Origin of the sequence: Natronoarchaeum sp. GCM10025703 (assembly GCF_042661985.1) — an archaeon.
Classification (GTDB): Archaea; Halobacteriota; Halobacteria; order Halobacteriales; family Natronoarchaeaceae; genus Natranaeroarchaeum.
On sequence record NZ_JBHSZF010000001.1, the window covers coordinates 400,542 to 456,959 of the forward strand.

A 56,418-nucleotide genomic window follows, 5' to 3' on the forward strand; every position below is an offset into this window, starting at 1 on the left:
AACGAAGCCCTGGAGAACCGTCTGTTACGCTCAGCGTGATTCGGAGTCTGATTGCTACACGACTGGCGCTGACATGCCATCAATCAAGAAGGTACGAGAAAAACAGACCACAGTATTGCGCTCTATAAAGATAAGTAAGTAAACACTTATTACCTTTCCACTCTAATCCTTAATTAAGGGAAATCCCAGAGCTACAGCTCCAAACAACTGGTTTCGGAAAACCCGGTGTCAGAGCACCGGATTCTGTGGGTATCCCGTGGAGACGAGAATCCCAATGTCAGATAGCGACAGCTACGAAATAAACGCATCGGCACCAAACCATCCTGACGCGAAACACGTCGACGCTCACCTCGTGATTGACCGCCGCGAGTGGGTGCCTGGAAAGCACCCTGACCCCCACCGCCGGCACGAAGGCCAGACGGAATATCTGGAGCGATACTTCAAGTGTCTCCGCTGTGGAACCGAGGTTCTGAACGAGCGCGACCTTCCCGTTGAGTGCGACGGTGATCGGCGATGAACATTCTCGACGCCCAGGTCGACTGGCGTGAAGATGTCGGGAATGACCCTCGACTGGAGGTTCTCGTCGACGAAACTCCAGACCGGTCCGAGCTTCGGTTCGAACACGAAGACGGGCTTTGGACAGCCATCGACAACGGGTACGTCGAATACTTCGCCTGGAGCGGTGACGGCAATGATGGCGGCTTCTCCGGTCGGTCGTTTGAGGTGACGACTGTCGACGGCGAACAGATCACGCTCAAAGGGCCGTGGAGTTCTCGCGCCGGATGCGTGAACAAGCGACGGTTCGGGCCGGTCGTCGACGTGCGACTTGCGACTGACCCCAGCGTACTCGAAAAAGGCTACACGTTCCGAACGGGCACCCTGACGTTGGCGGCGGCAAAGCAAGCTATCGATCTCACCGACGACAGGGCACACCTGGAGCGTGTCGTCAAATTCGACTCAGACGAGCCCTACTGGATTCCGGTGCGAGAGAACGTGGGTGACGCCTAATGTCCTCGGAATCAGTCCAGCCAGACATCGGCCCACGGACTCTCAGGGCCGCCACGGAACACATGACTGTCATCGAGGAGGCACAATCGCTGTTCTCTGTCACAACTCAGAGTGGCTCTGAGTATACTGTCGATCTCCGGGAACCCGCGTGTACGTGCCCGGACTTCGAGTACCGTGAGTCCGTGTCCGAGTGCAAGCACATCCGACGCGTGCGGATAGAAGTCGGTCAGGTCGACGTCGAGACGCTTGAGACAGAACTCATCGAGACGGCGGACAATCTCGAATCGAATGCCGCCGATCTCGAAGCCCAGGCACAAGAGCTCACGAACACCGCTTGCGAGCTTCGGGATGCACTAAATCGGTTAGAGGAGGTTTCGGGGCGATGAGCCAAGAGGATGTTCGACCCGAAACCCAGGGGTTGAGCCGACAAGATGCCCCTCAACGGGCCTCAACAGTCTACCAGGGTCTCCGGGATTCAACAGCACCGGTTGGCCAGGAGTGTACAGTCAGAGTCGACGGTGAACCTCTGGATACGCGCTACGACCTACTCAGCGCGAGTCCGTCGGGGTTCGAGTGGGGATACGGAGGAAGTGGCCCCGCACAACTTTCCATTGCCTTACTCGCTCACGCCTACGACGAGGAGTTCGCTGTTGATCACTATCAGTCGTTCAAGCGAGAAATCGTGTCGGAACTCCCTGAGAACGGCTGGACACTCAATTTCACAGACCTCGATGCATGGCGACGGGAGGCGGTCAACAGTGCTTAGACTGTTTGCTCGACTTATGATTTGGTGGATCAAGAAGTGGTACCCTGTGTTTCGGTTCGCTGGACGGGCAACTGGTAACGAGACATACATCGAGACGGCTATTGAGGTCACCGAGGAGAACATCGGACGCATCGTGGCGGCTATCGAGGAGGACAAGTCATGAACGCCGCAAAAGACATCCTTCAACAATTGGGTGTTGACTCGGTTGCCGAAATGGGAGTCAACGAGAACTACACTGTCGAGGTCGATGGCTACGAGAACCTGACTATCGAGAAGATCGGGGAGGATAGGGTTAGTGTCGGTCAATATTACATATCTCGGGGCGATTTGATGTCTGACCCCGAAGTAGTGTTCGTCGTCGACAGCGGCGACTGGCGGCCGGTTCGGTTCACGCAACACCCGCTGGCCCACGACCACGATGAATCCGGTCTGGACCTGGATGAGTTCCTTTCTACTTGGAACAAGAATCTTCAGAAATCAGGGTTTCATTGATGCCGCGACACAGCGGATGAGTAGCGAATAGCTCATTCCTGTATCACTGTCGAACCTATCAAGCAACCCTGTAGGTGCGTCAACACAGCGGTGACAATACGTACACCAGAATACAGGGATAGAGCGGCACTCATCAACGCCGTTAACATTGCCTCCTCGAACCTATGAATAGTGACGACCTGTAACGATCTTCATCATAACCAGCCGGTACCGGGGTCGTTGGAGGTCCGTATTTATCGAATAGATACCGATCCAGCACCTCCGCGCGAGGTAGAACTCTACGCTACAGATACGGAACAAAACGATCTAAAAGTCGTCATCTGGGAGAAACATAGTATCTCAGGCGACTGGCACCCTGGCGGTGATTACAAAATCACTGGAGGACGTGTCCAGCGATATGATGACGTGTCTGGGCCTGAAGTACGCATCCACAGCAATGACAAATTCACCATCGAACGTCTTGATAGCATTTCGACCCCGACACGATTGCTCGTCGTCGGTGACACGCATATTGGGTACCGACACCGGGATCGATCAGAGAAGCCGACTTGGGCGCGTTCCGTCGATGCTCGCAAAGGCTTCAATCAAGCTCTCGATATTGCGCGAGAGCACTCAGTCGATGCCATTCTCCATGCGGGAGACGTCTTCGACCACAAAGCAACAGACTCCGACTGTGTAACCGTTACAGAAGACCTCGTCGACCCGTTGAAAGACAACATTCCGCTCTACTATATCCGAGGAAACCATGACACGGAGTACGGTATCGAAAGCCTCCAGATGTTCGCGGACGGGGCCGAAATGCGGCTTCGACTGGGCACCGACCCAATTACGCTGGATAATCCGACTACCAATCTATTCGGGATTGACTACACCGCTGGAAACTTGCCAGATGTCGATCTGGACTCTTTCGTATTAGCATCCACTGACCAGAATATCCTCGTTCTCCACGAAAAGCCGTACCCCCTCGTCGATGAACAAGGCTCGCTCATTTACGATGACGGGGCCAACGTATCTGATCTTCTTGCCTCGGTATCAGCCAATATCGATCTCATCGTGACCGGACATATGCACGTCGGCACACGGGGTCGCATCCCTGGACACGATATTCCCGTTATTGTCACAGGTCCAACCGCGAGGATTAGCCAGTACAAGAAGGACAATCGCCCATCAGTCTGGCTGGTGACGGTCTCTGAGCACGATCTCTCGATTGACCGGATCAAACTCGGCTCCTAAACCGACCGGGAGACTATACTCTAACTGACCCGGATGCCATCAAAAGTGGATGTTTGCGCCGAGTAAATCCGCCCGTCAAACCAGCCAATCCGCTCGCCGGGATTGACTTTTACCACCAAGATATATCAGCTATCCCCACAACCGGTGTAAGTATGCCTTTAGGTTTCCTCCAATCTCGTAGCGGCCGTCCGTGGACGTACGACAGGACGGACGCCGAATTTGAGTTTTATCAAGGAGAAGGATCCAGCGCGTTAGAGATTGTCGTCGTCGATCACGGCGAACGCCCAAATAAGGATTTCCTCCAGCGAACCTACACCGACCGGCGAGGCGGTCGGGTCAACCCGATTCTCGTGGTCGCGCTCTACGATGACAAGGTCGGCCTGTGTGGGCCAAGCGGCGAAGACCCGCCCGTGTTTCGTGACGTCGACCGCGGCCAAGCCGAGCGCGTCTGTGACGCCGCTCTGAAAAAGCCAGATCGACACGTCGCTCAGTCGTTCCTTCTGAATACACTCCCACAGCTTGACGAGGAGCTTGCGGGCCTACGGAACCAGGGCCTCCTATCGACGCACGAACTCAGGGTTGGGGTACCGGACCGCGATGATTGGGAGGAAGCTACTGAACGCGCTCAACAGGCCCTCACGGACGACCCGCGAGAATTGGTGAAGGGACTGAATTACGAGATAGACCGGCTTACTGACCAGAGCTACGTCCTCAAGGACACCAGTGACGGCCACGAACGGGCCGTGGCTATGTTCCTCCAGGAGGACGAGTCGTTCGACCGCAAACAGGATCGCTTTGTCAACAAGTCGCCGGTAGCGTACGCGCTCAACGAAGCCGATAAGCGAAATCTGGACTACGTCATCGGGAGTAGCGGCGACACGCTTCGGCTGTACACGACGAACCCAGAAGCTGGCTTCGGCTCACGCGGTCGCACCGACACGTACGTCGAGGTGAACACGAACCTCCTGGCCGACGAGAAGGCGGCGTACCTCTGGCTGTTGTTCTCGGCAAATGCCCTCCGCGACGACGGTGCCCTTCATCAGATTATGGAGGACTCGAAGGAGTACGCCGCCGACCTCGGTGGGCGTCTCCGGAACCGCATCTACGACGACGTCATTCCCGACCTCGCGGAAGCTATCGCGGAGGCACGGGACATCGACGACCCGACGAAGGAAGAACTCGACCAGACCTACGAGATGGCGCTCTTTCTCCTCTACCGCCTCCTGTTCATCGCCTACGCCGAGGACGAGGAGTTCCTCCCGCGCCGGCGGAACGGTCGCTACGATAAGCACTCGCTGAAACAGAAGGCCCACGATCTTCACGAACTCGTCCAGGAGGGCGGTGAGTTTGACGACTCTTTCTACGACCACTGGGACGACGTGATGCGGCTCTCGCGTGCTATCCACCACGGTCACGAAGAAATGGGACTCCCCGCCTACGAGGGGCGGATTCTGTCCGAAGATGCGGACGTTTCCGAAGCGGGTGCGCGGCTTTCGGACATCCGGCTGAACAACGCCGAGTTCGGACCAGTACTGTTCCGGTTGCTCGTCGACGAGACCGAAGACGGGTATCAAGGCCCGGTCGACTTCCGAAACATCGGCGTCCGCGAGTTCGGAGTTATATATGAAGGGCTACTCGAATCAGAACTCTCCGTGGCTGAACAACCGCTGACTACAGACAAAGATGGGCACTATGAACCCGTCGAGAGTGGTGGCCAGCAAACACTCGGGGATGATGACGAGGACATTGTGGTTGAGGAGGGGAAGTCTACCTCCACGGCCAGTCCGGTGAGCGAAAGGCCACTGGTACTTACTACACCAAGACGCGATTCGTAGAGCACCTATTGGAACATTCGCTTGAGCCCGCGCTTGACGATCATATCAATCGTATCGATAGACTTCGGGAGGAGGAAGGCGAGAATGCCGCCGCCGAGGCTTTCTTCGACATCCGTGTTTCGGACATCGCCATGGGGTCTGGTCACTTTCTTGTCGGGGCGGTAGACCGGATTGAAACACGGCTCCGTGCATATCTCACTGAAAACCAACTCACGCCCGTTGAGGAGGAGCTGGATAATCTCAGAGATGCCGCTGAGGATGCATTTGAGAATGAAGAATACACACCAAATATTGAACAGGGACAACTCCTCCGTCGTCAGGTTGCTCGACGTTGTGTCTACGGAGTAGATATGAACCCACTCGCCACTGAATTGGCCCGCCTATCCATCTGGGTTCACACGTTTGTCCCAGGTCTTCCGCTCACGTTCCTTGATTATAATCTCGTAACGGGCGATTCACTTGCGGGTATTGGGACGCTTGGTGAGGTGACTGACATCCTCGATGTAGAACAGTCGTCCCTGGGTATGTTTGCTGGTGGACAGAGTGTGATGGGTGAAATTCGAGACGACATCTCACGTCTGGGAAACTTTGCTGATGCCAGTGCTGAACAAGTTCAGGAGGCACGAGAAACGCGAGCGGAGATTGAAGAAAAATTAGAGGAAGTTCGAGCACGTTTTGATGTGCTTTCCGCTTCGAGGATTGATGATGATATTGATACAGACCCTATTTCAGATACGGGTATCGATATAACGGAAGAAGAATGCTACGAGAAAGCACAAAACGTATTGGAGACGATTGATCCCCTCCATTTCCCAGCTTCGTTCCCCGAGGTGTTTGATGGCGACAAATCCGGGTTTGATGTAATCGTAGGGAATCCCCCTTGGGAGAAGACACAAATAGAGCGGCATGAGTTCTGGGGGAGGTACCATCCTGGTCTTCGTGGCGTCTCACAACGCGAACGCGAAGATATTATGGACGAGCTTGAGGAGGATCGCCCAGACCTGGCGGCCGAGTTTGAGCGACTGAAACGTGAGGAGGAACAGCGCGGAAAAATTCTCACAAATGGGCCGTATCCAGGTATTGGAAAGTCTCATCCTGATCTCTACAAAGCATTCTCTTGGCGATTTTGGAGCTTGATTTCGGATCAAGGCTCCGTCGGGGTTGTGCTCCCGCGTAGCGGATTTGTGGGACCGGGGATGGAACAGTTCAGAAAGGAGGTACTGGATGACGGAATAGTCAGAGACCTAACCTTTGTGAAAAACAAATCGGGATGGGTATTCGAGGGCGTAGAGCACCGATATACGATTGCCCTATTCTCGTTTGCCAAGGACAAAAGTGGGGAGAACAAACGTATCCCACTCCGTGGCCCATATCCTGACGCACAAAGTTTTGAAGAAGGTGTTAGTTCTGATCCACCGACATTCCCCGTGGAAAAAGCAAAAGGTTGGGCTGGTTCAGCAACAATTCCATTACTACCGGCCAGGCCTGTAGCGGTTGATGTGTTCAATCAATTGGAATCACACCCTCGGTTGGACTTGGATGAGGAGGGCGAGTGGCGTACAGTTCCCCTCCAAGAGTTCAACGCGACGACAGACAAAGAGATGGACGATGGAACGCAAGTTATGCACTTTGTCAAGGATCCTCCGGACAACTACTGGCCGGTTTACAAGGGGGAATCCTTTGAGATATGGAATCCTGAAACAGGGACTTACTATGCATGGGTCGATCCCGATGTGACCATCACATATGCTCAAGAAAAGAGAGAGAGCTCGTATCACTATGCCGGAAGTCGGTCTCCTTACTCAGACATGTCTGAGGATTGGGTATATAATGAGGACACCCTCCCTTGCTTTGGACCAAGAATAGCTTTCCGCGATGTAGCACGGAGTACAGACACGCGGACGATGATTGCCTCGCTCGTCCCACCTAAGCTGTTTCTGACGCACAAAGCGCCGACACTCATCTGGCCACGAGGTGATGAGCGGGACGAAGCTTACCTACTGGGAGTCCTCTCATCAATCCCACTTGATTGGTATGCGAGGCGGTTTGTTGAGTTGACAATGAGCTTCGGAATTTTCAACTCATTCCCTATTCCGCGCCCTAATGATACGGATCCTCTCCGTCAACGTGTTATCGAGCTTTCCGGCCGTTTGGCCGCTGTCGATGACCGTTATAGTGATTGGGCGGAAGCGGTTGGCGTCGAATACGGCCCACTTGACGAGGAAACGAAACAGGAGAAAATCTACGAACTGGATGCGGTTGTTGCTCACCTCTACGGCTTGACCCGCGAGCACGTTGAGGGGCCGTGTTGAATCGCTGTAAGGCGTTGGAATTCATTGTTTGACGAAGCGCTTTATGTTATAGACAACACACATCAAGGCAATCTCGCGGAACTCACGGAACCAAGACCGCGCTCGCACGGCGAAGCCGAGCGAGCGCTTCACAGCCGAGTTCACGGTTTCGGTCATAGAGCGCTGATTGTAGCGGTTTTCGTCGATTCTGGCGTTGTGTGCGTGGTCGTACGGCGCGAAGATACGATGCTTGATCAGTGGTCTGATGTCGAGATCACGTAGTGCTTCACGGAGTGACTGCTTGTCATAACCTTTATCGGCGGCAAGAGACCGCAGATCGCCCGCATTCCGGCGGGCGATCTGCTCGGCAAGGTCTGCGTCGCTTCCTTCCCGGTTCGTCGAGCAGTGTACGTCAAGGACGGCTTGAGACTCTGTATCGACGAGTTTCGTGACTTTGAGTTTCTGGACGCGGTAGCTGATTCGCTGGCAGTAGTGGCGGCTCGCAGCTGATCGTTCGTAGAATGTTGCGTCAATAGCTCCGTGTTTCGAGGGATCGTGCAGCTGCGCCGACTGGCGCAGCAGCACTCGGCAGACGCTCATACTGATTCGGTCGAACGCTTTACACAACGTGGATGGAGAGGGAGATCGGCCGCGCTGAGGCCGATCTCCCCGGTTATTTGTGGCATTTCCTTGAGCAGGTCAATCGTCATCCGGTAGGACGCATCGAGGTAAATCCGTAGACAATGTAGGGAAACAAGAGCATAGTCGGCGAATCCGCCGCCACCTTCCGGGGCGGCGGATTCGCTTCCATCGCCAGTAACGTTTTGAGCAATCGGCACAACTTCCCCAGTGAAGCGGGAGATTTGCGTCATAGACACTCGCATCCTCCCGCTTCAACTCCTTTGATTTACTGACTCGTTCCGCCGCTATCTAGTGATTCAACGCAGCCCGTTGAGGTGATCTTCGAGACCTTCCATAACGGATGGGACTACGAAGAACGGTTAGAGCACGTTCTCGACTACTACGCAAGCTGGGCGGACCGACTGGACCTCGACCACACCAACCGCGAGGCGGAACAAGCGGCTGGCACCAGAAACGATGACTGAACGGCCACAGGTCGTCGACAACCGGGACGGCAACACGCTTGCCACCGCTATCAACGCCTATCTCTCGGATCTGGATGAGCGGCTGGCAAACGACCCCGATCTCGACATTGTCACCGGCTACTTCAACCCGAGAGGGTACTTTTCGGTCGCTGAAGGACTGGAACACGTTGACCAAGTTCGCCTTCTAATCGGTGCCCAGCCCGACCAAGAGGGCAAGGAACGCTGGCGACAACCAGAGGAACCACGAGGGGAAGCGTACGAACGCAAGCGCATCGAGGAGGCACTCCAGACGCTGGATCAGAATCTCGAACGCGACCGGGACTTGCTTGGCTTCTCGCGTGATGTTGATCAAGGGCTTCAGGAACTCGTGGATTTCCTCCGGAGCGACCGTGTGGAGGTGCGCCGCCACGAGGATAGCTTTGTCCACGGGAAGGCATATTTGTTCTCGGACAGTCAGGGGGCGATTGCTGGATCATCGAATTTCACCGGCGCGGGACTGAACTCGAATCTGGAGCTAAACCTCGGTACCTACGATCCCCACGTAACCGGGCGCGTCAACGATTGGTTCTGAAGACCTCTGGGAAGAAAGCGAACCGTTCGACCTCGCCAGTCTCTACGAGGAACGATTCGAGCCCTACGATCCTCACCTCATCTACCTCCGGGTGCTCTACGAACGGTACGGGGATGAACTGGAGGAGGAGCGAGAGGACGACGGAGGTGCCATCAACCTGACCAACTTCCAGCAAGACAGTGTCAGGCGGGCTAACCGGTTCCTCGACAAACACAACGGCGTCATCATTGCTGACGAGGTCGGGCTCGGGAAGACGTACATCGGTGGTAAGCTCCTCGAACAGTACGTCCAGGAGAACCGACAGCGTGCTCTCGTCGTTGCACCAGCGTACCTCCGTGATGGAATGTGGGAACAGAAGCCGGCTGAGTGGGGCGTACAATTCGAGACGGTATCCTACGCTGAACTCCGGAACGACAGCCAACTCGGCGGCGACGCCAACAACCTCAGTCTTCCTGTCGACGAGTACCAGTTGGTTGTCATCGACGAGGCCCATGCGTTCCGCAATCCCGGAACCCAGCAATCCCACGCACTCCGGACGCTCCTCCGGGGTGATCCCCCTAAGGACGTGGTTATGCTCACGGCCACGCCGGTCAACAACTCGCTCTGGGACCTGTACTACCTCCTGAATTACTTCATCAGGAACGATGCGGCCTTTGCCAACGAAGGTATCCGGTCGCTTCGAGACCAGTTCAAGGAGGCTCAGGCGGAGGACCCGTCGGACCTCAGTCCCGATATGCTGTTCGACGTCCTTGACCAGACGACCGTGCGTCGGACCCGACGGTTCATCAAGAACCACTATGAGAACGCGACGATGCCCGATGGTGACGGTGGAGAAGTTCGGATTAACTTCCCTGACCCGAAGCCTCAGCGTGTCGATTACACTTTCACAGAGACGTTCGGCGACGAATATTTCCACGATGTCGCGGAAGGGCTGGCGGCTGGCGACCGTGACGAAGCCGAGCTCACGCTGGCTCGATACCGTCCATCGTACTACCTTGAAGGTGAGGAAGACGCTTCGGAACTCTCACTGGTCGGGCTGTTGCGGACGGGCCTCCTCAAGCGGTTCGAGTCGTCGAGCTACGCTTTCAAGAACACCCTCGACGGGATGATCTCGCAATACCGGATTGCACTCCAACTCATAGAGGAGGGCTATTTCCCTGAGACAAATGCGATTGACGAGTGGGTTGAAACGGATAGTGACGAAGGGATGGAGGAAGTCTTCGACGAGGCAAGCGACGGGAATATCTCGCTGGCGGCGGCGGATGCTGATCCCGCCGAGCTTCGGGCTGACCTGGAACACGACATCGAGATGCTGGAGCGGTGGCGTGATGGAGCACAGGCGGTCAGCCGAGACGATGACGAGAAGCTTCACGCCCTCCGCGATACGCTTGAAGACATCGTTGAGACGGCAAGAGAGGACGCTGAGGCTCGACAAATCTCTGACGAGGACATCGAGTCGGCCTTCCGTCAGAACCGTAAGGTGCTGTTGTTCTCCTACTACGAGGACACCGTCGATTGGATTTACGAGTACTTGGAGTCCATCGTCAGCGAGGACGAAGACTTGTCGTGTTATGAGGGTCGCATCGCCGCTGTGTCCGGCGACGGCTCGAAGTACGGTGTCACACGCGAGGAAGCCGTCCACGGGTTCGCACCGAACTCAGGCGATGCCCCACCGGACGCCACTGACGAGTTTGATATTCTGATTGCGACGGATGTCCTGGGTCAGGGGGTCAACCTCCAAGAGGCGCGAAACGTCATCAACTACGACCTCCCGTGGAACCCGATGCGCGTGGTTCAGCGGAACGGGCGTATCGACCGCGTTAATTCCCCGCACTCGGAAATCTACCCATTCTCGTTCTTCCCCGAGGATCGACTGGATGATCTTCTTGAGCTCGAACACCGGGTTCGAGAGAAACTCACCCAGGCGGCACGCTCGATTGGGGTGAGTGGGGGTGTTATCCCAGATATGGAGACCCTCAACCAGAACTTCGCTGAGAAGGTCGAAGAAATAGATTCGATTCAGCGAGAGGAATCAGACTTCTACGAACAAGGCGGAGCTGAGGCGGCGGCCTATTCCGGCGAGGAATATCGCCAGGAACTCCGTGAGGGATTGGAGGACCGTGAGGACCAGATTACGTCGCTTCCGTGGGCCGCTGGGTCTGGGTTCCGTGGCGAAGACCCGGGCTATTTTTTCTGTGCTCGGGTCGGTGACGAGGTGTTCATGCGGTTCGTCCCACACGAGATGGATGGGGACGACGAACTGGTTCAGGACACTCTGACCTGTTTGAAGCGTATCGAATGCTCTCGTGATACTGAACGGGCTCTCCCAGATGGAATGCGAGAGCAAATCTACGGTGCGTGGGAGACGGCACAGGAGGACATCTATCGCCAATGGCAAGAACAGACAGACCCGTTGAATGTTCAGCCTGACATTCGCCGACTGTTCCGTGAGGTCGGCCAGCATCTTCGTGACCACTGGCCGGATGATATGACCCAGGACGAGCTTCAAGAGACTGTGGAGGCTGTAGAGGCTCCGTGGGGTCGCAAGTACGAACGTGAGCTTCGAGAAATCTACGAGGACGAGTCTCTCGGCCCTATCGAAAAGTCACGGGAGCTGGTCGACAAGGTAGAGGAATTGGGGCTACAGCCATTCGAGGCTCCTGATCCACTCCCACCGATTGAGGAAGACGAGGTGAAGTTGGTCTGTTGGATGATTGTGGCTCCTGAGGAAGATCAGGATGATCAGGAAGACCGACCTGGACTGGTGTCACAAGTTACGTTTGACACTTCATAGTCTGGACAGCAATTCCCCCGAATTTAATTGTCTACCAAGGAAACACGTTGTGATACATGATTGAATCGTCACCTCTCACGGTTAATTTGGTGCGTGCGGACGTCTCTGAGGAGGAGTATGAAAGCCTAATATCTGGTTTGAAAGATATGGAATATACCCGCGACCGTTCGTATGGGTTTTCGCTCGAATCTGTTGAGGAAAGTCTACTTTCAGGGCATTTAGTCATCACTACACCTACGAATATTCAAGAGTTTGATGAAGAAAGCAAGACAGTAGTCAAGAAACAAATTGATCGAACAGAGCTCATACCATTTCGGATAGATTTGGCGAATGATTTTCTGGAAGTGTTTTCCAATCAAGACGATGTTTCCAAGATCAAGACACGATTGGGTGAGGCCTCCAATTGGGATATTGGGCTAACAGAATACCCTCTTGATCTATCAGCTCTGTATGAAGGTCTCATTGTACAAGATAACGAACTAAGTATTAAATCTATGAAGATAAACAATTTCTCGCCCAGTAGTGACGTGACCGGTAGCTACCATCTGAAAATGTTTGAGGGAAACAAAGCCAAAGAGCTCCTCTCTGAATATGGAAATAACGTTTCTTACCTCGGTGCGGAATTTGATAATGGCACTGAGCGGATTACAGTGGGCTTCTTCCGGAGCGGTTCAATACGACTGTACACTAATTCTGAGAAGGATGATCAGTTACTAACGACGATTAAAACCGCAATCAATGAAACGGAGGTGATGCCAAGTGCCTGAAAGACAGAACCGAATGGGAGATATTGCGAATGATCGACTGATTGCTCTCTTGGAAGCATTGGGTTGGAACCAGCAAGGAGACTCGGATGTAGACATCCCTTGTGAGCTTTCGGCACATCATGAGCGTGATACTGATCACGGCGTTGATGGATATATGGCATACGACGACCCGTACCGGACGAGAGAGCGAGGTGTTGTCATTGAGTCAAAGGCAAAATCGTGGGATAATACGAATGATACCTCAGTTCAGGATGGTGCTACCCAAGCTCTCGAAACACTCGAATGTATTCCGGAATCAGACGAATTTGATGAATACCTGAATAACGGGGAAGACAGGAACGTCGATCTCGCTATCTTAGGTGTATGGGTCCATGATGGCGAGTATGACGATTCTATGTTCGATGGGTATGTGAATGATCTAACTATTAAGAACAAGCGAAGGAAGCCCTTCCAGGTTCTTGTCCTTGGGAACCGTGACTTACACCGATTAGCCAGTCTTCACAATCAGTTCTCTGGATTGAAAGAAACGGAGTTTGATGGTCAGTATGAATCTCTTGATTTCTACTACCCATCGTTACCGGATACTGTCTCAGAGAGAGGAGAACTGGTCGCTCTTGAATATATGATTTCTGATTATGTATTCGCAAAAGGCCAAAAAGTAGTGGGTGAGGGTCCAGACTCCGACTCAAAGGACGTGAACCTCGTGTTCTATTTTGACGACATCCAGCGTGAGTCTCTTGATTTCATGTTCAAGGCTCTACTCGAATATCAGATGACTGACGCCGATGAAATCTGGGTATATTTGGATACGCGAGATCAGACAGAAGATTTCCAGATTGGTAGTCTAATCGAGAGTTTCCGTCAAAATGTCCTTCCAGAAGACGCCCCGGAGTTCCGTTTTGAAAGACTAACACAGGTAAATTATGATACCTACGTTGACGGAATGAGAGGTGAGTCGCTATGACTATGGAAGAATATCCCTCAGACACAGATTTCCGAGTGTTTGTCGAAGAAAAGTTCGGTCGAGATCAGACACAGGATTTCCTCCGATCTAACAAGAATTTCCTCGTTCACGCTAATACCACTGAAGATATTGCAAATATCACTCGGAGAATCCTATTCGGATACGATGAGGCGGAGCATTTGAAAAAGGATTGCTCGAACAGGAGCAAGAAGAAAAAGCAACGGCATTCACCTTCAAAACAGAAGACGGGTTGGAGGACTTAGAACACGAATTAAGCCGTGCCAGCTCTAACGAGAATGTATTTAATGACAATAAGAACATAAAAATATCAGATGTTTCTCAAACGGACGGTGGATTTGAAGTCGACCTCGAATATGTCTACTGGCGACAGGCTCGGCGGAATCTTATGGATTCTCAAGACAAGAAGACCTCTATTTCTGTGGAAGAAACCGGCGAAGAAGATGTCGTGAAGGTGACTCAGGACTACAGAAAATACGATGAACTTGGAGCTGTTCAGGATTTCTTCGATGGTTGGAACCGGTATCGAATGGAAAACGGGGATGATCCTCTGGAAAAGGGAGAAATAGTCTTAGAGCGGCTTCTGAATTGAGGATCGTGTTGACTTCTTCGATGATATTCTCAGTGAAAACCCAGGTAACTGGCGTTTTGATCAAGCGATAAAACTGGGTTTGCGCCAAGGAGATGCACCTGACGAGATGTTCGAGGAAACCGATGATGATGTCGAGGAGCGACTTGACGAGGAACTCCGTGGGATTACAGACGCGGTACTAACGGGTGAAGGTCTCCGAGGAAATGACTTTGTACAGCAATGTATCAGTAACGGCTATTACTTCAAATCCGGGATACTGAGGTTTGTGAATACAGATGTCGCTGAACAAGTCGAGATTGCCATCGAGTTCAAACAAGAACCGAGGAGTTCATTTGACATTTCTATCGAACAAGAGTACGAAACAGTCGACGAAGGTGAAAGAGAGCCAACCACGTTTGAAGAAGCCCGGCGGAAAGAAATCAGAAATACGTTCCGTGATCTGATTATTGAGCTGTATGGGGAAAAAGTGGACTTGCCCGACCTCATCGAAGAACGGAATACTCCACAGGAGCTGACTGAGCTTCCAGGAATCGGCGATACGGTTGCCGAGAATCTTCGAGAGGCGGGCTATGATTCAGTTGAGGAGGTATTTAATGCTGAGATGAACCAACTCATGGAGGTTCCACGGATTGGTGAATCAAAAGCTGAAGAACTGACCCAATAGGTCGCATAACAATTTCGTGTACGTACATAGGGGCTTGTGTATATGTACATACAGAAAACCGGGTCACAGTAGATATTTAGCGGGTGAGTGGGTAGCGGAACTCCTGAATGTCTACGTCTGTAGAAATACCGCCTCGGCTGGTCAGAACGGTGTATCGGAAGGCCAGTGAGCGGAACCAGTCATTTGAGGAACGAGAGGACTGGGACAACAGTGTCAGAACGTGGGGTGTAGACCCGGAAGACCGGCATGCAATTGGACTCTTGGGTGAGATGGCGTTCGCTATTTACGCTGATCTGGAAATCGATACGGAACTTGTACCATGGTCAGATGGAGGCGTTGATTTCGAGGTTTCTATCGATGGCATTGAGCGGACGGTTGACGTGAAAACCAGTCGAAAAGAGCCGTATGCCTTACCGGTGAAGGAGTGGCGTGTTGATTCGGAGTATTATGTTCTCGCCCACTTGGAGGGTGCGTTGGAAGCTCCGTTAGAAGATGTCACGGTAAATCTCGTAGGGACGGCAACGAAAGAGATGGTACTTGATGCGGATCGGAAGAAGTCGAACTTTGACCACTACAATCACGAAGTACCGGTTTCATCGTTGAATCCGATCCCGGACAGCCAATCTATTGTTGGTGAGTAGTGGCGTGTTATCTTTCTCAACGCGTTGTACTATGGAACTCAAATTTTCGCACGACCCGGAAATCACTAAATAGATAGAATTGAGACAAAGACCCCCAACGCGATCCAGACGACTCCACTGTAGGTATATGCCCTATGGAGACCATCATCAAACAGTCGGGCCATTACCAGCTTTTTAACAGCTCCACTTCGAGTATTCGGGGTCCCGACCTTCCCATTGTTTTTGATCTCAATCTGGTATCCTGTACTCGTGGAGGACACTCTTTCTAATTCACCATCGATCTCTCCGTAAGCTAATTCATGACAGTATCGAAAACCCTCCAAGACAGCGCTATCGCGGGTAACTGACCCTCCATCAAACCATTCTCGCGCACTATCTATTTGTTGAGCTTCTGGCACAAGGCGCTGTAGATAATCACGAGGGAAACCTTTCGGCATATTCGGGGTCACTAAGAGCATAGCCCCGATACCGTTCATAATCGCCCCGGCTATTGTGAGAAGGGATGAGATGTCTGTGTTCGTGACCGAGCTAATGATGAAAGCGATAAAGCTGAACAATGCTATCAAGATAGGAATGAGAACAGTCCGTGTTGGGACTGATAAATTCACATCGCGGGATGGTGCTGTTCCTCCCATTATTGCTCAAATTTCAGCCATTCATTATAAGTACGTGTGTTAGAAGTAGGACGAACAGTTCCCGTTGACACAATTCGGATTTTCGCACCGCCCTAAGAAATGATCAAGAGAGCGGTCCGGTGCCATCAATCCCAGTGGCCAGGGGTGGTTCTGTAGATTGTCTTCCGGAACGTGCTCCTGTGGCTCCCGAGAATGTATCATCGCTTATTTATAGGCTCGTGTAGTGATTTCGGGATGAGAAGGACCGGAAACGGTCGAGAACCAGCAATAGTAGCCTTGAAGCGTCCGATTTGGTCCGGTATCGGCCAGGACCTTGGTAAGGACGAGAGCCCGGGTTCAAATCCCGGCCTAGGCTTTCTGTGATGACCGTAGCTACGTAGCGAAGGCTGTATCCGAAATCCGAATCACGCGAGTCCCCCCAACTCGCAATCCGGTTCAGATCCCGCCCCGACTTTTCGACGACGTCGCCGTCCACCCCTGAGTCCCCCCGAAGCAATCTGTCGATCCAGCGGTCTTGCGCGAGACGCGAAAGTCACACTCCCGGCCCGAGAGTGTGAGAGCGCAGAACCCAGTGAGCAGGTCTGACACTGTCTAGATCCCCCTCGAATCGTTCAGAGACCGGTTTCGGGGTGCCAAATGACGGTAATTGCATCGTTCTCAATATATCGTATTGGTATCCGTTCATATATAGTATATTTTCCTCCCCGATTGCGTCGAACATATTTCTGCTGGTGTACGATTCGTTACTGGACATTGAACAGGCGAGTACGGCCCCGTAACTTATAACACCATCAATACTGTTCCCCCGTTACAGTATGGTGAATCCAGACAAATATACTGACCTGCTGCTGGAGGGCGCGGAGTACGAACTCATCCGCGCGAAACACGGCCTCTTTGCGCACTGGTCGATCGCACAGAAGATCCGTGGCTGTGGCTATCTGCTGTTCGCCGCGTCGGCGACGCTGCCGCTGATGATGTCTCTCCCGGAGTCGGTGACGACTGTCTACTTCGGGTCGGGCCCACTGCTCTCTGAGGTTGCTTTCTCGGCACTCCTGTTGTTCAGCGTGGCCTGTCTCGTCGTCGCAGCGGGTGGACTTGGGGTGATCTCGGCGTACCGCTCCTCACTCGACGATATCTCCGAGAGTCAGGCGTGGTCGCTCGTGGGGTTCGAGGACATCTTCTCCGGCGTCGCATTCATTACTGGACTGCTCGGCGTCTCTGCGACGCTCGCCCTCGCGGCAATCGGCCACGGTGGCATCGAAACGATCGATAGCCTCGCGGCCTCCGGCGTCTACCCGTATCACGACCGGTTCTTTCTCAGCGTAAAAATGCTCACTGCCGGCGGGTTCGCCTTCTGCAGCGGCGCCAACATCTTCGTCGTCGGGAACTTCCTCGAACGACTGGAGTAAGTGCTCGAGGCGCTCGCCGAAGGCGAAAGCGGTATATCGGTTCGGTCGAGCGTACACGCATACGATGACCCGACCACCGCCCTGGAACGCCCGCAGGTTCCCGGGACTCACCAGTTTCGGTCGGTCCGTCTCACGACACTTATGACACGAACGTACTCACAGGAGCGGTATCTGGGCGCGAAACGGACAGTCGACGATCGCTCGCTCGACCGGCACGTCCTCGACGAACTCGAACCCGTACTCGCCGGGTCGACCGAAATCGTGGAGATCGGGGCCGGGATCGGAACGATGCTCCAGCGATTGCTTGACTGGAATCTTCTGCCGGACCGGGTGACCTACACGCTGGTCGACGTCGATGCCGACTCGATCGACGCCGCACGCGAGCGCATCCCCTCCTGGGCGTCGGCGGAGGAATACACTGTCACCGAGGACGATGCGATCACGCTGGCCCGCGGTGAGCAAGAGGTCACAGTCGAGACGGCCGTGACCGACGCCAGGACGTATCTCGCCACCGCGACGCCCGATCTGGTCATCGGCGCCGCCTTCCTCGATCTGCTGGAGTCGGCGGAGATAGACGAACTGTTCGAGCGGCTTCCCGATGGCTGTCACTGTTACTTCCCGATCACGTTCGACGGCGGGACGACGTTTCAGCCGCCGGTCTTTCCGGCGTTCGACGAGCACGTCGTCGAGCGCTACCACGAGGACATGCGCCGACGGGAGAACCCGGGCGACCCACACGCTGGCCGACATCTGCTCTCCCGGGTGACGACGGATCACCGACTGCTCGCGGCGGGCGCGTCGGACTGGGTCGTCGCCCCCGAGGACGGCGACTACACGGCCGATGAAGGCTACTTCTTACATCATATCGTCGACACGGTGGCGTCGGCGCTCGCAGACGATTCGGCCGTCGACGGCGACCGTCTGGAGCGCTGGACTGACCGCCGACACGAGCAGATCGCACGCGGCGACCTCGTCTACGTTGCCCACCAACTCGACGTGCTACTGACCGTCTGAGAGCGACTGGAGGAACGCCCGTATCTCGGCCATCGTCTCGTCCCACGTTGGATGCTGTTCCGCCGTGAGGAGAGCGCCTTCGCCGAGGCGTGCTGCCGCTCGCGGTCGTCGTCGAGGGCGGTGAGAATCGCGGCGATTCCCGCGTCGTGGCCCGGATCGACGACGAAGCCGTTGTGCTCGTGCTCGACGAACTCGCTCGCTCCGCCGACACTGCTGGCAATCGGGACCACGCCGTACTCCATCGCCTCCAGATACACCATCCCGAACGCCTCGTAGCGCGAGGGGACACAACAGACGTGACTCCGTTCGAGAACGCCTTCGAGTGCGTCCGTATCGACTTCGCCGGTGAACTCGACGCAATCCTCGACCCCTCGTTGCTCGGCCGCCCTCACGACGGAGTCGGCGTAGTCGGGGGTCGACTCGTGGCTTCCGACGACGGTTAGCTCCCAGTCTCTCTCCGGTCGTCCCCGTGCCACCGCCGCTACCAGCGTCTCCGGATCCTTCCGCGGCACGACGTTTCCGACGTAGACGATGCGAAGTGGCTCCGCTTTTGCCCGGTCGGTGACCTGCGTCGGCGAGAGCGCGCGCCCGTCCGTCCGGCCGCCCGGGCGAGCGACGAGACTCGGCTTACCGGCGAGTGACGGGGCAGCTCGCTGGCGTGAGTCCGGATGAACGCGCTCGTGCTGATCGCCGCATCGACCGAACCGAGAAACCGCCGCTCGAACGGTCGGTACAGCGATGCGAACTGCCCAGTGGGGTCGTCGGACTGAAGATGGTGGACGAGCGCGACGGTCGATCCCGGTTCCGAGAGATGGCGGTTCTGCCGCCACAGCGAGGGGTGACAGAGACCGTCCTGAACGAGGACGTCGACGGGGCGGTCCAGTTTCGAGCGGATCGACGGGGCAATACCGTCGAGGACCCCCGGTGATAGGAGCGCCAGGGGAGCGATATCACGTCGACGGTGTCGCCCTGTTCCCGGAGATACGAGACGAGTTGGCGGTCGTAGCGGAACCCACCGGAGGTCGCGTCCAGGTCGCCGTAGATGACGAGACCGACGTGCATCGGTGCGGACTGCGTGCTGGCTCCCGCCACTCAGAGCGTCCGTTCGTGGGTGACGGTCGCGACGTCGTCCTCCTGCAGTGCCACCGTGAGTCGCGTTGCTGTCTCTGGCTGCAGTCGTTCGAGTAGTCGGTCTCCGAAGATCCGTGCGAAACGCTCCGCGCTGGGGTTCTGTCCCTCGAACGCTGGCAGGTCGTTGAGCGTCTCGTCGCGGAACTCCGCGACCGTCGCCTCCAGGCTGTCGATGACTGCATCGATGTCGACGAGATAACCGTACTTGCCGAGTTCCGGTCCCTCGAAACTGACCTCGACGGTGAAATGATGGGAGTGTAGCGTGCCCTCGGGGCCTGGATCGGGGACTGTCAGCCAGTGCTGTGCGACGAACGAGTGCGAGACCGAAACGGCGTACATACCCTCACTTTGACCGCGAAGGCTTAAACCCGGCCCCGATGGTCAGTCCGATCCCGGAAGTCGCCCCGAGACGACCAGCCAGTCCCGCGTGAAGTTGAACAGGAACGGTGCCAGTACGAGCCATGCAAGCAGTCTGGAGATGGACCCTCCGGGCGTCGGTAGCAACGCCAGCCAGATGGTCAGCATTGCAGCACCGCCAAGCCCGCGTCGGAGATTGCTCTGATCGAGGTCGTATACCTCGCGTCCGCGCTGTTGTCGATAGTGAATCCCCCGACGAACGCGTAGCGAGCGATGCCGACCACCGCGAACACTACCGGTACCACGTCGTACCGAACCGCGAGTACCGACCCGACGAGGACCGTGAGCGCGTCGATTTCGACGTCGAGGCGCTCCCCACGTTTGGATTCACAGTCGAGTCGTCGGGCGATTGCCCCGTCGAGGGCATCCACCGCGGCGGCGACTGCGAACAGGAGGCCAGGTAGCCACACCGCCCTGCCGTCCGGCGATGGGGCAGCAGAAACCCCGCAAGCATGACCAGTGCGCCACCCCGCCCGACCGTCACCCACGTCGCGAGCGTGATCGGTTCCGGCCCGACTTCGCGCCGGGCAAGCCGAAACGCCCGCCGCGTCGTCGCCAGCACGACGACTGCCCTCCGACTACCCCGACGACATACGATCCGGTCGGGCCCGCCTCCCAGAGGAGATGGAGGCTACCAAGTCCGGCCAGCACGAGCACGGCGGTGACGACTCCGGTGACCGACCAGTGGTGCCGACGCCTGTCTACGCCCTCCCGGAGATCAGCCCTCACGTCGGATCTCTCCGGTCGATGTCGCCGAGGTCCGGATGCTCGCGGTGTACCTCGTCGACGGCGTCCCGTGCCTGCTCTCGCACTCGATCACGGACCTCCTGGCACCGCCGGTGCCGACGATGGATCAGTACGGGCACCGATTCGACGTCGACGACTGCGAACGGGTTCGCGTCGGTGTAGCCATCCGGTCTGACGCGTCGCCGAAGTCGGTGGGCACGACGCAGTATCGAGACGGGAATCCGCCGTGCCAGCGGCTTCGTGATGCGGTTTCGGAACCCTACCACCAGTTGCCCGCGGAGTCGCGTTCGACGGGTGATCGGCTCCTGACTCACGACTCACGCTGATAGAGAATCACGAGTGCGACGATCAGAACGACCTGTGCAACCTTATCGACGATGTCTGCTGACCCGAGGTCCGCCAGACTACCGGGCTGATTGACCTGATACCAGGCGATGATCTGAACCAGCGTATACGGGATCCCGACGATATAGAGCAGACTTCGCCGGTAATCGACCAGCACCAGCACGACCGCTCCGACGAACCCGCCCGTCGCGAGCAAGAAGAGGACGCCCATGTAATGGGGAAAGAACTCTACCCCGAGCACGAGGTGAACGAGTGCACTCACGATTGCCATCCCGATGGCGATCCAGTGTAGCGGGGTCAGCGAGTCGAGCGCGAAGGTGCGGTCCGTGGTACTCATAACAAAGTGTTTGGCTGATACGACAAATCCCTTTGCATAGGGGCACTGATTCGTCCGCGCTCGGCGGGCCATCGCGCCGATTCCAACGGCAGGTCGGATCGTCCCGACATCTTACTCGATCGACACGTCGTCGAGTAGCTTCCGGAGCCGTCGTTTTCCCTCGGCCGGATCGTAGCCTTCCTGTCTGATGTGGGCGAGCGGGGCGACGTCGGGATTGCGCTCCCAGTGACACCAGACGTCGGTCCGACCGTCAGACGTGGGAAACAGCCTGACGTGTAGTTGGTAGTCGCCAGTGGCGCCCTCCGGTTTGTACGAACAGCTGCCACCTCGTACCGAGTTCTCCCGGCGCGCTCGTAGGCGTGGAGATACGCCCGGAAGGTCTGTTCGAACCCGTACTCCTCGACCAGTAGTTCGCGTGCCGACTCGGGCGAACGGTCCCAGACGCCGACGTACTCGCTTTCGGGTGGCGGCAGCACCCGGAGCGGCCTCGGCACGAGCGAGTCGGGGAACTGGTTTGATAGCCGGGCCCCGTGGCGGCGGACCTGCCAGACGGAAACCGATTTGAACAGTCGCCAGGCCAGGACGCTACCGAGTAGCGCCAGCACCGATCTCATCAGCACGTTCCGTGCCGTCGTCTTCGAAGCCATCTCAGTAGGTAAATACCACCTGCAGCGCCGATTCGGCTCGATCGTCGAGCAGTTCGTAGGCGGCCTCGGCGTCCTCGAACGGGATACGGTGACTGATGAGGACCTCCGTATTCATCCGTTCGAGCCAGTTCAGTGCGGTATCGAATCGTCGCTCGGTGTCCCATCGCCCGCGGAGTTCCGGATCGATAGTGCTCACCTGGCTGGAGACGAGTTCGATCCGGTTGCGGTGGAACCGTCCGCCGAGGTCGATCGGGGCCCGCTTGGTGCCGTACCACGACCCGACGACGATCCGCCCGTCGTACCCGACCGTCTCGATGGCGTCGTCGAGGACGTCCGGCTGACCCGATAGCTCGACGACGAGGTCCGCCCCGCTAACGCGGTCCGGGATCGCTTCCGGTGGACATACCATGTCGGCCCCGAACTCCGCTGCCAGCGCTCGCCGGTTCTCGATCGGATCGACCACGACGAGTTCGGCGAGCGGGAACTCGGCCAGCAGTCGCGTCGTACAGAGCCCGACGGCTCCGGCACCGAACACCACGACTCGCTCCCCGAGGCGTGGGGCACTGTCCAGGGTGAGATTGGTTGCGGTCTCCACGGTGGGCAACAGCGTGGCGTGCTCCGTCGAGATGTCTGGTGGTATCTCGATAACGACGTCGGGACGTGTCGTAAACTGTGTCTGGTGAGGATTGAACGAGAACACGTGTTTCCCGATCCAGTCGTCGTCGACGTCGCGCCCGGCGTCAATCACCTCGCCGACCGCGGCGTAGCCGTACTGGACCGGATAGGAAAAATCCCCGTCGAGGCTCTCGATACTCTCATCGACTGCCGTCTCGCGGGGCGTTTCGTCCCGGTAGACGAGCAGTTCGCTCCCCGCACTGACCGCCGAGAACCGCGTCTGGATCAGCAGTTCGTCCTCGTCCGGGCCATCGATTTCGATGGGTCGCGTCTCCACGGTCTGCTCGTCGGTGAAGTACAGGGCTGCTTCGCTCATTGATCGATAGTCGCTCGGGGACCGAACCGACGGAGCCGGGTCCCCGTCTCCCGACACTCTTCGAGCGCCAGTTTCGCGCGGTAGCCCGCCTCGTGGGCGGTCTCTCCCTCACCGATCCCGACCTGAAGATCGATGCCGGTCGTCGACTGGACGTGCTCCCGTGCGCTCTCGAAGGCATCGGAATCGAGCGACGGACAGAGCGCGATGATGTTGTCTCCTCCGACGAATCGGGCGATCCCGCCGTGTTCCTCGCGGAGGTACGACGCGAGGGAGACGGTGGCGCGCTGGATCGCAAGCGAGGTCTCGCCCGCGGCTTTCTGATCCGTGAACTCGCCCGTCACGTCGACGACATCGAAGTGTGCGACGGTTAACTCCCCTGAGAGCTATTCGTCCCGCCTTCCGTCGCCAGCCGTTCGGTCCGGTCCGCGTCCTGTGCGCTCCCTTCCTCCTGCAGGGCTTGCGAGGCGGCGCCGAGCGCCTCGGTCGGCGTCCCCCGACGCCGATTCCGACGCTGACAGTCACCGGATACTGGTTTCCCACCTGCTCCTGAAACCGTTCGTGATCCCCCTCGGTCATCCCGTTCGTGACGGCGATCATGTTGTCGAACCGGTCGAAGAAGGCGTAGCCATCGAACTTCCCAACGAAATCAGCAAGATCGGCGTACAGCCGTGCCTGCAACGCCTGCAGGTCCGTCTCCCGACGTGGCGACGGCGTCACCGTCCACGGCCCGTAGTTATCCAGTTGGAAAAGTGAGATCTGGATTGCCTCTCGTACTCTAGTCACAGGTGCACGTAGGTTCGGCCTCTAATAACCGGTAGTTTTGCGGCAAAGTAATCTTCGCGGTAGAGGTCCTGAGGGCCGCTATTCTGGCCGTACAAACGGAAATTTGTGATCGAACGACAAGACGGATGTATGCTCGGTCAAAGGCCTCCCCAATGAGTGGTGACGGTGGTGACGAGTCCCGGCTTCGATCGCTGGTCTCGGTTGCCAGGGGAGCCTCGATATACACCGTCGGCAAAATCGTCTCCGATGCTGGAGAGTTCCTCGTTCACCTGCTCGTCTCCCGCTGGCTCGGTGCCGGCCTCTACGGCCTGTTCGCGTACGGCAAGACGCTCGCGTTCACTGCTCTGCTGTTGACGAACCTCGGCTCCGATACGTCGATCCTCAAGTATCTCCCACAGTACGAGGGAGCCCCCGCGAAACGCCGGTTCCTGCTCGGCATCGCGTGGGCAACGTCGTTTGCGGGTGCGCTCGTCGTCTCGACTGCGCTGTTCGTCTTCGCGCCGACGGTCGCCGCGGTCACGCTGGCCGATCCGCAGTTCGTCGCCGTGCTGCGGCTGTTCGCCGGCATCCTGTTTCTTGATACGCTTGCAAACCTGGTCTACGCGACGTTCCGGGCAGTCGAGTTGGTCGAGTACGAGGTGCTCAGCAAACGCCTGCTCAAGCCGCTGCTCCGCGTGCTCGCCGTAGCCTCGGCACTGGCCGCCGGGGCGTCCGTCTACGGCGTCGTCGCGGCGATGGTCGTCGCAAGCCTGCTGACGCTCGCAGTCGCCGGCTATCTCTTCGTCAGTCGACTCGACGTCTGGCCGACCCTGGGAGGTCCGCACGCGAACCGCAAGACGGTCAGAGAGTACTACAACTACTCCCTGCCCCTGACCGCCAAGGAAGCAGGCACGGTCATGCAGAGTCGCATCGACGTGTTGATGGTCGGCTTCTTCCTCTCGTCGACGGCCGTCGGCATCTACAACGTCTCGGTGCTGGTCTCCGGCCTGCTGTACGTCCCGCTGCTCGCGTTCAATCAGCTGTTTCCCCCGGTCGCGGCGCGGCTACACGCCAACGACGACCGCAAGGATCTGGCGGCCGTCTACGGTGCGATCACTCGCTGGATCTTCACCGCTAGCCTGTTGCTCGGCGTCACCGCCATCGTCTTTCGCGTCGAGATTCTCGGGCTGTTCGGCCCGGAGTTCACCGCGGGAGGCCTCGTGCTGACGCTGTTCGTCGTCAGCCAACTGTTCAACTGTGCGACCGGGCCCAGCGGCTACCTGCTGATGATGACCGATCACCAGTACGTCGTGATGGTGAACGAGTGGACGTTCGGTGTCGCAAACGTGGCTCTCAACGTCGTGCTCATCCAGCAGTTCGGCTTCGCCGGTGCGGCGGCGGCGTCCGCGAGCGTGCTCGCCGTACTGAACCTGACGAAGGTGGCCGAAGTGTGGTACTTCGAGGGGCTCCATCCGTACTCTCTGTCCTTTCTCAAGCCGCTCCTTGCGGGTGCGGTCGCGGCGCTCGGGATGCTGGCCGTCCGAGCGGCGCTTCCACCGATCCCCGCTATCGCCGCGGGGCTTCTGGTCGGTATTGCGCTGTACGGCGGTGCACTCTCACTGCTCGGGATCGAAACGGTCGACCGGCGGACTTACGCGCTGGTCGCTGGGCCAGCGGACGAGAACGCCTGACGGGAGTTTCCTGGTGCAGACGCCTTGATGCTATCGGCTTTCAGTGGGGTGGGCACGGTCGACGAGCGCCCGCGCCGCGTAGACGCTCACCACAGCCAGCACGCCGCCCGCGAGGACGTCGACGAACCAGTGGATCCCCAGATACATCGTCGCGAAGATGATGCTCACGCAGAGGCCCGACGCGATCGTCGTCCAGCGCGGGAAGTCGTCGTGGGTCGTCATCGCCACGAGCAGGACGGTCACCGACAGAGCGGTGTGCAAAGAGGGGAAGACGTTCGTGTGCGTGTTGACCTGGGAGGTCAACACCGTGATGTCCGGGAAGAGGTCGAGCATCGGTTCGCCGACCGAGGCCGCCTCGGCCGTATCCGCGCTGTGGTTTCGCGGGCCGTAGGCGACGATGGTCGCGTAAAACACCACGGCGATGGCGTAGTTGATGGTGTACGCCGTGATGAGGGTCCGTAGCGGTGCGAGCGAATCGGCAAAGAGGTACGCGACCAGCGGAAAGACGAGCAGGACGACGTAGCCGAAGATGTAGATCGGCGAGAAGAAAAACACCGCAGCGTCGGGGAACAGCCCCTGAAGCGAGGAGACGAAGTCCCCCTCGATAGCGTAAAACAGCGCGGTCGCATCGACGCCGTAGGTGTGCGAGAACGATTCGATATACCCCTGTAGTCCCTTGTTGATCAGGAGGATGAAGGCCAGAACACCAGCGTACGGAGCGATCCCGCGCAGACGGCCAACGAGCCACTCCCGCTGGTCGACGGCCATCCGAAGCCGTTCGGCGTCGACACACACGTAAAGTAGGGCGGTAAGGGCGGCCCCGGTAACGGCGACGACGACCGCCAGGAGCGCGGCGAGCAGCATCATTCGTTCGGACCTATTTCTGCGGAGATATGAATCGCTCGCTTCCAGAGGTTGGTGTGTCCGACATCCCCAGCAGTGGGCAGTCCCGTGCTGATGATGGCACACACACGGACCTGTTCACAACCGATCTGGGATGCGTCCGACTCGTGTTCTCAGGACTGCCCGCCGGCCGATGGGATCGGTGCCGTCCGATTCGCATTATACTTCAGAAGTAGTTACTCACTTTGGAAGCCACTGCCGCTTCCTGTCCGAGGCGTCCTCGACAAACTCGGGGTCCCGTGCCGGGTCGGGGTCCCGATACACCAGCCCTGCATCCCTCAGAAGTCGCCGACAACTGCCCAGCGAGTACGTCACGTCGTGGGCCTCCTCGACGTGCTGTTGCACCAGTTCGGGTGTCCAGGTGGGCCGTTCGTAGCCCGATTCCCGTGGCGGTTCCTGTAGCCGATCCAGTAGGGTCGTCAGCGCGTTGCCGGTCAGTTTTGCGGGCCGGCCGGATCTGTCGTCGTCCCGCGCGGCCGCAACCGGGTCGTCCGGCGATTCCCTGAACCGGGTGAGCCAGTTGTAGATGGTCTTTCGTTCCACGCCGAGCCAGTCAGCGAGTTCGGTCTGGCTCACGCCGTTCTGATGCGCAATCGCCACGAGTACCCGTACTGCCGCTGCCTTCGTCTCGACGGAGTCGAGTGCATCTCTGAGGCTCGCTTCGTCGAGGCTGTCCATAGCTATTCAATGAACTAATTGAGTAAATACTTTTATTAATAATCTCCGCACAGGCTCTTCAGCGGCATGTCGACTCGCTTCGGTTTGCTGTCCGCTGTTCAGATATCTTCCATTTATACGGACAAAAACGATCAGAATCAGTCACGCGCTCGCTCGAATCATGGTCCCACCTGTGTGCGCCAGTATCGTCACTGATTCCCGGATCGGACCTGTTACTGACTGTCAGTGGTCGTGGTACTCCGAAAAACCTGTCGTCGTTGAAACCACTCAGCTTCGACTCTGTCATTACAGCCATACGAATGTAATCTATCGGTTCTCCGGCTTCCACTTCTTATTGGTTTCACTATTTTATATTCATAAATAAACACTCGGGCAGAGTTCCTGTGCAGGTCCGTTCAATGGCGGGGTCGCGACACCTGCACCCAACCACAGTACACAACGACTTTATCGGTTGCCGACAAACAGGTCGGAGTATGGATCCAGAGGTCCGAACAGAGACGGTAGCGTCGATCACCGAGTGCCGTGAGTCGTTACCGTCCGAACTCGCGTCCGACGCCGTCGTATTCGGCTTCGACGGCTTCGTCGACCGGGTTCGGCGGATGGTCGCGGAACGACAGGACGAGGATAACTACGACGCGCTGACCACGCTGGAAGAACTCGGCGACCGGATCAGCAGGTCGGCCGCGGCCGATAGCTCACTGTCTATCGAGTGGCTGGAGACGGCGACCCGGACGGGCGGTCACGTTGCGCATCTCTCGCGTGCGTACGGGTATCTCGGCTACGACCCGGTCATGCTGGGGACGTTCGGCGATCCGATCGAAGAGCCGTTCGTCGAGGAGTTCGAGGGGAACGAGATGGTCACGTTCGGCGATCCGGGCTACACGGACGCCGTCGAGTTCTCCGACGGGAAGTTGATGCTGATGGATATCAACAAGACGCGCCAGTTGGACTGGGACGAGATCGTCGATACCGTCGATCCCGAGACCCTGGCGGCTCGGATCGACGGGACTACCCTGTTCGGGATGGGCTACTTCGCCGACATGCCGAGCTTCCCCGACATCGTCGATGGCCTGCTCGACGACGTCTGGCCGTTGCTGAGAGGCGCCGCCGGAGAACGTTATCGTCGATCCCGGGGACGTCCGGAAGCTCAGCGAAACCGAACTCCGTGACGGGATGGATGTCATCACGCGTCTGGACGACGTCGCGACGCTGACCGTCACCGCCAACAGGTTCGAGAGCTCGGTTCTCGCCGAAACCCTGGCGGACACCGAGTCAGACTCGTTTATCGAGACGGCCCGGGCGGCCTTCGAGGCGCTCGGCGTAACGCGATTCGTCGGCCACGGTGCCCACGAGTCGGTCGTGGTGACCGAGGCGGGGACGAGTCGCGTCGCAGTCCCCCGCGTCGAAGACCCCGAGATCACGACAAGCGCGGGCGATCACTTCAACGTCGGCCTCTCGCTCGGCCTCGTCAACGAAGTGCCTGACCGTGCGGCGGTCGCACTTGGGAACGCGGTCGCTTCGTACTTCGTCCGGAGCGGCGACCAGCCCTCCTACGAGGAGCTACGATCGTATCTCGACGAGTACGAGGCGTATCTGGACTGACGGGATCGGTCGTGTGCCCGGTAATTTATCACACCTGCACACGAACGGTCTCCTACTCCCAACTGAACCCCCACCATGTTACCACGACAACGCCGGCGAACGATCGTCGAGTTGGTCTCCGAACGCGACGGCTGTTCGGTGACCGAGCTAGCCGAGGAACTCGAGTTCTCGGAGGCGACGATCCGGCGAGACCTGCAGACGCTCGAAGAGGAGCAGTTGATCGAGCGCTCTCACGGCGGTGCACTCCCCGTCACCAGCGTCGGCAACGAAGAGGCGTACGACCAGAAAAAGTACAGAACCTGGAGGTCAAGCGCACGCTTGCCGATCATGCGATCGAGGAACTGCGGGACGGAGAGATCGTCTTCTTCGATACGGGGACGACCACCATGCAGATCGCCAAACTTGCCCCGCACGACGGCTCGATCGTCCCTGTGACGAACTCGCCACTGCTCGCTCTCGAACTCGGCCAGGGTAAAAACGAGGTCAAGATCACCGGCGGAACGCTCCGCCGCAGCACCAAAGCGCTCGTCGGGCCATCGGCCGAATCGTTCATGAAACGGATGCACTTCGATCTCCTCTATCTGGGAACGAACGCGATCGACGTTGACGCCGGTCTTACGACGCCGAACGAGGACGAGGCGCAGGCCAAACGGATCATGATCGAGAACTCGACGCGCGTCGTTCTCGTCGCCGACGAGACCAAGTTCGACGAGCGCAGTTTCGTGCAGTTCGCATCGTTCGACGAGATCGACCTCGTCATCACCGACAGTCGGCTCTCCGAAGCGTACCGCACCGCCTTCGATGACACCAACACCAACTACATCGACGACATATGATCCTTACAGTCACGCTCAACCCCGCGATCGATCACACGCTATCGCTCTCTGAACCACTGGTCGACGGCGACGTCGCCCGCACGAACGAGTACCAACTCCAATCGGGCGGGAAAGGCATCAACGTCTCGCAGTATCTCCGCCATCTCGACATCGAGACGACGACCACCGGCCTGCTCGGCGGCACCACCGGCCAGTTCATCCGCAACGAACTGGCCGATCAGGGCTCGCCCACGACTTCGTCGACATCGAGGAACGGACGCGGTTGAACACGACCGTCCTCGCGCCGGACGCGGAGTACAAGGTCAACCACGAGGGGCCAACGGTCGACGACTCGGCCATCGACGAACTGGTCGAGCGCCTTCGCGAACACGACCCCGAGGTCGTTGTGGTCGGTGGCTCGCTCCCGCCGGGTCTCGACGTCGACGCCATCGACCGGATCGCGGAGGGCGGCCCCTGGGAGACCGTCGTCGACGTCGGCGGCGAATCGCTCGCCGATCTGGACGCCCACTACAGCCTCTGTAAACCCAACCGCGTCGAACTCGAAGCCGCGACCGGAATGCCCGTCGAGAGCCTCGCCGACTGTCGTGCGGCGGCCCAGGCGCTCCGCGAACAGGGCTTCGACCGCGTCGTCGCCTCCCTCGGCGCCGACGGGGCGCTGTACGTCGGGGAAGACGCAGTGCTGTACGCCGAACCGCTCGAAGTGGATGTCGTCGACACCGTCGGGGCCGGCGACGCCATGCTCTCCGGCGTCCTCGCCGCCTGGCACGCCGGCGCGTCCCCGGAACGTACCCTCAGCTACGGGATTGCGGTCTCGTCCAGACTCGTCGGCGTCGTTGGCACCGCAATCGAGGATCTGGACGACGTCCCGACGCTCGCTGATCGCGTCACTGTCGTCGAGGATCCCGACTGACTGGCTCTCACTTCTCGCCTTCCTGTTCTCCACGGCTCTACTCACTCCTCGCGCGGTCTGGCTGCGACATGCAGCGCTACGAGTCGGTGGCGCGCAAAAAAGACGGTGTCGGCGATCCGCTCAGTCGAACTTGCTCTGGCCGGCACTGCCCGAAACCTCGGTCAGGTCGGCGTGGACGTCCTCGATGCGGTCGCGGATCTCTCGACCGGTGACGCGGGGGTCGAAGTGGTCCTTGTTCGGCGACCAGTCGGTGTCATTGAAGAACGTATCACGCGAATCCGGCACGCCTTCCGGCGGGAAGATGGCGTGGCGGTGCTCGTCGTAGTAGTCGAAGGCGGTCCGGGTGTACTCGTACTGGTAGCGAGTGTCCTTGTTGACCTTACAGATACCGTGCTGGAGCATCTCTCTTAGCTGGTCGGGCTGGACGCCCGAGGAGCCGTGCAGGACGAGCGGCGTGTCCAGACCGTGATCCCGAAGCGCCTGTCGGATGTCGCCCGCGAGGTCGGGGCGAAGTTCCAGGTCTTTCCCTTTCGCGACGCCGTGTTGGGTGCCGACCGAAATCGCCAGCAGGTCACAGCCCGTCCGGTCGACGAACTCGACGGCCTGCTCTGGATCGGTGTAGAAGGCGTCCTCTACGTCGACTTCGTCCTCGACGCCCTTGATCTGGCCCAGTTCAGCCTCGATGAGCGTGTCGGCGTCGTACTCGTCGACCATCTCGACGACCTCCTTGCTCTTTGCGATGTTCTCCTCGAACGGTTCGTGGGAGGCGTCGATCATGACCGAGGAGGGGATGTCGGTCTCCATCTGGTACTCGATGAACTCCATGTCAGTCTGGTGGTCCATATTGAGGAAGACGCCGATGTCGAACTGCTCGGCGAGGGCGTCGATGTAGCCGCCGAGTGCTTCCAGGCCTGCCTCGGCGTCGCCGTTGCCGGCGAAGCGGCAGGCGCCGGCAGAGGCCTGCAACAGCAGGTCCGAGTCCTTGCGCGCTGCCCCTTCCATCAGGCCGATCATCGTGTTCGGCTCTGCGATATTGGAGGCGATCAGGCCGAAGCCTTCGTCTAGCGCGTCGTCGTACACGGTCGAGAGTTTACTGCCGTCGTAAAATGACATGGTAGTAATCTACCTACGTTGTCTTTCAGAGGCTTGGGTAATAATGTATTCGAAAGCCTGCCCTCCGGGCTGGATGGGTCCCGAGTCCCTTCGACCAAGCTATTTTTACCCACCACGCTGAACCATTGCACATGGAATTTGGCATCCTCAGCACGGCGCACATCGCTCAGGACTCGGTAATCCCGGCGATCCAGGCGAGCGACGCCCGGGTCAGCGCTATTGCCTCTCGCGACCCCGACCGGGCCGCGTCGGTCGCGGACGACCTCTCGATCCCACGGCGCTACGACTCCTACGATGCGCTGCTCGACGACGCCGATATTGACGCCGTCTACATTCCCCTGCCCAATGGTCTGCACGCCGAGTGGACGAAGCGGGCGGCCGACGCCGGACTCGACGTCCTCTGTGAGAAACCGCTCACGGTCGACGCGAGCGAGGCCCGCGAGGTCGGCGAGTACTGCGAGCGCCAGGACGTCACGCTCATGGAGGCGTTCATGTACCGGTTTCATCCGCGGACCGAGCGCGTCCTCGAACTGGCCGACGAACGACTGGGTGACGTCCGGTCGGTCTCCGCGACGTTCAAGTTCCCGCTGTTCGGCGACCCCAACGATATTCGGCTCGACCCCGACCTCGCGGGCGGGAGTCTGATGGACGTCGGCGCCTACGCCGTCTCGGCGGCCCGCCAGTTCCTCGGGGAACCACACCGGGTGTACGCCCATACGGACGACTCGCGTGGGGCGGGCGTCGACACCGAACTCGCCGGGATCCTGGAGTACGACGACGGTGCCTCTGCGCGTGTCGCGTCGGGCTTTGACACCGAGACGGTCCAGCGATACCGCGTCGAGGCACGCAACGGCTGGATCGAGGCCGAGAACGCGTTCGACGTTCCGGACGACGAACCCGCCGAACTGGAGTACCTGATCGACGGGGAACACGGGGTCGAGACGTTTGCGCCGGTCGACCAGTACCGCCTGCAGGTCGAGCACTTCGTCGAGTGCGTCGAGGCGGGCCGCCGTCCCCGAACGGACACGGACGAGGCCATCGCGAACATGGCCGTCATCGACGCGCTGTACGAGAGCGCCGAGCGTGGCGCACCCGTTCGGCCGACTGAGACTGATGACTCTTCCCGGTAGCTCGGCACCGGGATTTTTATCGCCCCGTCGCAACACCTCAGTATGGTAACCGACGGGAACTATCGGCAGCAACCATGGCTCGAAGACGAAATCGGGCGCATCCTCGGATTCTACTATCCCGACTGTCTCGACGATACGCACGGCGGGTACGTCGCTCAGTTCGACGAAGCGACCGGCGGGATCTACGACCGGGAGTCGAAACACCTGGTCGCCACGGCACGCTTCGCCACGAACTTCGCCCTGGCGGATCGGCTCGGCGGGCCGGAGTGGTGCCGACCCGCTGCCCAGCGCGGGATCGACTTCCTCCTCGACACGCATCGGGACGCCGACCGGGGCGGGTTCCACTGGCTGCTCGACGGCACAGATCCGGTCGATTCGCGTCGGATCTGTTACGGTCATGCCTTCGTCCTGCTGGCACTCGCTCGCGGGGCCGAGGCCGGGATCGATCGTGCGACCGAGGAACTCGATGCCGTCTACGACCTCATCGACGAGCGGTTCTGGGAGCCCGATCACGGCCTCTGCAAGAGCGCCTATGACCCGGACTGGACGAGCGCGGAGGAGTACCGCGGCCAGAACGCCAACATGCACACCTGCGAGGCGATGATCGCTGCCTACGAGGCTACCGGCGAGGAGACGTTTCTCGCCCGTGCGATGACGATTGCAGAGTCGCTCACGGTAGCGCTCACCGACGATACCGACGGACTCGTCTGGGAGCATTACACCGCCGACTGGGAGCACGACTTCGAGTACAATCGCGACGACCCGACGCATACGTTCCGGCCGTGGGGCTACCAGCCCGGACATCAGATCGAGTGGGCGAAACTGCTCGCCGTGCTCTCACGCTACCACGACGCCTCGTGGCTTGTCCCCCGGGCAGTGGAGCTCTTCGACGCCGCTATCGAGCACGGCTGGGACGACGACCGGGGCGGGTTCTACTACTCGTTCGACCTCGACCGCGATCCGCTCGTCACCGAGAAGTACTCCTGGGAAGTCGCAGAGGCCATCGGAGCCGCTGCCGCCCTCGCCGACCGGACCGGCGAACAGCGGTATCTCGACTGGTACGACCGCTTCTGGGCCTACGCCGACGAACACCTGATCGCGCCGGACGCCCGCAACTGGTACACGAAAGTCACCGAGGAGAACGAGCCAGTACCGACGACGGACGGTGTCGCCGTTGAACCGGGATACCATCCGATCGGTGCGTGTTTCGAGGGGATCCGCTCGCTGGAGTAACGAGTGTAGGATAGCTGCTGCCTGCGAAATATTTATAAATTAATACTTCTAACTTACGATACGATATCTAATACTTTGGCTCGATACGACACCGATGAAGAGATTTCGACGGAGAAGCCTGTATATTAGCTCTATCCGATTTTGAGTTGGTAATAGAGTGTCGTTGTCTACTCGACCGACTGCTCGATAGATCGAACCGAGAGATGGCTGTTTCACGGAATACTGAGATGTTGACGGCTTTCAAGCGCTCATACGCTATACCGACGTAGATACTATCGGAGAAAATTAATAAGATATACTGGTATACTTCCCATCTGTTTGTTCTCCACTGCCGCGGCTGAAACCGTACTCACGTGTCCTGTCCAAGTTGACCACTTTCACTCACCTTTGCCAAGGTTCATAGGCGATGACGCGCTACAATTCTGCAATGGCGACAGCGGAGAATACTGAACTCGTAGACGCCTTCGAGCAGTTCTACCGCAACTACTACCGCGACGAGATCGGCGAACTCGCACAGAAGTACCCGAACGAGAAGCGCTCGCTGTATATCGATTGGGACGATCTCTACCGGTACGACCCCGACCTTGCGGACGATTACCTCTCACAGCCCGAACAGCTACAGGAGTACGCCGAAGAAGCACTCCGGATCTACGACCTCCCCGTCGACGTCAGCCTCGGCCGGGCACACGTCCGGATGTACAACCTCCCCGAGACGACGGATATCCGGCTGATCCGCTCCCGGCACGTCGGCCAACTGCTGTCCGTCTCCGGGATCATCCGCAAGGCGACCGACGTCCGGCCGAAAATCGAGGAGGCCGCTTTCGAGTGCCAGCGCTGTGGCACGCTGAACTACATCCCCCAGTCGTCGGGCGACTTTCAGGAACCCCACGAGTGTCAGGGCTGTGAGCGACAGGGCCCATTCAACGTTAACTTCGATCAGTCCGAGTTCGTGGACGCACAGAAACTCCGCGTCCAGGAGAGCCCCGAAGGACTGCGCGGCGGCGAGACGCCACAGGCCGTCGACGTCACTATCGAGGACGACATCACCGGCGAGGTGACGCCGGGCGATCACGTCACCGTCACCGGAATCCTCCACCTCCAGCAGCAGGGCAACCAGCAGGAGAAATCGCCGATCTTCGACGTCTACATGGACGGCGTTACCGTCGAAATCGAGGACGAGCAGTTCGAGGATATGGACATCAGCGAGGAGGACAAAGCCGAAATCATCGAACTCTCGCAGTCGCCGGACATCTATGAGAAGATGATCGATTCGATGGCCCCCTCGATCTACGGCTACGAGCAGGAGAAACTCTCGATCATCCTGCAACTGTTCTCCGGCGTCACCAAGCACCTCCCCGACGGTTCGCGGATCCGCGGCGACCTGCACATGCTACTGATCGGGGATCCCGGGACGGGTAAGTGTGTTCGCGGCGACACGACCGTGACGCTGGCCGACGGCCGCGAACGACCGATCAAAGAGATCGTAGAAGCCAACCTCACGGATCCATCCCCCGTCGACGACGGAGTGTACGACTCTCTCGATCGGGACGTGGTTTCTCTGGGTGCTGATGGAAGGTCCGAGGTCCGCAATGCGATGAGAGTGTGGAAACGGGAGGCTCCCGATCGGATGTACCGGATCAGGACCGCAAGCGGGTACGAACTCGAAGTAACTCCGTCGCATCCGTTGTTCGTCAGCCACTTCGGCGGGTGGGAAGCCCGTATCGCCGACGAACTACAGGAGGGCGATTCCGTTGCCATCTCGCCCGACAGTCCCGACCAACTGCTGGCTACGGACGGTGGGGCAATCTCGGAGACGAGTTCTGGCTCTGTGCCGTCTGTCGAGGGTCAGTCCGTAGAGCGGGATCAAATCGAATCCATCGAAGCCGTCAAACCGGAGTACGACTGGGTGTACGACCTGGAGGTCGAAGGGACGCATAGCTACCTTTCGGAACAACGTCTTTTCACATAATTCCCAACTCTTGCAGTATGTTCGAGAAATTTCTCCTCGATCTGTGTATACATCCGGAAAAGGATCGAGCGCTGCCGGGCTCACTGCAGCAGCGGTACGCGATGATTTCGGCGACGGCCAGCAATGGACCCTGGAGGCCGGTGCAATGGTGCTTGCGGACAAAGGCGTCGCAGCGATCGACGAACTGGACAAGATGGATTCCGGCGACCGGTCGGCGATGCACGAGGGGCAGAACAGCAGTCCTACCACCCCGACACCGAGGTGTTGCTCGCCGACGGTCGACGCGTCGAGATCGGCGAGTTCGTCGACGCGAAGATCGACGGTGACGAAACCGAAGTGATCGACGGCGTGGACTGCGAAATCGCTCCGGTCGACGACGTCGGTGTCCACTCGACAGATCTCGACTCCAACGAGACGACCAAGACGCCCGTCGATCGGGTGAGTCGACACGAGGCCCCCGACGAGTTCGTCCGCGTGACGTTCTCGAACGGTCGTGACGTCCTCGTGACGCCGGAGCATCCGATGTTCGTCGATGACGACGGCGAAATCGACACTGTCGAGGCCAGCAGTATCGAGGCGGGTCAGTACGTTCCCGCCCCGAGAAAACTACCCAACTCGTCGGCGACGGTACCGCTCGAGGACGAGCAACATATCGGGAAAGAGAAAGACGTCACGCTGCCCGACGGGCTTACGCCGGATCTGGCGGAAATCTTGGGCTTCCTGACCGCCGAGGGCCACAGCTATGCGGGCTCGTCCCACGAAATCGGCTTCTCGAATCAGGACGAGCGGCTGCTCGACAGGATGGGGGCGCTGATGCGGAGCGTGTTCGGGATGAAGAGTACGGATACCGTCTCCACGGACGGGACGACAACGATGCGGTGGGTCTCGACGAAGCTCTATCGCTGGTTCGAGCGGAACGTCCCCGAAATCATGGCGACGGCACGACACAAGCGAATACCCAGCGCTGTGCTGGGTGCGTCCGAGGAGGAAATCCGTCGATTCCTCGTCGGTGCGTTTGCTGGTGATGGTGGCGTCGAGACCGAGGCAATGGCGCTCTCGACGGCCTCGTCGGGTCTCGCCGAAGATTACGCCGATGCGCTGTCGAAGATCGGTGTTGCCAGCCGAATCCACCACAGCGTGACTGAGGACTCCTGGAAGACGTACGTGATGGGTGACTCGACGGAGTCGTTCGTCGACCAGGTCGTCAAACAGGCTGATGATCGATACGCGGATGCCCGGGAATTTGCCGAGCGGAGCACTGACACGCGTCGCCATCACGACGTCTTACCACCCAGTGCCGCGGAAGAGATCCGGTCACTACGAACACTGCTTGGGCTCGGTTTGACCGGACAGTTTTATCCGAACGTCGACGACGGGTTCGGCGTCCAGATCGAAACCGTCGAAGCCGAGATGGCAACGCTTCGGGAGCGAATCGACGAGACGCGAGAATCACTCGACGACTGCGAGACGCTGTCGGAGATCCGAGCGACGATCGGCTGGTCCGGCCGGCAACTTGCCGAACGGATCGACGACGAAACCACGAGCGCCATCTCCTATGCCGAGGACGGTGGCTACGGTCCCGAACGCCGCTCTCGTCTCGCCGAGAGTGCGGCCGGTGCCGTTCGAGACGCGCTTGTCGAGGCCGAACGCAGGCTCGATTCGCTCTCGGAACAGACCGAACTTCGATACTACACAGTTACGGACGTCGAAACGGTCCCGAACGCGGGCGATCACCAGTGTGAATGGGTGTACGACGTCACTGTCGAACCGACCAATACCTTCGTCAGTCAGGGTATCGTCCTGCATAACTCGATCAGTATAAGCAAGGCTGGCATCAACGCCACGCTCAAATCCCGCTGTTCGCTGCTCGGTGCGGCGAACCCCAAGTACGGCCGGTTCGATCAGTACGAGTCAATCGGCGAGCAGATCGACCTCGAACCGGCGCTGATCTCCCGATTCGACCTGATCTTCACCGTCACAGACCAGCCCGACGAGGAAGAGGACTCTCGGCTGGCCGAACACATCCTCCAGACGAACTTCGCGGGGGAGCTAAACACCCAGCGAGAGGAGTTGAGCGCCCCTACCGTCACGCGCGAACAGGTCGACAAGCAGACCGAGGAGGTCGAACCGGTGATCGACGCCGAGTTGCTCCGGAAGTACGTCGCTCACGCGAAGTCGAACATCTACCCGACGATGAGCGACGAGGCGCGGGAGGCGATCCGTGACTTCTACGTCGATCTGCGCTCGAAAGGGACCGACGAGGACGCTCCGGTCCCGGTGACGGCCCGGAAACTGGAGGCGCTGGTCCGGCTTGCGGAGGCGAGCGCGCGGGTGCGGCTCTCGGACACCGTCGAGATCGACGACGCCGAACGCGTCATCGAAATCGTCCGGTCGTGTCTGCAGGATATCGGGGTCGACCCCGAGACGGGCCAGTACGACGCCGATGTGGTCGAGACCGGGCAGAGCAAGTCCCAGCGGGACCGGATCAAGAACATCAAACAGCTGATCGCGGACGTCGAGGAGGATTACGAGGACGGTGCGCCGATCGACGTGGTGCTCGACCGGGCCGACGAGATTGGGATGGACCAGACGAAAGCGGAACGCGAGATCGAGAAACTCAAACAGAAAGGCGAGGTGTACGAACCGAACCTCGACCATCTGCGGACCGCATGATGGATCGGATCTCGGCGGTTCGGAACGTCGAGGACGCGCTGGCGGCGTTCGAGGAGGGCGAGATCGACCTGAAACCGCCGAACAGCGGGTCGTGGCGGCCGTCCGGACGTTCGCGACGGAGTACGAGAGCGGCGATAGCGCCGCCTACCGCGTCGAGCCAGTAGATCGGGAACCGGTCGTCGTCGTCGCCTCATCGCCCGACGATGCCGTCGAGCAGGTCGAATCGATCCTCGACGAGGCGGTCGTTACCGAGGCAGTCGATCGAATATCAGCGCGATAAACTCAGTTAATTTTATACGGTAGACTCTGCAAACTCGGGCTGTGATACTGGTCGTTACCTACTCGACCGATGCCCGACAGACGCTCCGGAACGTCTGTACCGCCCACGAGGGCGCGGTCGCACGCCGTCTCGGCCGAGCGGCACTGTTCGAGGAGACCGGTCTGGGTGCGTTTCTGGCGCTTCGTCTCCGAGAGAAACACACCTCCGACGTCCAGATAGAGCGCACCCGGCCCTTCAACGAGTTCGTAGCGGTCCCCGAAGCCATCAGGGATGCGGCACAGGCCTACGAGGAGCGCTCCAGTGCCAGCACTCCCTACGAGAAGTTCCAGTCCGGAACCACACATCCTGCTCCCCGAGCGCTTCGCGGCCAATCGCTAGACGACGATGGACACTGATGCTGATCTGGGCCGTGGGCGTCCCGGCCGAACTGTCGCGACTGCACCACTTCCCGGCCAGCCGACGCGGATTCGGGTCCGAGTCGCAGACAGCGTACTCGACGGCGTCGCGGTCGACCTGCGTCTCTGGCCGATCACCGCCGACGAGGCCGCCGCAGCGATCCGTGGTTGCGGCGAGGAGTGTACCATCGACTGTCCCACCCCTGGACCGCTGTTCGATGCGCTCGGCGTCGTCGATGCGTCGCTCTCGCTCCCGCTCCAGCGAGTGCTCGCCACCGTCGCACGTCGCCAGGGGCACCGGGAAGCCACCGGCGAACTGGCGTCCGTCCGGAAAGAGCTTGCAACCCTCACACCCGCCTCCTGTAATCTCGCCGAGAAACGTCGACAGGTCGCCGACGCTGGTGCCGACGAGAGTGCCCTGGCCGAGCGCGTCGCGACGCTCCGTGGCGAACTGCTCGCGCGGAAGGAAGCGAACGAGGACGTCTCGGAGACTGAAGCGGCACTGGCCGACGCAGTTGCCGAACTGACGACGGTCCGGACCGAGCGCCTCGCGGCTGAACAGGCGCTCGAACGCGCGCAAGCGGACGCCCGAACGATCCGGGATCAGCGGGAGCGGCGACTCCGGCTTCAGGATCGTGAGCGCAACCTTACGCGCGCTCTCTGCCGGGACCTCGCCGATAACGTCTATGAGGCCTTTGCGGACGCGGTTCGTACAGTTCCCGGCACAGCGACGCCGGGCAACTCGGCTACCGACTACGACGGAGACGACGTGACGGCCGCTCTCGCCGTTCTCAGGATGCTTCGGACGGCGACTCCCGCTGTCCTCGCCGTCGACCGGTTCCGCTCGCCCGAGCACGCCGCCGACGTTCTCGGCGTCCCGGTGGTCCGGATCTGAGCGGGGGCGTGGGTTCAAATACGGTCGGGCGACCAGTGGCCCCATGCCAACGATTTCGTGGACACAGCGGCGGGAGAACGGCGTAACGCTCGTCGAGGCGGTGATCCAGAGCACGACTCCGACCGGCCCGACGACGGTTGCCCTCGAAAGTCGACTGTCGGGACCGGTCTGGCCGCCCCGTTCGGAGGGCGTACCGGTCGCTGGCTGGGACGGACCTCGATACGAGACGACAGTAGAGGGCGAGAGCCGGGTTGCCGTCGGCTTCGCCTCCCCGGCCGAGCCCTGCGAGCCGCCCGTCGAACTCGTCGAGAGTGCACCCGCTACGGCCATAGAGGAGTCCACCGATGCCGATGCGGCCGACGTATTGCGTGCCCTCGGCGATCCCACGCCACCCCGGGGGCCGTGCCGACCTCGCTTCCCGAGGAATCGCTCCCGACGGCGACAGTGGAAGCCGAGCATACGGACGACGATCAATGATCCTGGCGGTCACCGGTGGAAAGGGTGGCGTCGGGAAGTCGACGGTCGCCCTGAACGTCGCCGCCGAACTGGACGCCGTCGTCGTAGACGCCGACCTGGGGATGGCGGATCTACCCGAGGGACGGGGGCCCGATCTCCACGACGTCCTCGCCGGACGCGCCGATCCGGTCGAGGCGGTCGACGAGAGCGGTGCCGTCGATATCCTTCCCTGTGGCCGGACCCTTGTCGGAGCGAAAGCCGCGGAGCCGACCGCGCTCGTCGGGGCTGTCGAGGCCGTCGAACGACAGTACGGGCGTGTGGTCGTGGACTGTCCGGCCGGGATGTCCGCGGATGCCGGACTCCCGCTGCTCGTCGCGAACCGCTGCCTTCTGGTCACCCGTGCGGACGAGTTCGCGCTACCGGACGCGATCCGGGCCCGGGCGCTCGCCAGAGTGCTGGATGCCGGGATCGAACGGCTGGTACTCAACATGGCGGGGGAGTCACCCCCAGTCGAGCGGGTTCGGTCGGTGTTCGACACGCCCGTCGTCACTGTGCCGCGTTCGGACGCTATTACGCGGGCACAGCGGAGTGGCCGCCCGGTTTCGGCGGTCGAGGCGGACGGCCGTGCGTCGGCGCAGTTCGAGCATCTCGGGGTAGTGGTACTGCCTGACTGACCGCGGTGGCTACCGCATCTCACAGAGCGCCTGAAACACCGATCGGAGCGTGACCGGCGAGACGTCGGCGACCGCCGCGGCCTCTTTCTGTGTCAACTCCCGATCTAGCTCACAGGCCGCCGTGTAGAGACACCCTGCGGCGACGCCGCTCGGGTCGCGGCTACCGAAGACGTTCGCCTCCCGGCCGTCGGTAGCCAGTTCGCGTGCACGGCGCTCGACTGTGGGGCCGAGTTCGAGTTTGCTCGCGAACCGCGGCAGATACTCGCGCGGATCGATCGGGCCGATAGGGAGGCCTAGCTCCTGTTCAGGGCACTGTAAGCGGCTTTAAACTCGTCGCGATCCGCGCGGGCGGCGTCCCCGATCTCGTCGATCGTCCGCGAGACGTCGTTGACGCGACAGGCGGCGTAGGTCGTCGCCGCGGCAAAGCCCTCCAGCGATCGCCCGCGTAGCAGATCCTCGTTCTGTGCGGACCGGAACAGCGAGCACGCGCCGTCCCGCACCGTCTGGGACAGCGACAGCGACGACACCAATCGTCGGATCTCGGTGAAGGCGTACACCTGGTTGCGCTCTACCTTCGTGGAGATCTGCGAGCGGTTGTGCTCCCGGCGCATCCGCGCGACCTGTCGGCGCTTGCGGCCGGTGAGACGCGAGCCGGAGCCGTAGCCGATCTCGGTCGATAGCCCTCTGTCGTGTCGCGAGCGGGTCAGCGGCGCGCCCGTCCGTTTGCGGTTTCCGTCATCGTCGTCGAACGACCGCCACTCGGGCCCGCGGTCGATGCGATCCGCCCCGACGACCAGCCCACACTCCGAACAGAGGGTCTCGTCGCCGCTCGCGGTCAGTCGTCCACCACACTCCGGACACGAATCCGTCGTTGCGCTCTCGCTCATCACAGTTGAACGTTGGTCCCGATCGGGTATTTAAAGATGGGAGAATCGTGGAAGAAACACCCGAATCGACCGACGGGAACGTACCGGTAACCGGTACGTTCGAGTTCGTTACGGAAAGATATTTGTTGTATCAACTCGACCTCTAAACGATGCTTTCGGATATCGCCGACGGTATCGAGCTAACCGAGCGCCAGCACGACCCCGGCGTTGCCGCCGTCGACCGGACGGGCGAGACGCTCACCGAAGGGCTCGCCGGATTTGCCGACGAGTTGCCCTGCTCGGCCGCGACGGCGGCGACGGTTGTCCATTCCTACACGGCCGGCCGTAGCGTCGGCGACGTCGCTCGGGAAGCGGGTGTAGCGCCGATCACCGCGGCAAAAGCGCTGCACCTGCTCGGCGTCGAGGGGCTCTCGCCGCTCGCCCCGCGGGCCAGAGAGATCGTCCGGGACTGGCAACGCGGTGAACTGCCGCGTGCGGAGGCGGAGACGCTCGTCGGCGCGAGCGAGACGGCGTTCGCCCTGGCGGCTTACATCGAGGCACACGAACCGATCGACGGCGTCACCGAGGTCGTCGAAGCCGCGCTCGGTGCGGACGGCGACGCGGCCGTCGATAAGCGTGATCGGCTGGCCGAGACGATGAGCGATGTCGGCGATCTGGTCTGATCAGGGACGGAGCCGGTCTGCCAGGCCTTCCTCGCCGAACTCGAACTCCAGTGAGCGGTCGAAGAGGCGCTCTACCACCCCGGCAACTGCGGGAGCGAACTCATCGTCCAGCGCGGTCACCGCTGGGGCCTCCGCAACCGCGCATCGTTCGCTTTCGGGAATCGCCACGTCGATCGATCCGTCCGGCACCGTCTTGATCCTGTTTGCGACAGCCAGATCGTCAGTGGTCCCCACGTCGGTCAGTCGTGCGCGAGTCCGTTGCAGCGCGTCGACGCCGCGCGTCGATCCCGGCGCGACCAGTGCAACGCGGTCGGCGGCGGTCACTGCGGCGACTGCGGGGTTGGTCGCGACAGGAGGCGTATCCACGAGCACGTGATCGAACGCCTCGTCGAACCGGTCGACGATGCTCTCGAAGGTCGTCGCCGCGCCGGCCGTTTTCGCGCGTGCGAGCGCTCCGAACGACGCCCGTGACGGGAGCGCGACGAGTCGGCCATCGGTGTCGACCGGACATTCCACCGCGGCGCTCGTCGGGTCCGGATCGTCCTCGGTAACGAGCGAGACGACGTCCTCGTCGATCCGGCCCGAGACGTAGTCCGATAACCCCTGGGTCCCGAACGCGACGTCGGTCAGCGCGACGTCCGCGCCGTCCATGGCGAGTGCTGTCCCCGCTTCGACTGTTAGCCGCGTCGCCCCGGCACCGCCGGTTACGCCGGTGATCGCCGCCGTGGTAGGTGACGTTTCCATGCAATACTATTCTCTACTCCTATACTAAAAATGTAGTCAAAAACGTCTGTATATTACTGGCCTGTTGCCACTGCACAGCCGACGACCCCTCTCACGCCGAGGCGCTGGTGCCGCCAGCCGTCCGCTGCCTCGACGAGAACCGTCCCCGACGCCGTCACGACGTACGTTCGCTCGCCGTACGCGACGTCGACGGGCGTCTCGTCGACCGGTAGTTCGACCGGTGCCCAGCGGTCGCCGTCGGGGCTGGCAGTGTAGAGTTGGCCGTCGACGACGGCGTGTCTGCGGGTTCCGCTGTCGCTCGCGACGGCCGTCGCGTCGCCGTCGATCAGTTCCATCCAGCCGTTGCCCAGTCGGTAGAGCCCTTCGCCCGTGGCGGCGAGTGGCGTTCCGTTCGTGTCCACGTCGCGGACGTCGTCGAGTCCGGCCGCGTCGAGTCCTCGGTCGCCCAGTCGATACAGGCCGACCTCCGTCCCGACGAGCGCGCCGTCGCTTGCGGTGACTGCACCCCGGCGGTGCCGACTTCCTCTCTACCGGCCGAATCGATCCGGGCGATCCGGCCCTCACTGTCGCCGGCGACGATCCCCTCACCGTCAAAGCCGACCGCCGTCGCCGGGCCGAAGCCGAGATGGGCTACCTCCTCGCCGAGCAACGTGGCGTCCTCGTCGGTCGCGACCGCGATCCGTCCGGGTGCACCCGCGATATCGCGAACGGTGGTGCGGTACTCAAGGCCGAACTCGCCGACCCGTGAGCCCGAAATCGAGGCGACGACGACGCCCATCTCCGATCCGACGAACAGCCGGGTCCGGCCGTCCTTGCCGCCGAAGATCCGCTTTTCTCTGATGTCGTCCATGGTCGAAGGCACGCCGCCGGGTTCCGAAAGGATTCCGACCGCTTGACGTCCCCCAGAACTCCGGATCGGATTCGACCGGCACGCCCTCGTCGTCGCCGCCGAGGTCGAACTCCTGGCGTAGCTCCCGGATCCGGTCGCGGATGTCCGCCGCGAGCTCGAACTCCAGGTTCTCGGCCGCCTCGCTCATCCGCCGTTCGAGTTCATCGATCTGCCGGGCGGCATCGTCCTCGTCGCTGGGCCCCTCCCCGGAGACGTCGCTCGTGTCAGTCTTGCTGCCGGGGAGGTTCGTCTCGCCGATTTCCTTCTGGATCGTCGTCGGTTGGAAGCCCTGTTCGGCGTTGTACTCCTCCTGGATCTCGCGGCGACGCTGAGTTTCGTCGATCGCCGACGCCATCGAGTCGGTCACCTCGTCGGCGTAGAGGATGACCTCGCCGTCGACGTTCCGGGCCGCGCGGCCCATCGTCTGGACGAGCGTCGTCTCCGAGCGCAGGAAGCCCTCTTGATCGGCGTCGAGGATGGCGACCAGTGAGACCTCCGGGATGTCCAGCCCCTCCCGGAGCAGGTTGATCCCGACGAGGACGTCGATCTCTCCCAGTCGCAGGGAGCGAATTAGCTCGTGGCGTTCGAGCGTGTCCGTCTCGTCGTGCATGTAGGCGACGTCGACGCCGGCCTCTTCGAGATACTCGGTGAGGTCCTCGGCCATCCGCTTCGTGAGTGTAGTCACCAGCGTCCGGTCGCCCGCCTCGACCTGCTCGTCGATGCGCTCCATGAGGTCCTCGACCTGTCCGGTCGCGCTCTCGACCTCGATAGCGGGATCCACGAGGTGGGTCGGGCGAACGATCTGTTCGGCGATCTGATCCGAATGTTCGCGCTCGTAGTCGCTTGGCGTGGCGCTGACGTACAGTGTCCGATCGGTCTTCTCCTGGAACTCCTCGAAGGTGAGCGGGCGGTTGTCGAAGGCGGTGGGCAGTCGGAAGCCGTTCTCGACGAGCGACTCCTTGCGCGATTTGTCGCCCGCGAACTGCCCCTTGATCTGCGGAATCGTCTGGTGGGACTCGTCGATCACCGTCAGGAAATCGTCGGGGAAGTAATCTATCAGCGTATTGGGGGCGTCGCCGGACTCGCGGTCGGAGAGGTAGACCGAGTAGTTCTCGATCCCCGAGCAGTAGCCCGCCTCGCGCATCATCTCCAGATCGAAGGTGGTGCGCTCCTCGATACGCTGGGCCGCCAGCATGTCGCCCTTGCGCTCGAAGTAATCGATCCGGTCGTGCATGTCCGACTCGATCCGCGCGATGGCCTCCTCCATCGTCTCGTCGTCGACGGAGTAGTGCTCGGCCGGGTGAAAGAGCACTGCTGGCTCGTCGCTCTCTACTGTGCCCTCCAGCGGATCGACCTTGATCATCCGGTCGATCTCGTCACCCCAAAGTTCGACGCGGACGGCGTACCGGCCGTACATCGGGTAGATCTCGATGGTGTCGCCCCGCACCCGGAAGGTGCCCTGCGTGAAGTCGACGTCGTTGCGCTCGTAGTTCAGATCGACGAGTTGTTTCAGAAGCTCTTCGCGGCTGATCTCCTGGCCCACTTCCAGTCGCAGGGACATCCCCTCGTAGTTGGTCGGATCGCCCAGGCCGTAGATCGCCGAGACCGAGGCGACGACGATCACGTCGTCGCGAGTGAGCAGCGAGCGCGTCGCGGAGTGGCGAAGCTTGTCGATCTCGTCGTTGATCGAGGCGTCCTTGTCGATGTAGGTGTCCGTCTGCTCGACGTAGGCTTCGGGCTGGTAGTAGTCGTAGTACGAGACAAAGTACTCGACGGCGTTGTTCGGGAAGAGGCTCCGGAACTCCTCGTACAGTTGTGCCGCCAGCGTCTTGTTGTGTGCGATCACCAGCGTCGGTTTCTGGATCTCTTCGACGACCCACGAGACGGTGTTGGTCTTTCCCGACCCCGTCACGCCGAGCAGGGTCTGTTCGTCCATCCCGGAGCGATACCCCTCTGCGAGTTGTTTGATCGCCTCGGGCTGGTCGCCCGCGGGGTCGAACGGTGCGTCCACCTCGAAGGGTCGTTCCTGCTCCGGCCGGTCGGGCGAGAGCGGCCCGGAGTTCGTGTCACTCATTGACGGAGACAGGTGCGCGAGCCACTTGAGACGCTCGGGTCGGTCAGCGGCCGTAGTAGCCGTACGAGAACAGTACGAACGTCAGAGCGCCACCGACCAGTCCCGCGACGATACCGAACGGCAGTTCGAGAGCCACGAAGAGCCCCCATCCCGCACCGAACCCAGCGAGCACGAGCACGACGATCAGCAGCCCGACTTTCCACTGGTTCGATGTATCGCCAGCCCCCGAGGTTCCCATGTCGGGGGACAACACAGTCGGGCCGGAAGTAGCTATGTATCGGGAGATATATAATATACGTCTGTCAGAACGCATTTATCGGCGTCTCACGAACAATCACATATGGCCGACGAACTCTCCGACGCCAGCGACACGCTTCGAGAAGCAAGCGAACTCGCGGACCAGCATCGCGACCGGCAGAGGAGCGCTCGGATGCGCTCGCGGAGCTAGCCACAGGCGATGCGCAGGTCGACCACGGGCGACTCGCCCGCGAGACGAACAAGCTTCACGACATCGAGGGGGACCTCGACGGCGACGCCGCCGGCCTCGTCACCGAGGCCCGCGATCTGATCGCCACGTATCGGGAGGATCTCGAAGGCGTCTAATCCGGGAGCCGATCTGCCAACTGCTCGTAGGTCCCGGTCGGCATTGCGATTCCCGGTGGACCCGACGCCCCCTCGCTGAACTGTAGCCGGAGGTACGTCACCGAGCCAAGCGGCACCGGCTGGATCGACTCGACCGTCGCCAGATCCACGGTGCGGCCCTCGAACGTGATCCGATCAGCCTCGGGGTCGTACTTTCCAGCCCCTCGAGCAGGGCCCGTGCCGGGAAGACGACCGCTGCTGTGACGAACAGGACGCCGGCCACCGCGCCGTTGATCGTCAGCGTCATCGCGCCGAGAACGTACGCCAGCAGTAGCTGTAGAGCGACCACGTCCGCGACGAGCAGGCCGTCCCGCCGCCCCCAGTCGCGTCCGTCCGAACTGCTGGCCGTGTCCGCACCGCGGCGGCTCCGGGCGACGATTGGCAACAGGACGTAGAGAGCAAGCGCGACACCGACCAGCGCAACGACGCCGTAGAGCACGGCAGAGAGCGGATCGGCAAAGGGCGTCGCCACGAAGGGATAGACGAACACGACCGCGAGCAAGGAGCCGCCGATGTAGGCGACGGTACCGGCGCTAAACCACCGCAACAGCGGCGTCTCTCGAAGGACTGACCACTCGACTGGCTCGCCGTCGTCTCCCATCGGCTCATCGTTGCCGACGGGCCGAGGAAAAGGTGACTATCGGCTTCGGACCGTCTCAGCAGACGGGCTTGGGGTTCACGCCCATCGCTTCGAGTCGGTCGGTGTACTCCTCGTAGGCCGTCTGGATCACGTCGCTGGCGGCGTCTTCGGCCGTCTCCCAGTCGTCCTCGCAGATGTCCGCCAGCAGGTCGAGGAGACGCTTCTCGCGCTCGTCGAGGACGTCGCCATAGCCGCGGAACGTCGACGCCGTCATCGGATCCGCCTCGCCGACGAAGAAGCCGGTGCGTTGTTCGGTGAGTTTGCCCGCCACGAGCGCCGCACCGAACAGGCCGCCCAGTCGTTCGACCGTGCTGTCGGCGTCTCGAAGCTGTGTCTGAACCGGCGGCACGTCCTCGGCGTCGTGCTCGCCAAGCTTGTCGAGCAGTTCCTCGTAGTGGTCGGCTTCTTCGCTCGCGACCTCGTCGTAGGCCGCGGCGGCGTCACCGTGGCTTTCCTGGGGGACCCACGACGCTACCGTCTCGCTGGCGGCGTGAATCCGGTCGGCCGCAGTCTGTAGCACCGCTTCCTCCGTCATCTCGCCGTCGGTAATCGCGTATAGCGACTTGGACGAGCCAAGCCGTGAAAGGGCTGTTTCGTTGTCCGCGCGGACGCTGTCGTCGAACTCGCTCGCAGTCATATACGCGAGTACGACGTTCGGGTGTTTGTAACCTCCGGACTGGCGCCCCCGTCCGACCGTGTTGACGGCTCACCTGCTCCGCTCGCTGCCGTCCTCACTGCGTACACCGACGAACTGCACTCGCGGCTCGATCCCGTACCAGCCACAGGAAAGCGCCGCGCCGGCGGCGTTGGCGACCATGTCGGCGACTTCGAACTGTCGGTACGGAACGAACGACTGGGCGACCTCGATACCGACGCCAAAGAGCGTCGCGATGCCGAAGACGAGCGCGATTTTGATGGCGATGGCGAGGTCGCTTCCGACCAGTGCGTAGGCGACCAGGAGCCCGAACGCCAGATACGTCGCGGCGTGCCAGAGTTTATCGAAGCCGACCGCGCCGGTGTCCGGCGTCTCTGGCGGGACCACGAACAGCGAGACGGCGATGATCGCTGCGGCGGCGACGGCGACGCCGCTCCAGCGGAGCGCGGGAGAGAGGAGGAAGCCGAGCCATCGACTACTCGATGGCAGTACTACGATAAAAGCGTGAAGATACGCGGTTTACTCTCCGCGAGTCGTTGCTCCCCGCTCCACTACGAGGCCGACTCAATCGCTACGCTCAGTCGTCGCCCGCGCCTTTCTCGATCGGTGCGCCGACGAGGTTGCCCCATTCCGTCCAGGAGCCGTCGTAGTTGATCGTGTCGTCGTAGCCGAGCAGTTCGTGGAGCGCGAACCAGGCGACCGAGGAGCGCTCGCCGATACGGCAGTACGCGACCGTCGTCGAGTCGCCCTCGATGTCGTAGTCTGCGTAGAGCTCCTGCAGTTCGTCGAAGTCCTTGAACGTACCGTCGTCGTTGGTGACGGCCGCCCAGGAGATGTTCTCCGCGCCGGGGATGTGGCCGCCGCGCTGGGCGGTCTCCTGCAGTCCTGGGGGTGCGAGGATCTCGCCGGAGTACTCCTCGGGCGAGCGAACGTCGACCAGCGGCAGGCCGCGGTCGATGGCGTTCTCGACGTCGTCGCGGTACGCGCGGATGCTCTCGCGCGGGCCGGACGCGTCGTACTCGACGGCAGAGAAGTCCGGCACTTCGTCGGTCGTCGGATAGTCGTTGTCGAGCCAGTGCTCGCGGCCACCGTCGAGGAGGCGCACGTCGTCGTGACCGTAGTACTTGAACTGCCAATAGGTGTAGGCGGCGAACCAGTTGGAGTTGTCACCGTAGAGGACGACCGTCGAGTCCTCGGTGATGCCGTGACTGCCGAGGAGGTCCTCGAAGTCTTCCTTGGTCAGGATGTCACGGGTCGTCTGATCCTGCAGTTGGGTCTCCCAGTTGAAGCCGATAGCGCCGGGGGCGTGGGCCTCGTCGTAGGCTTCGGTGTCGACGTCGACCTCGACCAGTCGGTGGGCCGGGTCATCACTCTCGAACTCTGCAAGGTTGTCCTCGACCCAGTCGGCCGAGACAAGTACATCGTTTGCGTACTCGGTGTCTGTCATACACAACTCCGTACGATAGCCATCATTAAAGGCTCTGTACCCCCGGCAGCAACCGCCTCTCATGCCACTTCTGGGAAATTATTGCTGGTACTCTCCCCGGCATGGATCGGGTTTCAGGGCGTTTGGAGTTCCAACCCCGACACTGCTCTCACTACCCACCCGAATACCGGCAAATTTAACATGTTTCAGGGAGCGACGGTTACGGCTGGCAGTTTCCCGCTTTTATTAGGATTGGCCGTCGTACTGACCTATATGATCAAATTCGTCCCGCCGGCGTGGCTTGCTGACCGACTCGACGAGGTACAGGTCGTCGACGTCCGCGACGACTGGGAGTATTCGGGGATCGGACACCTCCCCGGCGCGGTCTCGATACCTTTCGACCGGTTCCGCTCCGAGGAGGGCGACAGCGGCATGCTGCCGGGTGCCGACGTCTTCGCCTCGCTGCTCTCCGAGGCGGGAATCGAACCCGGCGATCCGATCGTCGCCTACGACGACACCCACGGCGTCTTCGCGGCACGCTTTCTCGTCACGGCGCTCTGTTACGGTCACGAACCGCTCTACCTGCTCGACGGCGACTACAGCGCGTGGAACCGCGAACACGAGACGACGACGGACGTACCCGACATCGAGGCGACCGACTACGAGGTGACCCTGCCCGAGACGACGCCGCTGGTCGAGTACGACGCCGTCGAGGCCGCAATCGACGACTCCGACGCCGTGCTGGTCGACACTCGCGACGAGAGCGAGTACGACGAGGGTCACATTCCCGGGGCCGTCCTGTTGAACTGGAAAGACCTCGTCGACGACGAGAGCCGGGGCCTCCGGCCGGAGCCGGAGCTCCGCGACGTTCTCGAAGCCCACGGGATCACACCGCACCGAAGAGTTGTGCTCTACTGCAACACGGCCCGGCGGATCAGCCACACCTATGCCGTCCTCAGCCATCTCGGATACGAGGACGTGGACTTCTACGAGGGCAGCCTCACCGAGTGGACTGCGGCGGACGGGCCGCTCTCGACGACGGACTGATAGAACCGGACGACAGAGACGACCAATCCTGACGCTGTCTGCGTGATCTCCAGTTGAAATGAAGGGGTATGCCAACGGCTATCGGGTAACTGCGGATCTGCTAGTAGTTAGAGCACTTATATAATTGCTTTGGTTTCCTCGGAGTGGCACTGGCTCGTGGTTCGTCAGTGCTGTCCCCAGAATCGTTCTAGTCCCAACTCCAGCATGTCCGGACTCACCGGCTGGAACTCGTCGTGTGGCAGGTACTCGCGGACGCTGTTCCAGCTATCCCGGGCGTATCTGGCGTCGGCCAGCACGCGGACGCCCACCTCCTCGGGGCTCCGGATCACCCGGCCGATTGCCTGTCTGGCCTTCCGAACTGCCGGTACGGTCAGGGCGTACTCGAAGCCCTCGCCGAACGCGTCGTCGTACGCGGTCCGCACCGCGCGGGTTCTGGGTGACGTCGTGTCGACGATGGGAACGCCACAGATCATCGCCGCCGAGAGCCGGTCACCTCGGTAGTCGACGCCCTCGGTCAACGTTCCGCGAAGGCTCGTCACGAGCACTTTCCCCGCGCCGTCGAAGAACTCCGCTTTCAGTCGTTCAGTAGCGTCGTCGCCGCTACTCTCGTCGATCAGGACGGGCTTGTCGATGCGCTCTCGCAACCGTTCGGCGGCCCACTCCGCCTCGGTGTAGCTTGGCATCCCGACGAGCACGTTGCCCGGACTCGTCGCGACGGCCTCGATGGCGTCGGCGTAGGCGCGTCTGGTCGCGTTCTCTTCGGCTGGTCCCCCCGGTTGTCGTAGGTAAACTTCGGGAGGTCGACGGCGAAGCTCTCGCGGTTCTCCGCCGGAAAGGAGAGCGGGTAGGTCCGTTCGATGACCGGCCGCTCCTCCTCGCTTCGGAGGTGTTCTAACCCGGTCACCTCGGCGAAGATATCGACCGGTTCGAGCGTCGCACTCATCAGGACGCCGCCGCCGAAGTCCGCCAGTCGCTCGCCGATGACGTCGCCTGGCACGCAGTTGTGGATGGTCAGCCCGGCGTTGTACGCCCGCCGCCACGAGCCAGTCGGCTCCAGGTCGTCCCACGTCCGGTCGAGTTCGACCTCGCGGAAGTGGCGTTCATGATCCGCGCGGTACCACCGGCCGAGCACGCGCCCGACGCTCGGCGCGGCGCGCTGTTTGGTCTCCTCCTCGGCCTCGTCGAGGATGCGCTTTACCACCGCGCCGACCGTCTCGGCACGGCTCCATACCCGGTCGCCGTAGCCCGCCTGCTCGGCCCACTCGCTGATCTCGTCGATCTGTGGCGTCTCCGGATCCCGCAGGGGAATCTCGTCGTCCGGAAGATCGTTCAGCCGACTCTTCCAGCCGCGGTGTTCGCGCTCCAGATGCGCGGTCACCTGTCGGTCCAGTTCCTCGCGGAGATCCTGTACGAACGAGCGGGTCGTCTTCACCTCGTCGATGCTGACCTCCGCGTCCTCCAGTTCCGCCCGCACCAGATCGGCGTCCGCGCTCGTCTCGGCCTCGCGGTCGTCGAACTCGACGGCCTGAAGCACCCTGGTGAGTTCGCTTTCGGCGTCTCGCAGGGTGCGGTCGCCGACGGAGTCGCTGACCAGATCCCGCACCCGTGGTTCCAGCATATGCGCTTCGTCACAGACGACGAACGTCGAGTCATCGAGCAGCGCGCCGGTAAACGAGCCAGTCGTCGCCGGATCGAACGCGTGATAGTAGTTGCCGACCACGACCTCGGCGTGACCGAGTATCGCCCCCATCATCGAGTGCGGGCAGGTGCCCGCGGCGGCCGATTCGGCGACGAGGTCGTCTGGGCTCATCAGCCCGGCATCGGTGAAGTCGAAGGGGACGGCCTCGGCCGGATCCCCGTCGGCGTCGTCCGGTCTGTCCGCCAGATACCGTGCGTAGAACGGGCAGTACTGGGCTCCTTCGTGTTCGGGCATTCCTGCAGGGTACGGCGAGGCCTCACCCGCGGTTTCGAGGAACTCCGCGCCGCCATCGCGTCCCGAATCCGCCAGGCCGACCTGCTGGCTTCTGGCGTCGCTGGCCAGTGCCGCCGCAGTCGTCGGCCCGTCACCGGTCAGCCCCCGCGTCGTCTCCCGGAGGTCCTCACAGCGGTCGTAGACGTTCGAGTCGTCGATTCCCGCCGCCCGCTCGCGGCTGTACGGACAGACGTCCGCCTTCCCTACGAGCGTCAGCCCCGAGATGTCCCGCCAGTCATCGGGTAGATTGCTGTTGATCCGCTCTAGATCCTCCTCGAACTGGCGGAGTTGTTGCTTGACGCTCGTCAGCACCAGCACGCGCTCGAAGGCCGAGTCGGGGTCGCGCACGAGGTGGATGCCTGCGGCCAGCGCCAGCATCGTCTTGCCAGTCCCGCAGGCACCCTCCAGCGCGAGGAAGCCGCCATCGCGGGCGGCCTCTATCGCCGTCTCGACGCCATCGACCTGCTCGTCGTACGGCTCTGCATGGCCGAACACCGTCCGCCAGTCGTCGTTCTCTGTCACTCGGTACTCACTCGGCGGCCGTTCGGTTAAAAGACTGTGGACCGGACGCCAGCCAACGCCCCTTTGGTCGTCGGCCGGGTACGCAGAGTATGAGCAACACCGAGTTCGACGTCGACGTCTGGAAGCAGGAACTCCGCGCCCAGCGCGACGAGAAAGACCGTTTCCTCGCCGAGCACCGCCAGTCACCCATCCCGCCCGAAGAGCGCGACGAGTTCGACGGGCAGTATTTCGACCCGGACCCCGAGTACCGTGTCGACGCCGCAGTGACCGTCCACGAGGACCCCGCACCCATCACCATGGAGACCAGCGCGGACACCGAGGTCCGCTACCTCCGCGTGCTGACGCTCGCGTTCATCGTCAACGGCACCGAACAGACCCTCCACGCCTACCAGCAGGAGGGCGACGATGGCTACTTCGTCCCGTTCCGCGACAAGACGACCGGCCAGCAGACCTACTCCGGCGGCCGGTACATCGAGTTCGAGACCGACCGCGACCTCGAACGAGGTGACGAGATCACGCTCGATCTCAACCTCGCGTACTCGCCGTTCTGTGCCTACAGCGACACTTTTGCCTGCCCGCTTCCGCCCAAGGAGAACTGGCTCGACGTCGTGATTCCTGCCGGCGAGAAGTCGCTCTGAGGATCGATAGTTCGTCTGCGACCCGATCGGAACGTCTCCTTGTATACAAACAGCCCTCAGTCGCTACGGCGCGACGCCCACCGTCAGGAGCGTCCCGAACTCCCGGTATCGCTCGACCATCGCGTCTCGCGTCTGCCACTCCTCGGTCGGGAACTCGCTCGTCGCCGGGATCTCGGTCTCTCGATCCGGAACGTTGTCCTGCCCGGCGACGTGCAGTCCGGCCTCGCGAAACGCCGCGCGGTACTCGTCGCGATCCCAGCGGGTCATCTCGATCTCGATGAACTCCTGCCACTCGTGGGAGTGGACGTTCTCCTCGTAGTAGTTCACCGCACAGTAGAAGGTGCCGCCGGGCCGGAGGATCCGCTTGATCTCGCGGAGCGTCTCGACCGGATCGGTGGCGTAGTAAAACGCTTCCATCGAGAAGACGTGGTCGACGCTGTCGTCGGCGAAGGGGAGGTCGCCGAAGTCGCCGATGAGAAAGCCGACGCTGTCGTCGTCGGTGTACTCTCGCGCGTTGGTGACCATCTCGGGCGAGCCATCGAGTCCGTAGGCTCGGTCCGCCCCGCCGGCCTCACGGAGCGCGCGGGCGGCGTAGCCGCTCCCACAGCCCAGATCGAGTACCGTATCGCCCTCCTCGACCGGCATTCGCGAGAGGACGTGCCGTGCCGTGTGCCAGTGGCGTTGCTCCATCCCGCGGTCCCGTCCCTCGGTCGCCCAGTCGTCGAACTCCTCGCGTACGCTCATACAGGGGGCATGCAGGCCGCGGGCAAAATAGGTTCAGAAGCCGTAGCGCTCAGTCCGAAAAGAGGCTGGTGTGGACCGGCGCGAACTCGCTGTCCTCGGACGGACCGTCGTCGTCGGTGTCAGTCACCGCCTTGCCGTCGACGCCCGCTTCGAGGAAGTCCGCGACCGGCGGGCCGACGCTGTTCGGTTCGACGAGGAAGGCGTCGTGGCCGTGGTCGGACTCGACGACGTGATGGGCGACCTCGACGTCGGCCTCTCGGAAGGCGTCGGCCAGGGCTTCGGACTGCTCGCTCGTGAAATGCCAGTCGCCGGTGAAACTCATCACGAGCGCCTCGCCGGTGTAGGCCGCGAGCGCGTTCGCGTCGTCCTCGTAGCCGGCGGCGAGGTCGTAGTTGTCCATCGCCCGCGTCAGGTAGAGATAGCTGTTGGCGTCGAACCGGTCGACGAACTTGTCTGCCTGATAGTCGAGATACGACTCGACATCACGGTAGGGGAAAAACGCCGCCGCGGCGTCAGTCGGGAACGGCTCGCCGCCAGCGTCGCGGCCCGCCGCCCGTCGGCCGAACTTCTGGCTCATCGACGACTTCGAGAGATACATGACGTGGCCGATCTGTCGGGCGAGCGCGAGGCCGTCCGACGGTGGCTCGCCGTCGTAGTAGTGCCCCCGTTCCAGTTCGGATCGGCGCGGATCGCTCGCCGCGCGATGGAATCGAGCGCGAGACACTGGGGATCGACGCGACCCGCGGCCGCGATGGGGATTAGCCGTCGCACGTCGTCTGGGTACTGCTTCCCCCAGTCGAGCACGTTCATGCCGCCGACGCTCCCGCCGACGACGGCGTGAAGCCGACCGACGCCGAGCGCGTCGAGCGCCTGCCGCTGTGCGTGTGTCCAGTCGCCGACGGTCACCGGCGGGAACTTCGTGCCGTAGGGCTCGCCCGTATCGGGGTTCGTGCTCGCCGGGCCGGTCGTCCCGTAACAGGAGCCGGGAACGTTCACGGCGACGACGTAGTACTCCTTCGTGTCGATAGCTTTCCCGGGACCGACGATGTCGGACCACCAGGCGTGGGCCTGCCCGCCCGTGGGCTGGGCGTCCGACGGTTCGTCGTCCAGTCGCCGGTGGGCGACGTGGGCGCTCCCGGTGAGGGCGTGACAGACGAGCACCGCGTTGTCGCCGGTGAACTCGCCGTAGGCCTCGTAGGCGACTTCCAGTTGGGGAATCGATTCGCCGCACTCGAACTCGAACTCTCCGAGGCTGAGTACC

Annotated in this window: 57 protein-coding genes and 9 pseudogenes (1 of these 66 cut by a window edge); 37 read left to right on the forward strand and 29 right to left on the reverse strand. The window is 60.8% G+C overall.

Annotated elements, in window-relative coordinates:
* Positions 1-274: 274 nt before the first annotated feature.
* From ACFQH2_RS02200 to ACFQH2_RS02240, 9 genes are all read left to right on the forward strand, one after another.
* On the forward strand, positions 275-517 hold the full coding sequence (locus tag ACFQH2_RS02200; protein ID WP_377056388.1) for a hypothetical protein: 243 nt from the start codon (positions 275-277) through the stop codon (positions 515-517).
* Positions 514-1,008, forward strand: coding sequence for a hypothetical protein (locus ACFQH2_RS02205; protein ID WP_377056390.1), 495 nt, complete (start codon positions 514-516; stop codon positions 1,006-1,008). The genes ACFQH2_RS02200 and ACFQH2_RS02205 overlap by 4 nt, the downstream gene beginning before the upstream one ends.
* Complete coding sequence (locus ACFQH2_RS02210) at positions 1,008-1,394, forward strand: SWIM zinc finger family protein (protein WP_377056392.1); 387 nt, start codon at positions 1,008-1,010, stop codon at positions 1,392-1,394. The genes ACFQH2_RS02205 and ACFQH2_RS02210 overlap by 1 nt, the downstream gene beginning before the upstream one ends.
* The gene (locus ACFQH2_RS02215) at positions 1,391-1,774 is read left to right on the forward strand and encodes a DUF6166 domain-containing protein (protein WP_377056394.1); all 384 of its coding nucleotides are present in this window, start codon (positions 1,391-1,393) and stop codon (positions 1,772-1,774) included. The genes ACFQH2_RS02210 and ACFQH2_RS02215 overlap by 4 nt, the downstream gene beginning before the upstream one ends.
* A gap of 16 nt (positions 1,775-1,790) precedes the next feature.
* Positions 1,791-1,937, forward strand: a complete 147-nt coding sequence (locus tag ACFQH2_RS02220) for a hypothetical protein (RefSeq protein WP_377056396.1) — start codon at positions 1,791-1,793, stop codon at positions 1,935-1,937.
* A complete protein-coding gene (locus ACFQH2_RS02225; protein WP_377076400.1) occupies positions 1,934-2,266 on the forward strand; it encodes a DUF6908 domain-containing protein in 333 nt (110 codons plus the stop codon). The genes ACFQH2_RS02220 and ACFQH2_RS02225 overlap by 4 nt, the downstream gene beginning before the upstream one ends.
* A gap of 171 nt (positions 2,267-2,437) precedes the next feature.
* Complete coding sequence (locus ACFQH2_RS02230; protein ID WP_377056400.1) at positions 2,438-3,499, forward strand: metallophosphoesterase family protein; 1,062 nt, start codon at positions 2,438-2,440, stop codon at positions 3,497-3,499.
* 152 nt (positions 3,500-3,651) lie between these two features.
* Positions 3,652-5,334: a hypothetical protein gene (locus ACFQH2_RS02235; RefSeq protein WP_377076401.1), complete on the forward strand. Its 1,683-nt coding sequence runs from the start codon at positions 3,652-3,654 to the stop codon at positions 5,332-5,334.
* Positions 5,335-5,342: 8 nt separating this feature from the next.
* Positions 5,343-7,646 (forward strand): Eco57I restriction-modification methylase domain-containing protein, encoded by a 2,304-nt coding sequence (locus ACFQH2_RS02240; RefSeq protein ID WP_377076402.1) that lies wholly within the window; start codon positions 5,343-5,345, stop codon positions 7,644-7,646.
* A 21-nt stretch (positions 7,647-7,667) separates the two neighbouring features.
* Here the strand turns inward: ACFQH2_RS02240 and ACFQH2_RS02245 are convergent.
* A pseudogene (locus ACFQH2_RS02245) lies at positions 7,668-8,497 on the reverse strand (IS5 family transposase).
* An 84-nt stretch (positions 8,498-8,581) separates the two neighbouring features.
* On the opposite strand from ACFQH2_RS02245, the gene ACFQH2_RS02250 reads away from it, so the two are divergent.
* The 8 genes from ACFQH2_RS02250 (at position 8,582) to ACFQH2_RS02285 (ending at position 15,742) form a co-directional block, all read left to right on the forward strand.
* Positions 8,582-8,731 carry a hypothetical protein gene (locus ACFQH2_RS02250; RefSeq protein WP_377056404.1) on the forward strand — a complete coding sequence of 50 codons (150 nt, stop codon included), beginning with the start codon at positions 8,582-8,584 and terminating at the stop codon, positions 8,729-8,731.
* Positions 8,724-9,302, forward strand: coding sequence for a phospholipase D-like domain-containing protein (locus ACFQH2_RS02255; RefSeq protein WP_377076403.1), 579 nt, complete (start codon positions 8,724-8,726; stop codon positions 9,300-9,302). Before ACFQH2_RS02250 ends, ACFQH2_RS02255 begins: the two co-directional genes overlap by 8 nt.
* Before the next feature lie 91 nt (positions 9,303-9,393).
* On the forward strand, positions 9,394-12,096 hold the full coding sequence (locus ACFQH2_RS02260; protein WP_377076404.1) for a helicase-related protein: 2,703 nt from the start codon (positions 9,394-9,396) through the stop codon (positions 12,094-12,096).
* 89 nt (positions 12,097-12,185) lie between these two features.
* A complete protein-coding gene (locus tag ACFQH2_RS02265; RefSeq protein ID WP_377076405.1) occupies positions 12,186-12,863 on the forward strand; it encodes a hypothetical protein in 678 nt (225 codons plus the stop codon).
* 13 nt (positions 12,864-12,876) lie between these two features.
* Positions 12,877-13,827: a hypothetical protein gene (locus ACFQH2_RS02270; RefSeq protein ID WP_377076406.1), complete on the forward strand. Its 951-nt coding sequence runs from the start codon at positions 12,877-12,879 to the stop codon at positions 13,825-13,827.
* Between the two features lie 190 nt (positions 13,828-14,017).
* A complete protein-coding gene (locus tag ACFQH2_RS02275) occupies positions 14,018-14,437 on the forward strand; it encodes a hypothetical protein (RefSeq protein ID WP_377076407.1) in 420 nt (139 codons plus the stop codon).
* 106 nt (positions 14,438-14,543) lie between these two features.
* Entirely contained in the window at positions 14,544-15,101 is a 558-nt protein-coding gene (locus ACFQH2_RS02280) for a helix-hairpin-helix domain-containing protein (protein WP_377076408.1), read from the forward strand.
* Between the two features lie 149 nt (positions 15,102-15,250).
* Entirely contained in the window at positions 15,251-15,742 is a 492-nt protein-coding gene (locus tag ACFQH2_RS02285) for a hypothetical protein (RefSeq protein WP_377076409.1), read from the forward strand.
* Between the two features lie 65 nt (positions 15,743-15,807).
* On the opposite strand, the gene ACFQH2_RS02290 is transcribed toward ACFQH2_RS02285, so the two are convergent.
* Positions 15,808-16,377: a hypothetical protein gene (locus ACFQH2_RS02290; RefSeq protein ID WP_377056416.1), complete on the reverse strand. Its 570-nt coding sequence runs from the start codon at positions 16,375-16,377 to the stop codon at positions 15,808-15,810.
* 815 nt (positions 16,378-17,192) lie between these two features.
* On the opposite strand from ACFQH2_RS02290, the gene ACFQH2_RS02295 reads away from it, so the two are divergent.
* Positions 17,193-17,786 (forward strand): hypothetical protein, encoded by a 594-nt coding sequence (locus tag ACFQH2_RS02295; protein ID WP_377056418.1) that lies wholly within the window; start codon positions 17,193-17,195, stop codon positions 17,784-17,786.
* Between the two features lie 141 nt (positions 17,787-17,927).
* Entirely contained in the window at positions 17,928-18,800 is an 873-nt protein-coding gene (locus ACFQH2_RS02300; protein WP_377056420.1) for a methyltransferase, read from the forward strand.
* Here the strand turns inward: ACFQH2_RS02300 and ACFQH2_RS02305 are convergent.
* On the reverse strand, positions 18,761-19,540 hold the full coding sequence (locus tag ACFQH2_RS02305; RefSeq protein WP_377076962.1) for a glycosyltransferase: 780 nt from the start codon (positions 19,538-19,540) through the stop codon (positions 18,761-18,763). The two genes, ACFQH2_RS02300 and ACFQH2_RS02305, sit on opposite strands and share 40 nt — an antisense overlap.
* Here ACFQH2_RS02305 and ACFQH2_RS02310 point away from each other — a divergent pair.
* On the forward strand, positions 19,438-19,728 hold the full coding sequence (locus ACFQH2_RS02310; RefSeq protein WP_377077017.1) for a hypothetical protein: 291 nt from the start codon (positions 19,438-19,440) through the stop codon (positions 19,726-19,728). The two genes, ACFQH2_RS02305 and ACFQH2_RS02310, sit on opposite strands and share 103 nt — an antisense overlap.
* A gap of 164 nt (positions 19,729-19,892) precedes the next feature.
* On the opposite strand, the gene ACFQH2_RS02315 is transcribed toward ACFQH2_RS02310, so the two are convergent.
* The 9 genes and pseudogenes from ACFQH2_RS02315 to ACFQH2_RS02355 all read right to left on the reverse strand — a co-directional run bounded on the left by ACFQH2_RS02315 (position 19,893) and on the right by ACFQH2_RS02355 (position 24,198).
* Positions 19,893-20,270 (reverse strand): 6-pyruvoyl trahydropterin synthase family protein, encoded by a 378-nt coding sequence (locus tag ACFQH2_RS02315; RefSeq protein WP_377056424.1) that lies wholly within the window; start codon positions 20,268-20,270, stop codon positions 19,893-19,895.
* Between the two features lie 42 nt (positions 20,271-20,312).
* A complete protein-coding gene (locus ACFQH2_RS02320) occupies positions 20,313-20,456 on the reverse strand; it encodes a hypothetical protein (protein ID WP_377076410.1) in 144 nt (47 codons plus the stop codon).
* Positions 20,450-20,758: a CDP-alcohol phosphatidyltransferase family protein gene (locus tag ACFQH2_RS02325; protein ID WP_377076411.1), complete on the reverse strand. Its 309-nt coding sequence runs from the start codon at positions 20,756-20,758 to the stop codon at positions 20,450-20,452. Before ACFQH2_RS02325 ends, ACFQH2_RS02320 begins: the two co-directional genes overlap by 7 nt.
* A 70-nt stretch (positions 20,759-20,828) precedes the next feature.
* Positions 20,829-21,077 carry a hypothetical protein gene (locus ACFQH2_RS02330; RefSeq protein ID WP_377076412.1) on the reverse strand — a complete coding sequence of 83 codons (249 nt, stop codon included), beginning with the start codon at positions 21,075-21,077 and terminating at the stop codon, positions 20,829-20,831.
* Entirely contained in the window at positions 21,074-21,361 is a 288-nt protein-coding gene (locus tag ACFQH2_RS02335; protein WP_377076413.1) for a hypothetical protein, read from the reverse strand. The genes ACFQH2_RS02330 and ACFQH2_RS02335 overlap by 4 nt, the downstream gene beginning before the upstream one ends.
* Positions 21,362-21,405: 44 nt before the next feature.
* The gene (locus tag ACFQH2_RS02340; protein ID WP_377056430.1) at positions 21,406-21,777 is read right to left on the reverse strand and encodes a DUF7475 family protein; all 372 of its coding nucleotides are present in this window, start codon (positions 21,775-21,777) and stop codon (positions 21,406-21,408) included.
* Complete coding sequence (locus ACFQH2_RS02345) at positions 21,774-22,397, reverse strand: hypothetical protein (protein WP_377076414.1); 624 nt, start codon at positions 22,395-22,397, stop codon at positions 21,774-21,776. Before ACFQH2_RS02345 ends, ACFQH2_RS02340 begins: the two co-directional genes overlap by 4 nt.
* 28 nt (positions 22,398-22,425) lie before the next feature.
* Positions 22,426-23,415, reverse strand: coding sequence for a zinc-dependent alcohol dehydrogenase (locus ACFQH2_RS02350; protein WP_377056434.1), 990 nt, complete (start codon positions 23,413-23,415; stop codon positions 22,426-22,428).
* A pseudogene (locus ACFQH2_RS02355) lies at positions 23,412-24,198 on the reverse strand (GTP cyclohydrolase IIa). Before ACFQH2_RS02355 ends, ACFQH2_RS02350 begins: the two are co-directional and overlap by 4 nt.
* A 152-nt stretch (positions 24,199-24,350) precedes the next feature.
* On the opposite strand from ACFQH2_RS02355, the gene ACFQH2_RS02360 reads away from it, so the two are divergent.
* Positions 24,351-25,868 (forward strand): flippase, encoded by a 1,518-nt coding sequence (locus ACFQH2_RS02360; RefSeq protein WP_377056438.1) that lies wholly within the window; start codon positions 24,351-24,353, stop codon positions 25,866-25,868.
* Positions 25,869-25,898: 30 nt separating this feature from the next.
* Here ACFQH2_RS02360 and ACFQH2_RS02365 read toward each other — a convergent pair whose 3' ends face one another.
* Positions 25,899-26,735, reverse strand: coding sequence for a phosphatase PAP2 family protein (locus ACFQH2_RS02365; RefSeq protein ID WP_377056440.1), 837 nt, complete (start codon positions 26,733-26,735; stop codon positions 25,899-25,901).
* Positions 26,736-26,951: 216 nt separating this feature from the next.
* Entirely contained in the window at positions 26,952-27,449 is a 498-nt protein-coding gene (locus ACFQH2_RS02370) for a helix-turn-helix domain-containing protein (RefSeq protein WP_377056442.1), read from the reverse strand.
* A gap of 473 nt (positions 27,450-27,922) precedes the next feature.
* Here ACFQH2_RS02370 and ACFQH2_RS02375 point away from each other — a divergent pair, with 473 nt between their 5' ends.
* The 4 genes and pseudogenes from ACFQH2_RS02375 (at position 27,923) to pfkB (ending at position 30,797) form a co-directional block, all read left to right on the forward strand.
* The gene (locus ACFQH2_RS02375) at positions 27,923-28,618 is read left to right on the forward strand and encodes a hypothetical protein (protein WP_377076415.1); all 696 of its coding nucleotides are present in this window, start codon (positions 27,923-27,925) and stop codon (positions 28,616-28,618) included.
* Positions 28,619-28,622: 4 nt separating this feature from the next.
* Positions 28,623-29,051 carry a PfkB family carbohydrate kinase gene (locus ACFQH2_RS02380; protein ID WP_377076416.1) on the forward strand — a complete coding sequence of 143 codons (429 nt, stop codon included), beginning with the start codon at positions 28,623-28,625 and terminating at the stop codon, positions 29,049-29,051.
* Positions 29,052-29,126: 75 nt separating this feature from the next.
* Positions 29,127-29,887 (forward strand): annotated as a pseudogene (gene glpR / locus ACFQH2_RS02385) (HTH-type transcriptional regulator GlpR).
* Positions 29,884-30,797, forward strand: a pseudogene (gene pfkB / locus ACFQH2_RS02390) (1-phosphofructokinase). The pseudogenes glpR and pfkB overlap by 4 nt, the downstream one beginning before the upstream one ends.
* Before the next feature lie 120 nt (positions 30,798-30,917).
* On the opposite strand, the gene fba reads toward pfkB, so the two are convergent.
* Complete coding sequence (gene fba, locus ACFQH2_RS02395; protein WP_377056450.1) at positions 30,918-31,910, reverse strand: class II fructose-bisphosphate aldolase; 993 nt, start codon at positions 31,908-31,910, stop codon at positions 30,918-30,920.
* Positions 31,911-32,041: 131 nt separating this feature from the next.
* Here fba and ACFQH2_RS02400 point away from each other — a divergent pair, with 131 nt between their 5' ends.
* The 9 genes and pseudogenes from ACFQH2_RS02400 (at position 32,042) to ACFQH2_RS02440 (ending at position 41,615) form a co-directional block, all read left to right on the forward strand.
* Complete coding sequence (locus ACFQH2_RS02400) at positions 32,042-33,040, forward strand: Gfo/Idh/MocA family protein (protein ID WP_377056452.1); 999 nt, start codon at positions 32,042-32,044, stop codon at positions 33,038-33,040.
* A gap of 42 nt (positions 33,041-33,082) precedes the next feature.
* Positions 33,083-34,273: an AGE family epimerase/isomerase gene (locus ACFQH2_RS02405; protein WP_377056454.1), complete on the forward strand. Its 1,191-nt coding sequence runs from the start codon at positions 33,083-33,085 to the stop codon at positions 34,271-34,273.
* Positions 34,274-34,700: 427 nt separating this feature from the next.
* Positions 34,701-36,465: pseudogene (locus ACFQH2_RS02410) on the forward strand (AAA family ATPase); the annotation flags it as partial.
* On the forward strand, positions 36,366-38,915 hold the full coding sequence (locus tag ACFQH2_RS02415; protein ID WP_377076417.1) for an LAGLIDADG family homing endonuclease: 2,550 nt from the start codon (positions 36,366-36,368) through the stop codon (positions 38,913-38,915). The pseudogene ACFQH2_RS02410 and the gene ACFQH2_RS02415, both read left to right, overlap by 100 nt.
* Complete coding sequence (locus tag ACFQH2_RS02420; protein WP_377076418.1) at positions 38,912-39,079, forward strand: hypothetical protein; 168 nt, start codon at positions 38,912-38,914, stop codon at positions 39,077-39,079. The genes ACFQH2_RS02415 and ACFQH2_RS02420 overlap by 4 nt, the downstream gene beginning before the upstream one ends.
* Positions 39,007-39,195, forward strand: coding sequence for a hypothetical protein (locus ACFQH2_RS02425; protein ID WP_377076419.1), 189 nt, complete (start codon positions 39,007-39,009; stop codon positions 39,193-39,195). The genes ACFQH2_RS02420 and ACFQH2_RS02425 overlap by 73 nt, the downstream gene beginning before the upstream one ends.
* Before the next feature lie 41 nt (positions 39,196-39,236).
* A complete protein-coding gene (locus tag ACFQH2_RS02430; RefSeq protein ID WP_377056460.1) occupies positions 39,237-39,590 on the forward strand; it encodes a hypothetical protein in 354 nt (117 codons plus the stop codon).
* Positions 39,580-40,485: a hypothetical protein gene (locus tag ACFQH2_RS02435; protein WP_377056462.1), complete on the forward strand. Its 906-nt coding sequence runs from the start codon at positions 39,580-39,582 to the stop codon at positions 40,483-40,485. The genes ACFQH2_RS02430 and ACFQH2_RS02435 overlap by 11 nt, the downstream gene beginning before the upstream one ends.
* A 473-nt stretch (positions 40,486-40,958) precedes the next feature.
* A complete protein-coding gene (locus ACFQH2_RS02440) occupies positions 40,959-41,615 on the forward strand; it encodes a MinD/ParA family ATP-binding protein (RefSeq protein WP_377056466.1) in 657 nt (218 codons plus the stop codon).
* 9 nt (positions 41,616-41,624) lie between these two features.
* Here the strand turns inward: ACFQH2_RS02440 and ACFQH2_RS02445 are convergent.
* Positions 41,625-42,502, reverse strand: a pseudogene (locus ACFQH2_RS02445) (transcription initiation factor IIB).
* A gap of 149 nt (positions 42,503-42,651) precedes the next feature.
* Between ACFQH2_RS02445 and ACFQH2_RS02450 the strand changes: the two are divergent.
* Positions 42,652-43,164: a hypothetical protein gene (locus tag ACFQH2_RS02450; protein WP_377056470.1), complete on the forward strand. Its 513-nt coding sequence runs from the start codon at positions 42,652-42,654 to the stop codon at positions 43,162-43,164.
* On the opposite strand, the gene ACFQH2_RS02455 is transcribed toward ACFQH2_RS02450, so the two are convergent.
* The 10 genes and pseudogenes from ACFQH2_RS02455 to ACFQH2_RS02500 form a co-directional block, all read right to left on the reverse strand.
* Entirely contained in the window at positions 43,165-43,908 is a 744-nt protein-coding gene (locus ACFQH2_RS02455; protein WP_377056472.1) for a ParA family protein, read from the reverse strand.
* Positions 43,909-43,961: 53 nt separating this feature from the next.
* A complete protein-coding gene (locus tag ACFQH2_RS02460) occupies positions 43,962-44,243 on the reverse strand; it encodes an HVO_0234 family beta-propeller protein (RefSeq protein ID WP_377076420.1) in 282 nt (93 codons plus the stop codon).
* Positions 44,234-44,686 (reverse strand): HVO_0234 family beta-propeller protein, encoded by a 453-nt coding sequence (locus ACFQH2_RS02465; RefSeq protein WP_377076421.1) that lies wholly within the window; start codon positions 44,684-44,686, stop codon positions 44,234-44,236. Before ACFQH2_RS02465 ends, ACFQH2_RS02460 begins: the two co-directional genes overlap by 10 nt.
* A gap of 151 nt (positions 44,687-44,837) precedes the next feature.
* Positions 44,838-46,871, reverse strand: a pseudogene (gene uvrB / locus ACFQH2_RS02470) (excinuclease ABC subunit UvrB); the annotation flags it as partial.
* Positions 46,872-46,914: 43 nt separating this feature from the next.
* Positions 46,915-47,109 carry a hypothetical protein gene (locus tag ACFQH2_RS02475; protein ID WP_377056478.1) on the reverse strand — a complete coding sequence of 65 codons (195 nt, stop codon included), beginning with the start codon at positions 47,107-47,109 and terminating at the stop codon, positions 46,915-46,917.
* A 361-nt stretch (positions 47,110-47,470) separates the two neighbouring features.
* Entirely contained in the window at positions 47,471-47,623 is a 153-nt protein-coding gene (locus ACFQH2_RS02480; protein WP_377076422.1) for a hypothetical protein, read from the reverse strand.
* Positions 47,572-48,114, reverse strand: a complete 543-nt coding sequence (locus ACFQH2_RS02485) for a hypothetical protein (protein WP_377076423.1) — start codon at positions 48,112-48,114, stop codon at positions 47,572-47,574. Before ACFQH2_RS02485 ends, ACFQH2_RS02480 begins: the two co-directional genes overlap by 52 nt.
* A gap of 55 nt (positions 48,115-48,169) precedes the next feature.
* Entirely contained in the window at positions 48,170-48,790 is a 621-nt protein-coding gene (locus ACFQH2_RS02490) for a rubrerythrin family protein (RefSeq protein ID WP_377056484.1), read from the reverse strand.
* 69 nt (positions 48,791-48,859) lie between these two features.
* On the reverse strand, positions 48,860-49,195 hold the full coding sequence (locus ACFQH2_RS02495; RefSeq protein ID WP_377076424.1) for a VanZ family protein: 336 nt from the start codon (positions 49,193-49,195) through the stop codon (positions 48,860-48,862).
* A gap of 190 nt (positions 49,196-49,385) precedes the next feature.
* On the reverse strand, positions 49,386-50,255 hold the full coding sequence (locus tag ACFQH2_RS02500; RefSeq protein WP_377056488.1) for a sulfurtransferase: 870 nt from the start codon (positions 50,253-50,255) through the stop codon (positions 49,386-49,388).
* Positions 50,256-50,507: 252 nt separating this feature from the next.
* On the opposite strand from ACFQH2_RS02500, the gene ACFQH2_RS02505 reads away from it, so the two are divergent.
* On the forward strand, positions 50,508-51,281 hold the full coding sequence (locus ACFQH2_RS02505) for a sulfurtransferase (protein ID WP_377056490.1): 774 nt from the start codon (positions 50,508-50,510) through the stop codon (positions 51,279-51,281).
* Between the two features lie 164 nt (positions 51,282-51,445).
* On the opposite strand, the pseudogene ACFQH2_RS02510 reads toward ACFQH2_RS02505, so the two are convergent.
* Positions 51,446-53,775, reverse strand: a pseudogene (locus ACFQH2_RS02510) (ATP-dependent DNA helicase).
* Between the two features lie 89 nt (positions 53,776-53,864).
* Here ACFQH2_RS02510 and ACFQH2_RS02515 point away from each other — a divergent pair.
* Positions 53,865-54,413 carry a DUF1684 domain-containing protein gene (locus ACFQH2_RS02515; protein ID WP_377076425.1) on the forward strand — a complete coding sequence of 183 codons (549 nt, stop codon included), beginning with the start codon at positions 53,865-53,867 and terminating at the stop codon, positions 54,411-54,413.
* Between the two features lie 63 nt (positions 54,414-54,476).
* On the opposite strand, the gene ACFQH2_RS02520 is transcribed toward ACFQH2_RS02515, so the two are convergent.
* Both ACFQH2_RS02520 and metX read right to left on the reverse strand, forming a co-directional pair.
* Entirely contained in the window at positions 54,477-55,157 is a 681-nt protein-coding gene (locus ACFQH2_RS02520) for a class I SAM-dependent methyltransferase (RefSeq protein WP_377056496.1), read from the reverse strand.
* Between the two features lie 49 nt (positions 55,158-55,206).
* A pseudogene (gene metX, locus ACFQH2_RS02525) lies at positions 55,207-56,418 on the reverse strand (homoserine O-acetyltransferase MetX) (it continues 17 nt past the right edge of the window).

Excerpts from the sequence above, each read along its gene's own strand:
- ACFQH2_RS02215 (WP_377056394.1), top strand. The coding sequence starts at position 1,391 with ATGAGCCAAGAGGATGTTCGACCCGAAACCCAGGGGTTGAGCCGACAA.
- ACFQH2_RS02235 (WP_377076401.1), top strand. The coding sequence starts at position 3,652 with ATGCCTTTAGGTTTCCTCCAATCTCGTAGCGGCCGTCCGTGGACGTAC.
- ACFQH2_RS02300 (WP_377056420.1), top strand. The coding sequence starts at position 17,928 with ATGACACGAACGTACTCACAGGAGCGGTATCTGGGCGCGAAACGGACA.
- ACFQH2_RS02400 (WP_377056452.1), top strand. The coding sequence starts at position 32,042 with ATGGAATTTGGCATCCTCAGCACGGCGCACATCGCTCAGGACTCGGTA.
- fba (WP_377056450.1), bottom strand. The coding sequence starts at position 31,910 with ATGTCATTTTACGACGGCAGTAAACTCTCGACCGTGTACGACGACGCG.
- ACFQH2_RS02375 (WP_377076415.1), top strand. The coding sequence starts at position 27,923 with ATGGATCCAGAGGTCCGAACAGAGACGGTAGCGTCGATCACCGAGTGC.
- ACFQH2_RS02505 (WP_377056490.1), top strand. The coding sequence starts at position 50,508 with ATGATCAAATTCGTCCCGCCGGCGTGGCTTGCTGACCGACTCGACGAG.
- ACFQH2_RS02255 (WP_377076403.1), top strand. The coding sequence starts at position 8,724 with ATGACTGAACGGCCACAGGTCGTCGACAACCGGGACGGCAACACGCTT.
- ACFQH2_RS02315 (WP_377056424.1), bottom strand. The coding sequence starts at position 20,270 with ATGTACGCCGTTTCGGTCTCGCACTCGTTCGTCGCACAGCACTGGCTG.
- ACFQH2_RS02370 (WP_377056442.1), bottom strand. The coding sequence starts at position 27,449 with ATGGACAGCCTCGACGAAGCGAGCCTCAGAGATGCACTCGACTCCGTC.
- ACFQH2_RS02360 (WP_377056438.1), top strand. The coding sequence starts at position 24,351 with ATGAGTGGTGACGGTGGTGACGAGTCCCGGCTTCGATCGCTGGTCTCG.
- ACFQH2_RS02435 (WP_377056462.1), top strand. The coding sequence starts at position 39,580 with ATGGACACTGATGCTGATCTGGGCCGTGGGCGTCCCGGCCGAACTGTC.
- ACFQH2_RS02465 (WP_377076421.1), bottom strand. The coding sequence starts at position 44,686 with ATGGGCGTCGTCGTCGCCTCGATTTCGGGCTCACGGGTCGGCGAGTTC.
- ACFQH2_RS02270 (WP_377076406.1), top strand. The coding sequence starts at position 12,877 with ATGGGAGATATTGCGAATGATCGACTGATTGCTCTCTTGGAAGCATTG.
- ACFQH2_RS02220 (WP_377056396.1), top strand. The coding sequence starts at position 1,791 with ATGATTTGGTGGATCAAGAAGTGGTACCCTGTGTTTCGGTTCGCTGGA.
- ACFQH2_RS02485 (WP_377076423.1), bottom strand. The coding sequence starts at position 48,114 with ATGGGAGACGACGGCGAGCCAGTCGAGTGGTCAGTCCTTCGAGAGACG.
- ACFQH2_RS02475 (WP_377056478.1), bottom strand. The coding sequence starts at position 47,109 with ATGGGAACCTCGGGGGCTGGCGATACATCGAACCAGTGGAAAGTCGGG.
- ACFQH2_RS02450 (WP_377056470.1), top strand. The coding sequence starts at position 42,652 with ATGCTTTCGGATATCGCCGACGGTATCGAGCTAACCGAGCGCCAGCAC.
- ACFQH2_RS02500 (WP_377056488.1), bottom strand. The coding sequence starts at position 50,255 with ATGACAGACACCGAGTACGCAAACGATGTACTTGTCTCGGCCGACTGG.
- ACFQH2_RS02415 (WP_377076417.1), top strand. The coding sequence starts at position 36,366 with ATGGACCCTGGAGGCCGGTGCAATGGTGCTTGCGGACAAAGGCGTCGC.
- ACFQH2_RS02200 (WP_377056388.1), top strand. The coding sequence starts at position 275 with ATGTCAGATAGCGACAGCTACGAAATAAACGCATCGGCACCAAACCAT.
- ACFQH2_RS02320 (WP_377076410.1), bottom strand. The coding sequence starts at position 20,456 with ATGCTGACCATCTGGCTGGCGTTGCTACCGACGCCCGGAGGGTCCATC.
- ACFQH2_RS02460 (WP_377076420.1), bottom strand. The coding sequence starts at position 44,243 with ATGGAACTGATCGACGGCGACGCGACGGCCGTCGCGAGCGACAGCGGA.
- ACFQH2_RS02225 (WP_377076400.1), top strand. The coding sequence starts at position 1,934 with ATGAACGCCGCAAAAGACATCCTTCAACAATTGGGTGTTGACTCGGTT.
- ACFQH2_RS02365 (WP_377056440.1), bottom strand. The coding sequence starts at position 26,735 with ATGATGCTGCTCGCCGCGCTCCTGGCGGTCGTCGTCGCCGTTACCGGG.
- ACFQH2_RS02455 (WP_377056472.1), bottom strand. The coding sequence starts at position 43,908 with ATGGAAACGTCACCTACCACGGCGGCGATCACCGGCGTAACCGGCGGT.
- ACFQH2_RS02520 (WP_377056496.1), bottom strand. The coding sequence starts at position 55,157 with ATGAGCGTACGCGAGGAGTTCGACGACTGGGCGACCGAGGGACGGGAC.
- ACFQH2_RS02280 (WP_377076408.1), top strand. The coding sequence starts at position 14,544 with ATGTTCGAGGAAACCGATGATGATGTCGAGGAGCGACTTGACGAGGAA.
- ACFQH2_RS02405 (WP_377056454.1), top strand. The coding sequence starts at position 33,083 with ATGGTAACCGACGGGAACTATCGGCAGCAACCATGGCTCGAAGACGAA.
- ACFQH2_RS02490 (WP_377056484.1), bottom strand. The coding sequence starts at position 48,790 with ATGACTGCGAGCGAGTTCGACGACAGCGTCCGCGCGGACAACGAAACA.
- ACFQH2_RS02440 (WP_377056466.1), top strand. The coding sequence starts at position 40,959 with ATGATCCTGGCGGTCACCGGTGGAAAGGGTGGCGTCGGGAAGTCGACG.
- ACFQH2_RS02210 (WP_377056392.1), top strand. The coding sequence starts at position 1,008 with ATGTCCTCGGAATCAGTCCAGCCAGACATCGGCCCACGGACTCTCAGG.
- ACFQH2_RS02515 (WP_377076425.1), top strand. The coding sequence starts at position 53,865 with ATGAGCAACACCGAGTTCGACGTCGACGTCTGGAAGCAGGAACTCCGC.
- ACFQH2_RS02205 (WP_377056390.1), top strand. The coding sequence starts at position 514 with ATGAACATTCTCGACGCCCAGGTCGACTGGCGTGAAGATGTCGGGAAT.
- ACFQH2_RS02290 (WP_377056416.1), bottom strand. The coding sequence starts at position 16,377 with ATGGGAGGAACAGCACCATCCCGCGATGTGAATTTATCAGTCCCAACA.
- ACFQH2_RS02350 (WP_377056434.1), bottom strand. The coding sequence starts at position 23,415 with ATGAGCGAAGCAGCCCTGTACTTCACCGACGAGCAGACCGTGGAGACG.
- ACFQH2_RS02420 (WP_377076418.1), top strand. The coding sequence starts at position 38,912 with ATGATGGATCGGATCTCGGCGGTTCGGAACGTCGAGGACGCGCTGGCG.
- ACFQH2_RS02340 (WP_377056430.1), bottom strand. The coding sequence starts at position 21,777 with ATGAGTACCACGGACCGCACCTTCGCGCTCGACTCGCTGACCCCGCTA.
- ACFQH2_RS02295 (WP_377056418.1), top strand. The coding sequence starts at position 17,193 with ATGGTGAATCCAGACAAATATACTGACCTGCTGCTGGAGGGCGCGGAG.
- ACFQH2_RS02380 (WP_377076416.1), top strand. The coding sequence starts at position 28,623 with ATGGATGTCATCACGCGTCTGGACGACGTCGCGACGCTGACCGTCACC.